This is a genomic window from Fibrobacter sp. (genome assembly GCF_045601785.1).
Classification (GTDB): domain Bacteria; phylum Fibrobacterota; class Fibrobacteria; order Fibrobacterales; family Fibrobacteraceae; genus Fibrobacter.
Window position 1 is genome coordinate 1 of the sequence record NZ_JAZSAF010000079.1, and the last position, 42,319, is coordinate 42,319.

Genomic DNA, 42,319 nt, shown 5'->3' on the forward strand with positions numbered 1-42,319 from the left:
CCCCGATGCGTGACAACGTAGCGCAGTATGCCGAAAAGCCGGAAGAAATGGTCAAGTACCTGATGCATCCGACTCCGCAGCACCCTGATGAATGGCCGGCCATGGAAATCACTCCGCTGACCGAAGAACAGGCGAAAATGATGACGGCCTGGCTCCTGTACATTCTCAAGAATCCAGATGACCCGGGGAGGCCGAAGTAGGTGTGAGCGATGAGGTCGCTACGCTCTGAGCTATGAGAAGAGAGAAGGAAAAGAAATCAAGGTTATTTAAGTGGGCGGCAGTTTGTTTTGCCGTCGTATTCTCGTTCTTCTTGGCGGATTTCTTGATGGGGGAGCCGAGTGCTCCGCAGCACGCTTCGGGCCCGATTCCTTTTGACCACGCGTTGCACGGCGATTCCATCGGTTTGGATTGCGCCGCCTGCCATACGGGCGCTCGCGCCTCGGCGAATGCCTACATGCCTTCGAAAGCGGACTGCATGGATTGCCACAGGCTTCCGCTGACAGAAAATCCGGGAATCGAAACGCTGGATTCCATGTTAGCCAAAGCTGATGACCGCCCCTGGTCGCACAAGCGGATTTTGCCGGAACATGTGGTGTTCCATCACGGCGTGCATGCGGCTGCAGGCGTTGCTTGCAGCGACTGCCACGGTTCAAACCATATGCAGAACCGTTACGGCGGCGAAAGATTCGACATGCAGAGTTGCTTAAGGTGCCATCGCGGGCAGACTTTCAAAGAAAAAGGCTTTAAACCGGCGGCCACGTACTGCGCCGCTTGCCACCGCTAGTGTGGTAAGGTATCTTATGGGAATGGATCGTCGCGAATTCATCAAGAGTTGCTCGCTGGTGGCCGTCATGGGGTTGCTGTATGGATGCCGTAAGTCGGCGGTCCTCGGCGATATCGCGTCGCAGCTCTCGGTGCCCGAACTCAAGCGTTTTGAAGACGAAGTCAAGCTCGCCATGTCTCAGGCGAAAAAATCCCTCGACCTCGTGAAAATTTCGACTCCGGGTGCACTCAAGATTCCGGGAGCATCGGCTCTCAATCGATTTGGCATGGTCATCGACCTGGATGCTTGCGACGGTTGCGGCAAGTGTATTCTCGCCTGTAACATCGAAAACAACGTGCCACTGGTGACTCCCGAAGATGCATCTCGGGGCCGTTTCATGCACTGGGTGGAACTCCGCGGAAACGCCCCCTTCATGTGTGCCCATTGCGGCAATGCCCCCTGCGAACGCGTCTGCCCGACCGGGGCCGCCAATCACACCCCCGACGGGCTCAGCGCCATGATGTACAAGCGCTGCACCGGCAGCCGTTTCTGCGGCGCGAACTGCCCCGCACAGGCCCGCAAGTTCAACTTTAACGACGCCCAGAAGCTCGGACTTGCCCGCCAGTTCAACAAAGAAGTTCCGCTCCGCGATAAGGGCGTCATGGAAAAATGTAGCCTTTGCCTGCAGCGCCTGCAGAACGACCGTCTCGCCTTCAAGACGAAGCTCTCGGTAGCGGCAACCCTCGAAGATGCCGAGTGGCGTGGCCGCGGAGTCAAGACCGCCTGCGCCGAAGCATGCCCCCACAAGGCAATCGTCTTTGGAAACTGGCTCGACGAAAAGTCGCCGCTGGTCCAGCAGACCAAGGACCGCATCCTGTACGCGCCGCGAGAACTGGCAGACCTTGATCCTTCCGTGGTATTTATGCGGGGGAGTCGTTGATGTTTCGTTACCTGATGCTTGCGGGGCTTGCGCTCTTCTTGCCGGGGCTATATGCCCTGGGTGACTCGCTGTATCAGGGGCCTTCGGCTTGGATGGTGGATTCCCAGACTTTCTGGGGCACGCCCATTAGCCTATTCGTTTTCTGGATTGGGCTTGCCCATGCCGGAACGCTCCTGTCGGCCATTTTCCTTGCGCTCGGAATCAAGCTGGACCGCCGCACCGCCCTGATTGCGGAACTTTCGACACTCGTGAGCCTCGTGTTTGCAGGAATTTTCCCGCTCATGCACTTGGGCGTTGTCGAAAACTTCTACATGGTGGCTCCCTTCCTCGATGCCCGCGGCAACTTTGCCAACGTGCGCTCGCCCCTGGTGTGGGATTTCTGCTGCATTGCAGTCTATGCGTTCCTTTCGCTCTTCTTCTTTACGATTCACCTGAAATCCCGCGAAATTCCAGTACTGGAGCGCTACCGAAAGCCCCTGGCGTGGCTGCTCTTTCCGCTGGTGCTCTGGGTTCATACCATTGTGAGTCTCGATTTTGCGGCGACATTTGTACCGCAGTGGCGTGGAGCCTTCTTCCCGCTCTATTTTATTGCCGGCGCGATTCTTTCGGGGCTTGCTCTTGTAAACCTGCTGCTCTATTCCGAGGGCTACCGAGTGCGACTTTTGGAACGGCTCATGCTCGCCGGCTCATGGGTTATGGTCGGCTTCTGGTTCTGGGAATTCTTGACCAAGGGGATTTTCTGCACATCGGCATTCATCTTTGCGGGGGTGCTTCCGCAGCTGAGAGTTGTCTCGTTTATCCGCGAACACCGCACAGGCCGCATACTCCTTTCAATTTCTGTTCTGCTTGGGCTTTTCCTGGAACGCTATTTTCTCGTTTCTCCGATGCAGGGAATGCCCGGTCAAGTCCCCTTTGGCTGGGTTGATGCAGGCCTTGTCGCCTTTTCGGTAGGAGGCTTCATGCTGCTCTTCTTTGGAATGCGCCAACATTTGTCGCGCTCCATGGAAAGTGAAGGAACCTACTTCGGCGAAGTCGATGGCAGCGAGATGGCGATGGTCGAAGAGGCCGCCCGCGAATCGTCGGAGCTTTCTCGCGAAAAGAAGCGAGGCATCGACCTGTCCTATATACAGCCGTGGTCTTCCGATGAATACAAGGTGCTGCGCCTGCCCCTTCTGGTCGGGTTCGCGGCGGCTCTAGTCTTTTCGCTGTGGGTGAGTGCGCAGCTGCCCTTTGCGGCTAGCCCCTACGAGAACATCGAAGTCGCGTTCGCAAATATCGTTCCGCTGTTTTATCCTATCGCGGCATTAATCGCGGCGGGGGTGCTGTTCTTGGCGATTCTGCACCATTTGAGGCAATCTCCAGACTCTGCGCATGTGACGTTTGCGCGTCGCATTAGCACAATTTTTGCGGCAATTCTTGTCGTTTTTGCGGCTGTCGCGGGTACCTTCTACGCGGGCGGAGCTTCAAGAGCTTCGGCAGAATCAGTCGAAGCGTCTCCCTTGAATGTTGAAAATCCGATTGAAAAGTACATCAGGGAAATGTCAAACGAATCCGCGGAGGCATCCGTAGATACATCCGCGAATGTATCCGCAGAGTCGTTACCCGCCACCATGGACAGCGCCGAAATAGAATTCATATGGAATGCACGCTGCGCTAAATGCCACGGGGTAGACGGGCGCTTCAACGAAAAATTTGTCCGAGAGTATTATCCGGTACCGCAAAAACTTGATGCAGCGCGCATAGACAGCCTGGGGCTCGATTCCCTCGAAAAAGTTGTCCTGGATGGCCGAGTCAACATGAGCGCCTATCGTGGTCGCCTGACCGAAGCAGAAGTCCGCGGGCTCGTCGCTTACATGCGGCACCTGGCAGGCGATTTAAACAGCAGTTCCGCAGGCGATTCAGCCGCAGTTGATTCCAGTGCGGTAGATTCCGCCGCAGCAGGGGAGGCTCCATGACACCACTCGTCAATGCACTCGCCTGTCTCGTGGCTCTTGGGGTGGCATCGCTCCTGTGGAAGCCCAAATCGTCCTTCTACCGCAATGCGGCTCTGTTGGCTGGTTTCTTGCTGTTCTCCTGCCTGTACACCTACCTTGGCAGCGAAACCTTCGATCTGAAATACCTCGAACCGCAGTTGGAACATTACCCGTTGCGCATGCTCATGCTCTGTCTTTGCCTTTCGACAACATCGCTTACGCTCTACCGCAGGCGCTATCTGGTACTTGCACAGGGACTCTGGTGTTGGGTTGAACTCTTTGGCGGCATTGCGCTCTATTACCGTGGCTTCGATGTGGCATGGATTCGCATCGCGGCCCTCGCCGGAATTACCCTGGGCAGTACCTTCCTTTCGAGAATATCAAAGGAAATGGAATTCTGCCTGATGGTCTTCTGGATCGCCATCTGGGTGTTTTTTTAGTTGACAGTAGGAAGTTGTCCGTAAACAGGATGCGAGATTGGTTTTATAGGGAAATTTCCTTGAGATGATCTGCGGTCAGTTTCGACAGTGCGGTCGCCTTGTCGCGCTTGAACTTGAGTTCCTTCGTGTTGAACCAGAGCGGAATCGTACCTGGATGCCGTAGGCTGAATCCGAGAAGGCTTGCTACATTCAGATTCTTGTAGATGATTTGCCATTCGGGGCGGATACTTGCCGCAGCCAGAAGGTAATCCCCGTTAATAAGGCTCGGCACCTTATCGTCCAAAGAGTTCTTGGCTTGTGCTACCAGGTACGGGACGTTGAACATTTTTCCGCCTGCGTGGGCCATACGGAGCGAATAATCCTGCAGCCGAAATTCCGGAGGGAGACTTTGATCGAACAAGCCTGTTCGTTGGACAATTCGACTAGAGAAGACGCCTATCAATGGGTTGGGTGCAGCGACAAATCGCATTTTTTCATTTTCAGAAATGGTGGCGAATCCCTTGGCTCCGTTCAGCAGCTGTCCTCCGTAAAAATGTCCGTTGAATTTGAGTCTGGGCGCAAAGGCGTCCACCATCGGAAATCCTTCGATCACTTCGGCCAGATTATTCAGGAAGTCGCGGTCAATGGATGCAGACGGGTGCGCAAGGACGACCCATTCCGCATCGATTTTTTGCAGCGGCCTGTTCCAATCGCTGCTGTGCTGCCAGCCGAGAGCGTTGTCTTCGAATTCCGGTTTCCATTGGTTGAAGTTTGGATTTTCTTCTTCGAAAACGAATACGTCAAACTGCCGCATTGCCATGCCGCCACTAGAAGTTGATGCGTAGGCCCAGTCGGTGCTCGTGTCCCATCCCTTCCGCTAGGTAAGAGAAGCTGTAGTCGAGTGCAAACAGATCCATGGCGTAGCCAAGACCCGCACTCAACATGTGGGCGTTGTTCGTTTCGTCGGGGCGGTCTTTCGATGCCAGAAGTTCCTTCACATCGCGTGTAATGTCGAGCCATGTGCGCTGAAAACCAACACGGGCAAACAGGCTGGAACCAATGGCATATTCTCCGCCCAAGCTTAAGAACGATTCCTGGTACCTCGGAAAGTCAGTATTCGCAAAGACGGTCAAGCGGGGGAGAAGATTCGGCCTGAAAAATCCTGCAATGGCAAAAGTCTGCGACATCGGGTAGTACTCGTCATCGCCGTCATCGGTGTAGTCGCGCAGAAGGCAGCCGAAATCGCGGCCCATTAGCGAGAAACCGAAGCGTTTGCTTTCAGCCTGCCAGGCAATGCCCCAGTCAAATGCAGCGCCCAGGGCGGTGCGGTCTCCGGAGTCGTCGGTCAATTTATCTGATGCGAACTTGAGAGTCGTTCCGAACCTGAAGTGCTTGAGCGGAATCGTTGCGGTGACTGTCGCGAGCTGGCTAAAAGGTTCGTAGTCTTTGCCCGTCGATTCGCCGTATTCGTCGTAGCCTTCGATGGAACCATAGGAAAGCCAGTTGTAAGACGTCTGGAAAATGAACTTTCCAAGTTGCGCCGTGTAGAACAGGCTGCCTTGATTTTCTGCCATGTCACCTGTTTGCCAATGTGCGGCGGCAACATGACGCTTGCCTTCGGGCATGGTGACTGCAGCCGGGTTCAGCTGCGTAATGGTCGGGTCCGTCGAAATACCTGCGCCCGCCGATTTTTCAAGAGATGCATTACGCGGGCTGTCAAATGTGTTTATGAATGAAAAGACTTCTTGCCCAGCGTCGCCCTGAGTAAAGTAGGCGTGGCAGAGTGCAGGAATTGCAAACAGTGCCGCAGCCGCGGTGAAGAAGTGTTTCAAAATCATAGTTGAAATTTACAAATAATGCGACCGGGATAAGGAAAATTTGGACGAAAAAAGCCACATTTTTTTGAATAAAAGGGGCTTTCGCCTTTACAAATAAGCAAATCTTTAATATATTTGGGTGCGTTCGGGCTACTAGCTCAGTTGGTAGAGCAACGCCCTTTTAAGGCGTGGGTCGAAGGTTCGAGCCCTTCGTAGCTCAGGAAACCGGCTCCGAGTTAGATTCAATCTTTTTCGGAGCCGGTTTTTCCTTTTAAAAACGAACAATCGGGGTGTAGCTCAGCCTGGTAGAGCGTCTGCTTTGGGAGCAGAATGTCGTCAGTTCGAATCTGGTTACCCCGATATGAAAGTCGCACCCCAACGGGGTGCGATTTTCATATTTGTATAGTCATTCGAACTGATCAGTTCGACTAAAACCATCGAGAGCGAAGCGAACTCAGATGGTTTTAGGCCTTAACTTGAACGAAGTTCAAGTAAGCCCGAAGGGCAAAATACGAAACAAAGTGAGTATTTTGGCAATCTGGCTACCCCGATACAAAAAATGCGACCCCTTTGGGGGTCGCTTTTTGTATCGTGCTAACGCCAGATCGAACTGACCAGTTCGACAAAATTTGCCTATGCACGAACAGCGAGAGTGCGAAAGGCGAATTTTGCGCAATGCCGTTAAGGCATTGCCCGTAGGGTTCGCGCCGCTCGGCGAAGCCGAATAGCGGCAAGAACAATCTGGTTACCCCGATGAAAAAAGGACCCCTTTATGGGGTCCTTTTGCAATTTGGTTACACCAATTTCCTATCCGCAATCCACTTTCTTACGGCTTCTTCGGCGCGGGCCGCAAGAATTTCCTTCTTGTTCTTCTTTTTTAAGCCCTCGTGGTGGGGGAGCAGCCCAAAGTTGAAATTCATGGGCTGGAAGTCTTCGTTTTCTTCCACAAGGCGGTTCATGAGCGACCCAATGCAGCTTTCGTCGGGGAGCGGGTCGGCGTGTCCGTGCAGAATCGTCTGCGCCATGTTCCAGGCGGCGTACCAGCCGGTCGCCACCGCTTCGGTGTAGCCTTCGCTGCCGGTGATTTGCCCGGCGAACCAAGTCGGCGGAATGCCCTTGGCACATTCGAGATCCGGACGAAGGCGAAGCGTCTTGTCCAGGAACTTGGGTGATTCGATGAAGGTATTACGGTGCATGCAGCCGAGGCGTGCGAACTTCGCATTGCGCAAGGCCGGCACCATGGTGAAGATTTCTTTTTGCGTGCCCCACTTGAGGCGCGTCTGGAAACCCACCATGTTGAACAAAGTCTTCTGCTTGTTTTCAGCGCGGAGCTGGATGACTGCGTACCACAATTTCCCGTTGTTGCCTAGCCCAAGGCCAATCGGACGCATGGGACCGTGGCGGAGCGTCTCGTAACCGCGGCGGGCCATTTCTTCGACGGGGAGGCAGCCTTCGAACAGTTCGTTTTTTTCGAACGGACGCGGCTCGGTGCTTTCGGCTTCGCAGAGCTTGCGTACAAACTCGGCGTAGGTTTCCTTGTCCAAGGGGCAGTTGATAAAGTCTGCCGTTTCGCCTTTTTCCCAGCGGTTCATGTAGAAGGCATGGTCAAAGTCGATGCTGTCCGTTTCGACAACCGGAGCGATGGCGTCAAAGAAGTGCAGACGGTTGCTGCCGAGGCGCTTGAATATGTCGTCGGCAAGGGCGTCGCTGGCCAAAGGGCCTGCTGCCACTAAGGTAGGGCAGTCGCCTTCAAGGCTTGTGACTTCTTCGCGATGGAGTGTAATGTTCGGCGATTCAGCAATCTTTTTTTCGACCGATTCGCTGAAGATATCGCGGTTCACGGTGAGCGAGTCGCCTGCGGGCACAGCCGCTTCGCGTGCGGAATCTAGCAAGAAGCTCCCGAGCATCGTGAGTTCCTGCTTCAGGAGCCCATGGGCAGATGTAATGCCCAAAGCCTTAAAGCTGTTGGAACAAACTAATTGCGCGAGATGGCCGTCTTTGTGCGCAGGTGTATTTTTTACCGGGCGCATTTCGTACAAATCGACCTTAAAACTGCGGCTCGCCAGTTGCAAAGCCGCCTCGCAGCCAGCAAGGCCGCCACCAATTACACGTACACGTTGAGGCTTTGAGGTCGGGGCTTCGCCCCTTTGAGTAATGAGGTCGCTCATTTCATTCGCTTTGAGGGATTTGGGGTTACGAGGTATGAGGTCGTGCCTATGGCACTTTGAGGTTTTGAGAAATTGTTGTCTGTGGCTCAGAGGGCGTTAGCCCGTGCTCATACCTCAAAGGGCGCGTAGCGACCAACCTCACACCTAGTTTGCAATCATCTTCCGGTAGCTTTTTGCATTCCCGATCCAGAGCTTCACGAGCAGTTCTTCGAGCGAAGCCGAGGTCACAAATTCAGGGTCTGCGTCTTGGATCTCGTCGGAGATCATGTTCGCCTGGGTCGGGTTCAGCATCCCGTAATACAGAGCTTCCATGAGTTGTGACAAGAATTCCGGTGACACACGTGCCACGTATTCCATGTCGTTGAGCGGCGGAAGCTGGCTCTTATCGGGGCTGAACTGGTCCAGGTTGTCCATGGTCCACAAATCGGCGGCCTTACCCATATCGGCGGTCAAGGCGACATTCTTGATGGCGGAACGGTACTCGTTCCACTCCTTTGCTGTCGTCTTGCCGGCCTTGCGAATCTTTTTCAGAAAGCCAAGGACCGTGTAGTAGAGATCCTTTTCCCTCTGATTGATTTCTTTTTGCGACGTGGGCATCATAGGCAAATCTCAGAGATCATTAGTGGCGGAAGTGCCTCATGCCAGTGAACACCATGGCCACGCCAAGCTTGTCGCAAGCTTCGATGGAGAGGTTGTCCTTCTTGGAACCACCCGGTTGCACGATGTACTGGACGCCGGCCTTGGCAGCGGCTTCCACGTTGTCCGGGAACGGGAAGAAGGCGTCGGAGCCCATCACGACTTCGCTGAACACCTTCTTTTCCAGAGCCTTGAGTCCGGCCTTGTCGATGCACTTGCCCTTTTCGTTGAAGAACTTCTGGGCTGCCTTCATGCGGGCGACGTTGTCACGTACGCGGGGCTGGCAGAGGCGGAGGTTAGAGTCGATGCGGTTCGGCTGGCCGGGGCCAAGACCGATGACCTGGAAGTAGCCGCGGGCGTATTCGTAACCCATGACGATGGCGTTAGACTTGGTATGCTTGGTCACGAGCCAGGTAAAGCGGGCGAGGGCTTCCTTGTTCTTTGCGAACTTCTTCTTGGTGACGCACTCGAACTTTTCGTAAACGTCGACGTCGCGGTCCTGAACCAGCATGCCTCCGATCACGTGCTTGTACACCTTGCAGTGGGTTGCCTTCTTGATCTTGCCCACTTCAAGGAGACGAATGTCCTTGGACTTGTTCTTCAAAAATTCGAGAGCGTCCTTGTCGAATGCCGGAGCGAGAAGAATTTCGACGAACTTACCCTTCAGGAATTCGGCGGTCTTCAGGTCCACCTTGCGGGTCACGGCAATCACGGAACCGAAGGCCGACACCGGGTCACCTGCCCAGGCTGCTTCCATGGCGTTGCGCAGTGTCTTGCCGGTAGCGAGTCCGCACGGGTTCATGTGCTTCACGATAACGACCGCATTGTCGTCGCTGAATTCGCGGGCCATTTCCAGGGCTGCGTCGGCATCCACGATGTTGTTGTAAGAAAGTTCCTTACCCCAGAGCTGCTTTGCGGTGGCGAGGCTTGCTTCGGTGCAGGTCGGGTCGCGGTAGAACACTGCGGACTGGTGGGAGTTTTCACCGTAGCGCATCGGCACGGGGTCAACGAATTTCAAGACGAGTTCTTCGGACATAGAATTTCCTTTGATGTTTTACTAAATACAATATAAAAAACAATGTGTAATGTGTAGTGTGTAGTGTGAGATTAATCATTTCACATCCCACATTCCACATCTCACATTTTAAAACAGGCTCGGGGGAGGATTGTTGTCGTCTAACCCAGCCAAATTGCGGTCGGCATCGGACATCTCGTTCGGCGTAAAGTTGTCGAGCGGATCTTCAGGCTCTACAATCAAATTATAATAGACGTTGTTCTTCAGTTCGTCCTCGATATAGAAGAGCGTTCCGCCCATGGCAGAACCGCAACCGGCACATGCGCCCTGGTAGCGGATTTTTAGGCGGTTGTCTTCGGTCAAGTCGAGAATTTCCACGTCGCCGCCATCGCCCTGGAGCATGCCGCGTACGGACTGGTGCAACCAAGCTTCAATTTTCTCTATTTTTTGCACCTTGGTCATGGCGTTCCATTCGGCGTCCGCCTCGGCGCGGCCTTCGGCAGTCTGCGTGCGGTACTTGATGCGTTCCATCTTCTCACGGACCAAAATGGCGGTTCCCTTTTTTTCGGGGTAGGCTTCCAGGATTCGCTTGATTAGCGTGTTCATCTGCTTGATTTCGGGGGCGTTTTCAGCGATGGCACGAACGTCGGGGGTGTCACGGAGCTCAAGCTCAAGGCTTTCGGCGGTAATGGCGCATGCTTCGTCGACAGTCACCATCTGAATCTTCTTGCAGAAGGTATCGGCAAGGGCCGTAAACACAGGGCCGCCGTAGGTGAAGAATCTTGTTTCCAGAATCTTGTCGCAGTCGGGGTCTATCATCAGGTAGACTTTCAGACTCGCTTCCTTTACATCCACGAGCGCCAGTCCCTTCTCGTCGGCTTCAATCTGGAAAATCGCCCCTCTGTACTTGGGGGATTTGGCTATTTCCTGCAGTTTTTGCGAAAGATTCGCACACAATTCTTCACTCATGTGTTCAAATTTAGCAATTTAAAGACTATTTGTGCCAAAAATCACAATATTGATGACAAATAGAACATTTTATAGAAAAAAACATTGAAATTTCCGTCATAAAAAGATATCTTTAATGTAAACAAATTTAAAGGAGTTCGTTATGAATATGAAAAAATTGGGTATTGCCCTTTCCCTGACTGCTGCTTTCGGCCTGATGGCTTGCGATGATTCCAGCAGTGCGTCCTCTGAAAACAAAGATAACGGCGCAAACCCGACTTGCTCGGTTTCCTCCGATAAAAATTCGGTAACGACAACGATGACCAAGGATGGAATGACCGCCACGATGGTCGCAAAAATTGAAGATGGTTATGTTGTATCGACAACGACTTTTACGAATACTCCCAAGGCTGAAATAGACGAAGCTTGCGCAGACGAAAAAGCAGACGAAGAAAACGTCGAAGTCACCTGCAAAGACAATGTCATTACCACAAAGATGGAAGCCGATGGAATCACGCTTTCGACGATCAAGGCCGGTGCGGATTATGGCTGCAAGGCCGCAGAGTCTGGCAAGTTCGACCTTGACGATGATGACGCCAAGCAGGAACAACAGAACCAGTCTGAAGAACAACAGAACCAGTCTGAAGAAAAACAGGACCAGGGCGAAAAGGCTCCGGTAGATGATAATCAGGGTAACGAACCTGCTGACGATGGCGAACCGAACGAAGGTGTTTCGTCTGACGACGAAAAACAGGGCGGCAACGTTCTTCCGGGCCTTGAAGACCTGGATCTTGGTGAAGTCGGCACCGATTGCAGCGAAGAAGGGGCAACGAAAAACGGTAACGTGATGGGTATGGATATGCCGCTCGTCTGCACCGATGGTTCCTGGATTGTCGATGAAGATGCAGCTGAAGAAATGTTTTCTTGTACTGCAGAAGAAGAAGGCTCCAAGAAGCAGATGGATGTTGCCGGCGTGACCATGGACATGGTCTGCGAAGATGGTGAATGGGTTGCCGATCAGTCTTGCTCCGAAGAAGGCGCTACCAAGACCATGGAAGTCATGGGCTTAAGTGTGGATATGGTCTGCCACGATGGCGAATGGGTCTCCGACGATTCCTGCACTGAAGAAGGTGCCACCAAGGAAATGATGGGCATGCCGATGGTTTGTGAAAATGGCGAATGGACCCTGAACATGAGTTTCTAAAGGAAAAACATCTTTAAAAGCTAAATTCCTCTAAAAATTACAGCAAAAAGCCCTGACAATCAACTGTCGGGGCTTTTTTTGTATACAAGAAATGCCCCGGTTTGACCGGGGCATTTTCTTGTTATTAGTGAAGCGCGACGCTCGTCTTGCTATGCTATGCGTTGCGCTCTTCGAGCGCAAGCCTTTCGGCTCGGCCATAGAAAAATGCAAGCATTTTTCTGCGGCACTCGCCTTGCTAGGCTTTTATGATGGTATCCTTGGCGAGCACTACAATTCCGGATTCGGTCACGTGGAAGAGCTTCTTGTCGCGTTCCAAGTCGTAGCCAATCTGGAAGCCTGCAGGAATATGCAGGCCCTTCTCGATGATGGCGCGGCGCACCTTGGCACCCGGGCCAATGGTCACGTTCGGGAAGAGTATAGATTCTTCGACCAGGGCATCTTTCTGGATAGAAACGCCGGGGGAGAGGATGCTCTTAACCACGGTACCGCCGCCAATAATGCAGCCCGAAGACACGATGGAGTCGATGGCTGCACCCTGATGGGAATCGGCGTCGCCCGCAAAGAACCTTGCTGGGGGCTGGTTCCAGTTGAAGGTTCGGATGGGCCAGTAGTTGTTGTAAAGGTCGAACGGCGGGTTTTCGGAGCAAAGGTCCATGTTCGCTTCGAAGAAGGCGTCGAGCGTACCCACGTCGCGCCAGTAACCCTTGGTGCTGGCCTGTTCGCCGCGCACGATGTTCGTGTTGAAGTCGTACACGTAAACGGGGTAGTCCTTGTATAGGCTCGGAATGATGTGCTTGCCGAAGTCGGTAGCGCCGTTTTCGGCACCCTTCAAAAGTTCGCGCACCAGGAACTTGCTCGTAAAAATGTAGTTGCCCATGCTGGCGAGGCAGTAGCCGGGGTTGCCGGGCATTTCTTTGGGGTTCTTGGGCTTTTCTTCGAAACCGATCATGCGGTTGTCGGCGTCAACTTCGATAATGCCGAATTCAGAGGCTTCGGAAACCGGCACCGGAATGGCGGCAATGGTCAAAAGGGCGGCGCGGCTCAAGTGGAAATCAATCATCTGGTTGATGTCCATCTTGTAAATGTGGTCGCCACCGAAAATCGCAACGAGATCCGGGCGCTCGTCCGTAATCAGGTTGATGTTCTGGAAAATGGCGTCGGCAGTGCCCTTGTACCAGTCGTCGCCAGTGCGCATCTGTGCAGGAACCAAGTCCACGTACTGGTCCAAACTGGCATTCAAATTCCAGGCGGCAGAAATGTGCTTGTTCAAGGAATCGCTCTTGAACTGGGTCAAAACCTTGATTTTAAAGATGCCGGAGTTGATGAAGTTGTTGAGCACAAAGTCGATAATGCGGTAGGTTCCGCCGAAATGCACTGCCGGTTTCGCGCGGTCGCGGGTGAGGGGCTGCAGGCGGCTTCCTTGGCCGCCCGCCATGATCATGCAAAGAATGTTTTTCTGGTGTTCTCTAGAATAGGACCAACTCATATTAAAATCACCTCAAATTCGGGGCAAAACGCTCCGTTCGTGTATACAAGCCTAATTTATGTAATTTTCGGCAAAAATGAAAAGTTTTTTACAAAAAAATGAAAAAAAATCGATTTTTTATGCGTTTGTTCGTATAGAACGGACTGCGTGTGGCGGATGGATGGGGTGATTTAGCTCAAATTTTTAGAAAATACCCTGCAATTCAGTTTTTATTTTTTGTAAATTTTACCGCGTTCGAAATTATCGAAACTTAACGTTAAACCAAACAGGAGCTCATAATGAGTCTTACCCTTAACGATATCAAGCACCCGAAGATCAGTACTTGGGTGAATGAAATGATTGCCATGTGCGAACCGGACAACGTCGTTGTCGTTGACGGCTCCAAGGAAGAATACGATGCCCTTATGCAGAAGTGCGTCAAGGCTGGCCTCGCCACGAAGCTCGCCAAGAAGGAAAACTGCTACCTGTTCCGTTCTCTCCCGTCTGACGTGGCCCGCGTCGAATCCCGTACCTTCATTTCCTCTGTGAAGGAAGAAGATGCAGGTCCGACCAACCACTGGATCGACCCGTCTGAACTCAAGCAGACGATGCGTAAGCTCTATAAGGGTTGTATGCACGGCCGTACCATGTACGTGATTCCGTTCTGCATGGGCCCGCTCGGCTCCCCGATTTCCAAGAACGGTATCGAAGTCACGGACTCCGAATACGTTGTTCTCAATATGGACATCATGACTCGCGCTGGCAAGAAGGTTCTCGATATCTTCAATGCTGACCCGAACGCTGACTTCGTTCCGTGCCTCCACTCCGTTGGTAAGCCGCTCCGCGAATGCGAAAGCGACAACGGCATCTGGCCCTGCGCTGACGTTGAATACAAGTACATCACTCAGTTCCCCGAAGAACGCCTCATTTGGTCCTACGGTTCGGGCTACGGTGGAAACGCTCTTCTCGGTAAGAAGTGCTTCGCTCTCCGTATCGCTACCGTTCTCGCTCGCGACGAAGGCTGGCTCGCTGAACACATGCTCATCCTCAAGCTCACCAACCCGAAGGGCGAAGTCAAGTACGTGACTGGCGCATTCCCGTCTGCTTGCGGTAAGACGAACCTCGCCATGCTCATCCCGACTATCCCGGGCTGGAAGGTCGAAACCATCGGTGACGACATTGCATGGATGAAGTTTGGTAAGGATGGCCGTCTCTACGCTATCAACCCGGAAGCCGGCTTCTTCGGCGTTGCCCCGGGCACCTCTGCAGAATCCAACAAGAACGCTCTTATCTCTGCAGAAAAGAACACCATTTACACCAACTGCGCCCTCACTGAAGACGGCGACGTGTGGTGGGAAGGCATCGGCTACCCGGCACAGGGCAAGCTCGTTGACTGGAAGGGCAAGACCCGTGACGCTCTCCCGAAGGACAAGGCTCCTAAGGGCGAAGAAATGGCTCACCCGAACGCTCGCTTCACCGCTCCGGCCAAGCAGTGCCCCTGCATTGCCAAGGAATGGGAAGATCCTGCTGGCGTGCCTATCGACGCTATCCTCTTCGGTGGCCGTCGTCCGTCCACTATTCCTCTGGTTCACCAGTCCCTCAGCTGGAACCACGGCGTGTTCCTCGGCTCCATCGTGGGTTCCGAAATCACCGCTGCCTCTACGATTGACGCCTCTCAGGTCGGTAAGATCCGTCGCGACCCGTTCGCCATCCTCCCGTTCTGCGGCTACAACATGGGCGACTACTTCAAGCACTGGATCGAAATCGGTCAGAAGTCCACTGAAGACAAGCTCCCGAAGATCTTCTACGTGAACTGGTTCCGTAAGGATGCCGACAACGAAAAGCTTCCGGGTGGCTTCATGTGGCCGGGTTACGGTGACAACAGCCGCGTGCTCGCTTGGATCTTCGACCGCTGCAACGGTGTTGACAACGCTGTCGAAACCGCCATCGGTTACATGCCGAAGGAAGGCGCCATCAATACTGATGGTCTCGCTGACTACTATAAGGAAACCCTCCCGCAGATTCTCAAGGTTGACGTGGAAGGCTGGAAGAAGGAACTCGCCGACGTTAAGGAAAACCACTATCCGAAGTTCGGCAAGCACCTCCCGAAGGAACTCTCCGAAATCATCGACATGATCCAGGATCGCCTCAATAAGGCATAATAAGGCGAGTGAAGCGGGAACAAACTCGTTTGTTCCCATTTCCGAGCCGATATGCCTGCGCTCGTAGAGCGCAACGCTTAATAAGCCTTATCTTTCCTAACGGAAATCCTTTGATTAAAAGCGACCGGCTTTATGCCGGCCGTTTTTTTATAGCGTGAAATTTGGTTAAAAAGACAATATTGTTAGGCGTTGTGAAAACAAATGTGTCGGCCTGGGAAGGGGAGGGTGCAGGGAGGGGACCGGACGGCCTTCGCAACTCTGAGCATGGTCCCCTCCCGCATAAAAGAAAAAACTCTTGTATCTATCTTTATTTTTTTTAGAAAAAATTGTCGCACCGCGACAATTTTTAGTTATATTCCAAGTTGGAATAGTCCAACAGATGAAAATCTGTGGAATTAGAAGAAGGTGAGTTATGAATCGATACGATCTAGTGCTTTTGGGGCTTATCCTCGAAAAAGAGCGCAGTGGCTATGACATTATCACGGAAGTTCGCAAGCGCGAGCTGGACCGCTGGGCAAACCTGAGTACGTCCACCATCTACAACCGTCTCGCGACGCTTGAAAAGCATGGTGACATCAAGGGCAGCAGCAAGCGCGATTCCAACCGTCCGGAACGAGTCGTGTTCACCATTACCGATTCGGGCAGGGAAACTCTCCGCAAAGAAATCCTGAAGCACCTGACGGGTTTCAACGACGACCCCAGAACGCTTGGCTTTGCATTCCTGTATGGAGCAGACAATAAAGAACTCATCCGTTCTCTCGAAGTCCATGAACGGCGTCTAGTACAGGAAATCGAGACGCTTGAAAAGATGATTGCTGAAGAACCGCGCCCCACGCTCTATGCCGAAGGCCCGTTCCTGAACTGCATGAGCCGCGACCATATTCTTGTTGAACTCAAGTATGTGCGCGCCGCTATTGGCATTTTGCGTGATCCCGTGCGCAACAAGAAACTCGACGGCTACTTCTACATCAACTTCGGAAACCGAGATTTTGAGAATTTCAACCAGAAGAAAGAGGTGTGAGGTCGCTCCCGATGGTCGCTTTGAGCGATGAGGTCGGCACTTCGTGCCTTTGAGCTTTATAGGACTTTACTAAATTTGCATCAAAAGTTGTATTAGGTGACGGTGTATTTTTGCAATAGCTCGTACCTCATCACCTCATACCCCAAAACCTTTTAACAACCCCCTCTCACGGAGATACAATGGCTACAAAACAGACCAAGAAGAGCGCCCCGAAGGCCAAGAAGGTTACAGCTAAGGCTGCAGCTAAGTACGGCTACTTTGACGACGCCAAGAAAGAATACGTGCTCACCACGCCGGCAACCCCGATTAAGTGGTGCAACTATGTTGGTACTTTGAACTTTGGTGGTATCGTCGATACTACTGGCGGTACCCTCGTTTGCAAGGGCGACCCGGCCCTGAACCGTATCACCAAGTACATCGCCCAGATGCCTTGCTCTGACTTTAAGGCCAGCACCATCTATATCCGCGTGAAGAACGCCAAGGGCTACACCGTGTTCTCTCCGTTCGTGGTTCCGACTCTCACCAAGATGAAGAAGTGGGAATGCCACGTGGGTCTTTCTTACATGCGCTGGATCGCCGAATGCGAAGGCCTCCGTACGCAAGTGACGATTTTCGTTCCGACTGGCTCCAACACTCTCCTCCAGGACATCCAGGTCACGAACCTCGACAAGGCTTCCAAGGAAGTGGACATTATCCCGGTTTATGAATTCAGCCACTTCGAAGCTGAAAAGCAGCTCACGAACGCCGACTGGGTCCCGCAGACCATGACCCTCAAGGGCCACTGGGAAAAGGACGGCCACGTGGTGCTCGAACAGTACGCTTACATGAAGCGTGACTTCGCCGTGAACTATGTGACTGCAAACTGCAAGGTCGGTAGCTTTGATGGCGACCGCCGCGTGTTCCTCGGTGCAAACGAAATGGGTTCCTGGGCAGCGCCTCTCAGCCTCGCCAACAAAGAACTTTCCAACAGCGAATGCGATCGTGGCGACAACATTGCCGCTCTCATGATTCACGCTGGCAAGATTGCCGCCGGCAAGACCTTCCGCACCTGCACCCAGCTCGGTCAGGAACAGAGCCTGAAGGTTGCCTCTAAGGCTATCAAGAAGTACCGCGACTTGAAGAACGTCGACAAGGCTTTCGACGAACTCGCCAAGTTCTGGGAAAAATACCTCTCTACGATCCAGGTGCAGACTCCGGATGCCGCGTTCAACTCCATGGTGAACGTCCACAACCCGCGTCAGTGCCACACCACCAAGAACTGGAGCCGCTACCTGTCCTTGTATCAGCTGGGCTACGGCACCAGCCGCGGTATCGGTTACCGTGACTCCAGCCAGGACCTCATGGGCGTGATGAGCCACATGCCGGAAGAAGCATTGGAACTCGCCTTGAACCTGCTCTCTGTGCAGCGTCCGGAAGGTAACGCCATGCACCAGTACGCTCCGCTTGCCCTTGCCGAAGACAACGGCAACGAAGCTAACGCCGGTGACTCCCGCGAAAAGAAGGGTGTGCTCGACGAAAACGGCAACCCGGCTTATGCTGACTGGTACGGCGACGACCACCTGTGGATCGTTCTCACTATTGCAAACTACCTCAAGGAAACCGGCAAGATGGACCTCCTCAAGAAGGAAGTTCCGTTCTACGAAGCCGGCAAGAAGCGCGCTCAGCGTGAAAAGGGCACTGTGCTCGAACACCTCAAGCGTTCTCTCAACTTTACCCGTACTCACCTCGGTAAGCACGGCCTTCCGCTCCTCGGCTTTGCCGACTGGAACGACTGCATGAACCTCCCGCTTGGTGCAGAATCCTCCTTCAACACGGGCCTCTATGCTAAGGCTCTCCTTGAAATGATGGACATCTGCGAAGCTCTCGGCGACACCAAGTCTGTCGAAATGTACAAGGGCTGGTACGAAGACGTGAAGAAGGCCTTCAATGACAGCGCTTGGGACGGCAAGTGGTGGGTCCGCTGGTTCGACAAGCAGGGCAACGCCTACGGCACCAACAAGGCCAAGTACGGCAAGATTTACTGCAACAGCCAGTCCTGGTCTGTGATTTCTGGCATTGCTACTGGCGACCGTGCTGTGATGGGCATGGACAGCCTGAACAAGCTCCTCAACACCGCCAACGGCGTGAAGAGCTCTACTCCGGGCTACCGTGGCTTCGACCCGAACGTGGGTGGCATTTCTACCTATCCTCCTGGAGCCAAGGAAAACGGCGGTATCTTCCTCCACACGAACCCGTGGGTGATGATTGCCGAAACGATTCTCGGCCGTGGCGACAAGGCCTTCCAGTATTACAGCCAAATTAACCCGGCTGCCAAGAACACCAAGCTCGACGAGTTCGAATCTGAACCGTATTGCTATCCGCAGAACATCCTCGGTGACGAACACAAGCAGTTCGGTATGGGCCGTAATGCATGGCTCTCCGGCACTAGCTCCTGGACTTACCAGGCTGCAACGCAGTTCATCATCGGTGTCCGCGCAAGCTTCAAGGGCCTCATCGTGAATCCCTGCATCCCGAGCTCTTGGGATGGCTTCAAGGTGACCCGCAAGTTCCGCGGCGCTACCTACGAAATCGAAGTGAAGAACCCGAAGCACGTGTGCAAGGGTGTCGCCGAGATGATCGTCGATGGCAAGAAGATTGACGCTGACGTGGCCCCGATCTTTACGAAGGGTGTGCACAAGGTGACTGTTACCTTGGGTTAATTCCTAAAGTGTCATCCTGAGCGTAGCAACGAAGTTGCGAAGTCGAAGGATCTAGATCTGAAATAAAAGTCCGCCTCTCACGAGGCGGATTTTTTATTTTTGTGCGCATGAAGAATCTCAATACGACGCTTTATTTTATTACGGATAGCACGACTGTACCCGAAGATCGCTTTTTGCCGGTGGTGGAGGCTGCTTGCAAGGGTGGCGCGACGATTGTTCAGTTGCGCGAAAAGGATCGTTCTACCCGCGAGTATTTGCAACTGGCCGAGGCGGTGCATGCGATTACGGCTCGTTACGGGATTCCCCTGATTATCGATGACCGCGTGGATGTGGCGCTTGCGATTGGTGCCGAGGGCGTTCATGTGGGGCAGAGCGATATGCCGGTGCGTTTAGCCCGCAAGCTCATGGGCGAGAGCGCGATTGTGGGAGCGACCGCGAAAACGGTGCCGCAGGCGCTTGAAGCTTATGAGCAAGGCGCGGACTACTTGGGTTGTGGAGCCATTTACCCAACGACAACCCACGTGAAAACGGTGATTACACCGGTCGAAACCTTGAAAGAAGTGGTGAAGGCGGTGCCGATTCCGGTGAATGCCATTGGCGGGCTCAACAAGGACAACATCTTTGTACTGAAGGACTCGGGCATTGCGGGCATTTGCGCGGTGTCGGCGATTATGAAAGCGACTGATCCCGAGACCGCGACCCGCGAACTTAAGGAAGCTTTCCTTAAGTTAAATTAGTGGTGGATTGCTTCGTCGCTGCGCTTCTCGCAATGACGTTGCCTATTTGCTGCCGCGGAGTTTTTGTCCGTCTATAAGCGGGGCGCCCGGCTTCAGGTTGTTGATGCGGCAGAGCGATTCGATGGAAATGTTAAACCAGTTGGCGACATCCCCTTGGGAGTCGCCTTTTTTAACGATGTAGTAGTTGTTGTCGCGGAGCTTCGCTTGGATTTTTCGATGTGCTGCCTTCGCTTTTTTCATCGAGAATTTGCTTACGCCGGGGCGAAGCGTCCAATGCGGGAAATCGATGACGGTGCAGGGGTCGATATTCACTTCGCCGTAACGGATTTCAAAGTGAAGGTGCGCCGCCGAGGAACGCCCCGAATTGCCAGCAAGTCCCACGATGTCGCCGGGGAACACCTTGTCACCGACTTTGAGTCTACGCTTGGAAAGGTGCGCATAGAGCGTCTCGATACCGTTCGGGTGCTTGATAAGTACATAGTTTCCATAGCCGCCCTTGTTATAGCGGGACATGGTGACTTCGCCGGGGTAGGCTGCCACGACGGGTTCGTCCTTGATGACGTTCACGTCGACGCCGCGGTGCAGGCGGTGGCTGCGAATACCGTAAGGAGAGCCAACTAGCGCTTCGTGGGTAATCGGCAAAAGCATGTCCGAGAAATCGAAATAATCTCCGCTTGCATCTATTTCGGGTTCCTTTTTCTCTTTCTTATTTTTTGACTCTGCCTGCGGAACTTTTTTGTGAACCTGTTCACTAGGCTTCGGTTCAGTCTTTTTTGCTTCCGCTTTTTTAGGCTCAGCTACTTTAGGCTCCACCGTCTTGACTTCGGGAGATTTTTTCTCGGTAGGCTTCGGTTCCTTGGGCTCGTCTACCTTCGGCACAGGGAGCGGAGTCGATTTCTTATAAGGAATATTTTTGTTCTTCTTCGATTCGGTAAATTCGTATTCGACACCTTCCTTGTCAAGAAGGAGCGCCTTGGTGAATGCCTTCGGGTCGTCTGCGTCAATCAGCACTTTTTTGGGCTTCTTCGCCTTTTTGTCGTTCTTCGATGCCTTCGCCTTGCTTTTCGATGCAGATTTCGTCGTCTGCTGCGATTCCTTGGAAGAATTCTTTGACTTTGCTTCAACGGGAGCGCTCAAGTAGAAAACGGCCACTGCAATGGTGACCAGGAAGCGAGTCCACTTGTGAAATCCCGAAAGCGTCATGAATTTTTACTTGAGAAATGCGAAAAACACCGCTGCTATAATCAGCGCGAAAGCCACGATGTGGTTCCAGTGCAGCGCCTCGTTGTTGAAAACCGTTGTCGCAATGACGGTGAACACCGTTAGCGAAATGGCTTCCTGGATGATTTTAAGCTGCATCAGGGTGAAGGGGCCTCCGTTGATGCGGCTACCGATAACGTTTGCCGGAACGGCGATGCAGTATTCAAAAAAGGCGATTCCCCAAGAGGCCACGATTACGAGAAATAGCGGCCAGTCGGTGCTGATGTGCATTTCCTTGAGTTTAAGGTTCCCGTACCAGGCGAAAGTCATGAATACATTGGAACAGCAAAGGAGAAGAATGGTGAAAATGCCGGCTTTCATGATGTAGTAGACAGTAGGAAGTAGACTGTAGTTGGTGGTTAGTGATTCGCTCGCAAACGGTAGGGCTTTCCTGTGCTCATTTGGTAGGCGAGGCGGGCGCGGACTTGTTCCAGGTACTGGATGTACTTTTCGCTTTGGTAGTCGCGGTAAGTCCAATCGAAGGCGTGGAAATGTCCGTCCTGAAAGTACAGCGTGGGTTCTACGAAAATGCCGCGTTGCATGTATACGCGCTGACGCTGGTCCTTGGTGGTCGCCAAGAAGAATTGTCCGAGCGTCATGTAGCCGGGGTCCAGGTTCACAGGGCGAAGCCCGGGCGTGCCGTTCTGCTTGGCGATTTCGAGTTCGATGTCGTTGCTCCAGAGCTTGATATCGACAATGGTTTCGCGGTCGACCAGAGTCTCGTAGCTGAAAAAGGCGCGCACGGGGGCGTTTCCGATTTCGTCGACGTAGTAGTTGGTGAAGGTGAACGGAAACGGCGGGAGCGTAAGCTCCTCTTCGCCAAAGCGGCTGCGGAGCGTTTCGCGCACAGATTCGACGGCTTGAGCGTCCTTTGCGAGAATGCCCACGATGATCTTGACTTTTGCCGGTGTCCTTAGTTCACCCATGGGCGCTAATTTAGTAATTTTTGCCCATGCGTTTTTTACTTGTTTTTTGTATTCTCGTCACTATCGCTTCTGCCGAAGCTCCTCGAGTGGTTCCTGAAATTGTGGATTCCATTCCCCACGAAAAGACCCATTTTACGCAGGGACTCTTCTTTGACGGCAAGGAACTCATCGAAACGACGGGCTTGTATGGCAAATCGGGCTTGTACCGTCGCACTCTCGACGGCAAAATTTTGGATTCGGCACGACTTGCGGACAAGTTTTTTGGTGAAGGCTCCATTGCCGTGGGCGACGACATTTTCTACCTGACCTGGAAATCTCACAAGGCTTTCATCTACAGTCGCAGGCCTTTTGCATTCAAGGGAGAATTCAACATTCCTACCGAAGGCTGGGGACTTACCTACTGGAAAAATGCACTTCTCATGAGTAACGGCACAAGCGAACTTTTGCAGCTCGCCCTTGGTGGCTTCAATGTGGTTGGCGTCATTTCAGTGACCGATGCCGGCCATCCGGTAAAGCTCTTGAACGAGCTTGAAATCATGGGGGACACCCTGTATGCAAATATCTGGCAGACGGGTGCGATTGCAGTCATCTCGCTCCCGAGCGGGAAGGTGGTTCGCTACCTGGATCTTAGCCGAAAAGTTGCCGAAATCCAGCGTAAGTATCCCGACATCGACGTGCTGAACGGCATCGCCTACGACGGCAAGAACCTGTGGGTGACCGGCAAGAACTGGCCTTATATTTATAAGTTGAAATAGAAAAAGCTGATGCCGGATCTGGGTCCGGCATGACATTTTGCGACTAATTCCTGAAGGACCACACGATGCCGTAGGCGAAGCGCAGCCCCTCGGGTGTGTAGCCACTAGCCGGCATATAGATGCTGTGGTTGAAATTTTCGATGCGGGTGTAGAGCTCGAAGGTCAGAATCTGCATGCGGGCCTCGAAATCGAGCGCCAGGTACTTTTTCATGAATTCCAATTCCGGGTTGCCATCTTCGTTGATGGTGCAGTCGTAGCGTTCGCCGAACCACTGCCAGTCTACGCGCACGCTCACACCCAGGCGCTCGGAGACGAATCGGTTCTGCCAATGGATGCTGCCCTTGTAGTAGAGTTCCGGCGTATCGATGAGGTTGCGGCTGCGGTCAAGCGTCTGGCCGCGTTCCACGAAGAACTTCCAGTTGCCGAGCCTGAAGCCCAGTTGCAACAGCCAGTCGAGACTGCTGACATTGTCGATGTTTGTCCAGGTGTAGACTTCTTCGTAGGTGTTGGTGGTATCGACATGGCCCCATTTGACCCAGCGTGGCTTGATCAGGTTATCGACATTTTCGTAGCGGAGCCCAAGTCCGTAGAACACTTCGCGCTGCTGGTAGCCCAGGTTGAATGCATAGCGGTCGCGTTCTTCGTAGGCGAGATCTTTTCGGTGGAAGGCAAGGCGTCCCGTTTCGTCTATTTTCAGCTGTCCTACATCGGGGAACTTGTTGTCGTGCCTGAAACCCACATTGGCGCGCAGGTGGTAGGGGAGGAACGCAAGGAGGTCGGCGGAATAGGCGGGGGCGTAATCCACCTGGTTGCGTACGGAGCTGTTTCTCTGCATTCCCGTTTGGGTGCGGAACAGGACTCTGTTCCAGAGCGTATCGGAAAGCTGCAAGTAGCCTGTCTCGCGGTCCTGGAAGTAGGACTTGGTCGTGTCGCTTCCGTTGTAGGTATTGTCCGTGTTCAAAAATTCGTACTTGAACTTGAGCGACGGATTCAGGAACATGTGGTAGGTCGCGCCGAAACCTCCTAGAATGCTTTCGTAGGTGGTGGCGCGTAGCGTGTCGTGGTAAATGGTATCGCGTTGCGGGATTCCCAAGGTGTCCTCATATTCATGGACGCCCTTGAAAATGTGGGGGAGCGAGTCCTCTTCGATTTCGTGCTCGGTATAGGCGATATCCGTCGAAAGCGTCAAGTTCTTGATGGGATAGAGCTCAATTCCCGCACCGTAACCGACGGTGTGAATGTCGATGACGTATGGGTCGGTCTGGAACGTGCGAACAGCCTTGTCAAGCGTGTCAAGAAGGACTTGGTGGTTGGTGTTGTCGGCATTGTGCAGGCTCAGGTAGTTCATCTTGACGAACGCCTTGCCGAATCCGAACCGCCACGTGAGAATCGGCTGGATGTGCATGCTGTTCATCGCGATGTTTCGGCCAGCAAAGGGTATCTGCGTGGAGTCGCGGCCCAGGGAAAAATAGGGCGAATGCGTCACGTTCTGGTAGCTATATTCCTTGGAGTCGATGTCGGAATGGCTCGCCAGCCCAAATTCAAGCGAAACGGAATCGGTTACAAGTCTTCGAAAATCGAGACGGAGCGCATTGCCGCCGAAGGCAGGGCGTTCCCAGTTGAGGTCCGTTATGGGGGTGTCCACGGGGATTCCCTTGCGTTCTTCAAAGAGGATCCCGTTTTCACCGTTCAAGCCGAGAGCCGTAGCGTCATAGCCGAGGCGAGTCGTGAAAAGACCGGCGAGCTTGCTCGGGTAACGCGTCTGGATTGAGCCCATGCCCATGTGGTCGGGGTCCAGTTCCGGAGCGCCGAGGATTGATGTCCCGAGCACCCATTCGGATTTCTGTCCCGAAATGTCGTAGGTCCGCTGCATGAGTTCGCGGTGCGGAAGCACCCAACGGCCCGCATCGGTCTCACGCGCCGCAGGATCAATACCCCAGGGCGTCTTGTAGACGGAATCTTGAGCAGACGGTTTTGTGTACTGGTCTGGCTTTAGCGGTTCAGCAAATAGAGAAATTGCGAAGAAAAGAACAAAGAGCAAAGAACAATGAAAAAAGAAAAATGAACTTTTAGCATTCATTCCACCATTTTTAATTCTTAATTCTTCATTATTCATTGTTTTTTCCAAATCTCTAATTCCTCACACCTCATACCTCAAAGCGGCAAAGCCGCGACCTCATGCCCAACCACTGCTTACTGTCTACTTCCTACTCTCTTTAGTACCATTCCGCTCTCAACTTTTCGCGCCGTTCGCGGAGGGCGTTCACGACGGAGTAGGGCATCTTCATGCAGTTGGGAGGGTAGGTGCCCGCTTCGGTGTGGAAGTCGCTTCCGCCAGTCCCTACGAGTCCAAACCTCTGGGCCATTTCCTTGTATTTGCGGCCGACCGCACCCTTCTGTGCCGGGCTGTAGACTTCGATTCCCTGCACACCCCATTCGACCATGCTCTCGATAAACTCGTCGCTAAGCCCCGACTTGTAGGGGTGGGCGAGTACCGCGATACCACCGGCGTTTTCGATCAGCTTGATCGTCTGCTGGGGGTTCAGGCCCTTCTTTTCGACAAAGGCAACGCAGCCGTCCCCCAAATACTTGGTAAAGGCTTCCGAGAAGTTTGAGATGTATTCCTCGTCGACCATCGACATGGCGATGTGCGGGCGTCCGATAACCTTTCCCTTGCAGTAGGAAACCACCTTTTCGTAGGTGATGTCGATTCCGAGCGCGTTCAACTTCTTGATAATCGCCTTCGCACGAATGATGCGCTGTTTTGCGAAATCCTGCAGCTCCATATTGAGAGCGAGGTTCGTCGGGTCGCAGTAGTAGCCCAAGATGTGGATGTCCTTGCCTTCCCATACAGCAGAAATTTCGATACCCGGGATGATTTCGAGCCCGATTTCCTTGGCAGGTTCAACGGCCAGGTTGTAACTGTCTAGGTTGTCGTGGTCGGTAATGGAAATGCAGCGAAGTCCCTTTCGCTTGCACAGCGAGAGAAGCTCCTCGACCGAAAGTGTTCCGTCAGAAAGCTTGGTGTGCATATGCAGGTCTGCATAGCCGCCACTTTCGGTGATGATGGTGGAATACCCTTTCTGCATCACTTGACCCCGTAGTATTGGCAAATCAGGGCTGCCTCGCTCGACTTGTCGGGATGCAGGCTCAGGTTCAGGAAGGGGTAGCAGTTTTCGCTCACAAAACCGATGCGGCAATTCGCACCGGAAACTTTCGCAAGGTAAAGCCTAGGCAGGAATGCATCTCCTAGGTAAATGCAGACCTTCGCCCCGTAGGCGCGAATCTTCTGCTCCATGTCTTCGAAGGCGGATTCGCCGTAGCGGCATTCCAGGTCGCTGTAGTAGATCGCCGTCGCCCGTTTTGCGGAGATGACCGCGTGGAGCGATTCGTGGGCACAAAGGAGAACATTCTTGAAGAATGAATCGGGCATATTGTGCATGAACGATGCGGAGCGTTCCATGTCGCGAGCCAAAAAGATGATTGTCTTCGGGTTGCCCTTGAGTGCAGAGGGAAAGTCGAACGCACCGGAGTCTTCGCCTGCCTGTTTCAGAAACCAGCGGAATAAAGATTCCTTGCTGCTGAACCGCTTAAAAAAGTAGCGAAAACGATCTGTAAAATACGGTGACGGCTTCACGGGGACTCCAGTACAAATTCACCCTACAATATACTAAATTTAGGGCATGCCGAAACAGAAATTCTATGCGATAAAGAGCCCTGAAGAAAGTAAAATTGTAATGACCTGGGCCGAATGTGAAAAATTGACCCACGGCGTGAAGGGAGTGCTGTTTAAGTCGTTTGCAACCCGTGCCGAAGCGGAAGCCTGGATATCCGGAATCGAAGCTCCAGTTCCTGATGGTTTACGTGTTTTTGTAGACGGATCCTTTACACCCGACTTCCCGAAATCTGGCTGGGCGTTTGTCGTTACCGAAAACGACAAGGAAATTGCCCGCGGCGCAGGAATCACGGCATTCGACGCTGAAAGCCGAAACATCGATGGCGAAGTGATGGCCTCTTTCCAGGCGATGAAATGGCTCGATGCCCACGACAAGAGCGGCGTCATCTGCCACGACTACGAAGGTATTGCCCGCTGGGCAAAAGGGGAGTGGCAGGCCAAGAGCAATATTGCCAAGCGCTACGTGGCGGCGGCGCAGCCCTATTTGCACCGAGTGAAGTTCGAAAAGGTGGCGGCCCATACGGGCGTCAAGTGGAACGAGCTGGTCGACCAGCTGGCAAAAGACGCCATCGCCAAGAGCAAGAAGGCTAAGGCTTAGATCCTTGGTTTTTAAATCCAAGGATCTTCTTGGCGAACCTTTGAATCTTGGCGCGCAGGCGCTTGTCTTCTGCGCTGTGGTAGGGCGGGTAGAAGACTTTCATCGAGTCGAATCCGCCCTGTTCCATGATGTTCCTTTCGTGGCTAAATGTCTTGAAACCGTAAAATCCATGGTAATTCCCGGTGCCGCTCATGCCGACACCACCGAAGGGAACCGAGAGATTTTCAATCTGCAAGATGCAGTGGTTGACGCAGGTGGAGCCCGACGAAGTCCCAGACACGATTGCATCAATCTGTTTCTGTTTTTTCCCGAAGACATAGAGCGCAAGCGGCTTGGGCCTTGACTGAATGAAACGGACGGCATCGTCAAGCGACTCGTAGGCGACAACGGGGAGGATGGGACCGAAAATTTCCTCTTTCATGACGTCCATCTCGGCGGTGACATCCGTAAGGACCGTGGCGGGCGAGTAGCGGTTTTCGATGTCCTCTGCAGTAAAGTCTCCGCCAAAGAACAAGGTGGCGCCCCTGGAGACTGCTTCATCAACGAGCGCCCAGTGGCGTTTGACGGCATTGCGGTCGATGATGTGGACGAAATTTTTATTACGGCGGCGATCCGCGTCCGTTTCACCGTACATTTTCTGAATACTCTTCTGGATTGCAGCGGCAAGCGGCTGAACTAGATTCTGCGGGCAGAGGATATAGTCGGGTGCGATGCAAGTTTGACCTGCGTTTAGGCATTTTCCCCAGGCGATCTTTTTGGCGGCATCTTCGACTTTTGTATCGGGCAAGATGACGACCGGGGATTTTCCGCCAAGTTCCAGCGTGACTCCCGCGTGGATCTTGGCGGCAAGTTCTGCCACATGGGAACCCACCTTGGGGCTTCCGGTAAAGAATACATGATCGAAGGGGAGTTCCAAGAGGCGGTCACCGATTTCGGCGCCAGCCCCCTGCACGACAGCGACCTCACTTTTGTCAAAGACTTCGGCGACGAGTGACTCAAGAAACAGGCTTACGCGTGGAGTCTTGTGGCTAGGCTTTGCGATGACGACATTGCCTGCCGAAATCGCGGCGACAATGGGCGATATGAACAGCAAAAAAGGATAGTTCCAAGGGGACATGACTAGCACGCGCCCCTTGGGCTCAAAATGGCTGCGGCTCCGGTTCAAGGGAAAGACGAAGCTCCAGCTACCATCCTTATCTTCCATCCATTCCGGCAAGTGGTTGATCGCATAGTCGATTTCCTGGAGCGTCGGGAACACTTCGCTGAGCCACGCTTCGGTCCTAGGCTTATGGAAATCTTGCCAAACGGCATCGTAGAATTCTTGCTGACGCCTGACAATCACCTTGCGAAGCCGCAAGAGTTTTTCGGCGCGCTCCTTGGCAGAAGTCCTTGCAACTGCCCAGCGGTTCTTGCCCTGCAATTCGAAAATGTCTACAAGAGAATCCATATTTTTCATTTAAGCTTACATACTCCAAGATACTTTAATCTATGTCTTGTGGCAAATGCAGGATTCCCAAAGAACACAACTCCGGTGTTTACGGAAATCGTAAAACAACCTCAACAAGTTTTCACAAAATGTAATCGTAAAGCTTCTTTTTAGATTAAAGAACTGCGCGCTTTTACATTTTTTACCCATTTTTCAATAATTGACGCGGCTTTTTACAGGATTGGCACATTTTTTGCATATAACGGCGGGAAAAACAAAAATGTGAGAAAAGGAATTATATGAACGCACAAGCTCTTTACGACCCGAGAAACGAACACGACGCCTGCGGCGTCGGCCTGGTCGCAAATATCAATAATGTCGCCTCGCACCAGATTGTGCTGCAGGGCATTACTGTTCTTAAGAGACTCATGCACCGCGGTGCAGCAGGTGGAGACCCGGAAACTGGTGACGGTGCGGGTCTTTTGCTTTCGATGCCGCACAAGTTCTTCCGCAAGGTCTATGCCGATCTGCCGGCCCGTTATGGTGTCGCCATGGCATTCCTCGAAAATACAGTCGCTGCCGACGCATTTGACGCAAAGATCAAGGAAATTGCCGCATCCGAAGGCATTCAGCTTCTGAAAGTCCGCGAAGTCCCGGTCAATGCAGCTGCCATCGGTCGCACGGCACGCGAAACCTTGCCGCATATCCGCCAGTTCTTCTTCGACGGTTCTTCTTTTGAAAACGACAACGCCTTTGAAATCAAGCTGTATGTGCTTCGCCGCTTAATCGAAAAGGCGGTGCAGGACATTTATATCTGCAGCTGCTCCCAGCGTACGATTGTCTACAAGGGTCTTCTGCTCGCAAGCCAGATTGAAGATTTCTACGCCGACTTGAACGACCTCGATTTTGAATCACCGATAGCCCTGGTCCACCAGCGCTATTCGACCAACACTTTCCCGACCTGGAAGCTCGCACATCCGTTCCGCTACCTGGCACACAACGGTGAAATCAACACGCTTCGCGGCAACCTGAACAGCTTAAAGTCTCGCGAACCGCACCTCAAGAGCGATATCATCGGCGATGACCTTCAGAAGCTTTTGCCGCTGATTCCCTCGGGGCAGAGCGACTCCGCCTGCCTTGACAACATGTTTGAGCTCCTCGTTGCAGCGGGCCGTAGCCTCCCGCATGCAATGATGATGCTCATGCCGCAGGCCTGGGGCCAGAAGCATTACCTGGGCCGCGATGTCCGCGGATTCTTCGAATACGAATCCATGCTGATGGAACCGTGGGACGGCCCCGCCGCCGTCGCTTTTACCGACGGCGTGAACGCAGGCGCAATCCTCGATAGAAACGGTCTGAGACCGGCACGTTACACTTTATGTAAAGACGGTCTCTTCGTAATGGCATCTGAAACGGGCGTTCTCGACTTGAACGATGCCGATGTCGAAGAGAAGGGGAGACTGAAGCCCGGTGAAATCATCTATCTGGATATCGAAAACCACCGCATCTTGAAGAACGCCGAAATGAAGGCTTTGGTGGCAAGAGCCAAGCCTTACCGCCGCTGGGTCGCCGAAAACAAGATGAGCGTCCGCGGTTTGTTCAGCGAAATCAACCCGTCTGACGTCCCTGACGACCTGCTCGTGCAACAGAAACGCTTCGGCTACTCTGCCGAAGACCTGAAGATTATCCTCGAACCCATGGCAAAGAACGGTGCAGAACCCATCGGCTCCATGGGTAACGACGCCGCCCTCGCCGTACTTTCCGACAAGCCGCAGCCGCTGTTCAACTACTTTAAGCAGCTGTTCGCCCAGGTGACGAACCCGCCGATCGACCCGATCCGCGAAGAGCTCGTGATGAGCCTTACGACCTACATCGGCAACCACGGCAATATTCTCGAGGAAACTCCGGAACAGGCCCACCTGATCAAGATTCCGCGCCCGATCGTGACAGAAGACGAAATCCGCCACTTCGAAAACATTGGCGACAAGAGCTTCAAGGCGAAGGATTTGAAGATGCAGTTCCCGATGGGTGGCGACGGTGCCGTGCTCGAAGAAGCCTTGCAGAAGCTTTCGGGCGATGCCGTGCGCGCTGTCCAGGATGGCTTCAACATCATCGTGCTCACGGACAAGAACATCGACTGGGGCTATGTACCTATTCCTTCGCTGCTCGCTACCGCCAGCGTGAACCGCGCCCTCGTCGAAGCGGGCGTTCGCCCAGAAATCGGCCTGATCGTTCAGTCCGGCGAAGTCCGCGAAGTCATGCATTTCGCCCTGTTGCTCGGTTACGGCGCTACGGTCATCAACCCCTACCTTGCCTTCCAGAGCATTTCTGCCATGTGCCATTCCGGTGAACTTGGTGTAGACCCGGTGACAGCTGCCGCGAACTATGTCAAGGCCGTCGACAAGGGGCTTCTGAAGATTATGTCGAAGATGGGTATCTCTACGCTCCGCAGCTACCGCAGCGCCCAGATTTTTGAAGCGGTGGGCCTGAACCAGGAACTCATCGAAAAGTTCCTGCCGGGAACAGCAAGCCGCATCGAAGGTATCGGTCTCGAAGAAATCGCAAGGGAAGTTGACGCTCGCAACAATGTGTCGCTCCGTGATGCAAGCCCGATCCTCAAGGAAGGGGGCCAGTACAAGTACCGCAAGGAAGGCGAACGCCACCTGTGGACTCCGCAGTCCCTGGCAGCATTCCGTCAGGCCGTGCAGGGCAGCAATTACGACAAGTTTAAGGAATACTCGAGCCTAATCGACAACCAGTCCGAACGCCTTTGCACGCTGCGTGGTCTCTTCAAGTTCAAGGAAACGACTCCGATCGACATTTCCGAAGTCGAAAGCCGACAGTCGATCGTGCATCATTTTGTGGCAGGAGCCATGAGCCTAGGCTCCTTGAGCCCCGAAGCCCACGAGGCCATCGCTATTGCTATGAACAGAAACGGCGCCATGAGCAACTGCGGTGAAGGTGGAGAAGACCCCGATCGTAACACCCCTGCACCGAACGGCGATGTCCGCAGCAGCGCCATCCGCCAGGTAGCTTCGGGACGCTTTGGCGTCACGATTGACTACCTGCGCCACGCAAAGGACTTGCAGATCAAGATGGCGCAGGGAGCCAAGCCCGGCGAAGGCGGGCAGCTACCGGCTCACAAGGTGAACGAATTCGTGGCTCGTATCCGCCACAGCATTCCGAACGTTTCCCTGATTTCTCCGCCGCCGCACCATGACATTTACTCCATCGAAGACCTTGCGCAGCTGATTTACGACCTGCGCAACGCCAACCCGAAGGCACGTGTCTCCGTGAAGCTCGTATCCGAAGTGGGTGTCGGCACGGTTGCCGCCGGTGTGGCCAAGGCTCACGCCGACGTGGTGCTGATTTCTGGCCACGATGGCGGTACGGGAGCATCTCCGCTAACCTCCATCAAACATGCTGGTCTTCCGTGGGAACTCGGCATTGCCGAAGCGGAACAGACCCTGGTACTCAACGACCTTCGCGGCCGTGTCAAGCTCCAGGTCGATGGTCAGCTCAAGACGGGCCGTGACGTGGTGATTGCCGCCCTCCTCGGTGCCGAAGAATTCGGCTTTGCCACGAACCTGTTGGTAAGCCTCGGCTGTATCATGGACCGCAAGTGCCATACGAACCAGTGCCCCATGGGTCTTGCCACGCAGGACAGCGAACTGCGCAAGCACTTCAAGGGCAAGCCCGAATACGTGGAAAACTTCCTCTACTTCATCGCCGACGAAGTCCGCGAAATCCTGGCTCAGCTTGGTCTCAAGAGCCTCGACGAAGCCTGCGGTCGTTCCGACTTGCTCGACATGAACCGAGCGATTGAATTCTACAAGGCAAAGCGCCTCGACTTCAGCAAGATCTTCTCGTCTGTTGATGCTCACGACGGCAAGACGCATGTCAAGAAATTCGACACAGCCTATGTGAAGGATTCTCTCGAGAACTTCGACCGCAAGGAAATCCTCCCGTTCGTCAAGGAAACCCTCGAGAAGGGTTCTCCGGTGGAACTCTGCGCCATGATCCACAACGTGGACCGCACCGTGGGTACGGAACTTTCGGGCGAAGTCGACGAACGCTTCGGCGTGAAGGGTCTCCCCGAAGACACCATCAAGATCCACCTGCAGGGTGTCGCCGGTCAGAGCTTGGGCGCATTCCTTGCTCCGGGTGTCACGCTCGACCTCGAAGGCGAAGCCAACGACTTCATGGGCAAGGGCCTTTCTGGTGGTAAAATTGTCGTTCGTCCGTCTCACAACGCCACTTTCAAGGCAGAAGACAACGTCATCGCCGGTAACGTCATCGGTTACGGTGGCACATCTGGCAAGGTGTTCATCAACGGACTCGCCGGTGAACGCTTCGGTATCCGCAACTCGGGTATGCTCCTGGTCAGCGAAGGCGTTGGTGACCATGGTTGCGAATACATGACCGGTGGTCGCGTAGTGGTGCTCGGCCGCGTCGGCGTGAACTTCGCCGCCGGTATGACGGGCGGTTTCGCCTACGTCTACGACGAAACGGGCCACTTCGACCTGAGCTGTAATGTTGAATCGGTCGACCTTGAAAGCGTGCTGCCCGGAACCGACAGTGAATCGGAACTGCTCGGCATCATCCGCGAACACGTTGCCGCCACGAACAGTGTCAAGGGGCAGCACATCCTGGACAACTGGAACAGCGAACGTCCGAAGTTCGTGAAGGTGGTCCCCGTGGAATACAGACACGCACTTTTGGCACACCAGGCAAGCAAATAATCGGAAAGGACTGAATTATGACGCAAATCAATCGTATCGAAGATGTATACCGTCCAGTCGATGAACGCATCAAGGACACCAAGGAAGTCGAACGCAAGTTCTTCCCGACCGAAATCATGGCGCAGGCATCGCGCTGCTCCGATTGCGGCATTCCGTTCTGTCACGGTGCCGGATGTCCATTGGGAAACCTGGTTCCCGAATTCAACACGGCCGTCGCCGCAGGCGACATCCGCAAGGGCTACGACATTATCTCCAAAACGGCCTTCTTCCCGGAATTCACGGGCCGCGTCTGCCCGGCGCTCTGCGAATCGTGCTGCACGCGCAACCTGAACGACGACGCTGTCATGGTGCGCCAGGTCGAAAAGTTCATGATCGAGACCGCCTTCGAGGAAGGGTGGGTGAGTCTCCCCGCCGCAGAATCAAATGGCAGGACCGCGGCTGTCATCGGTTCTGGTCCTGCGGGGCTTTTCGCCGCTGAAGCACTGCGCCGCAAGGGATACGCCGTCACCGTTTACGAAAAGCGCGAAAAGGTCGGCGGGCTTCTGCGTTACGGCATCCCGAACTGGAAACTTGAAAAGCAGATCATCGACCGCCGCGTGGCGCTCCTCGAAGCCGCCGGCATCAAGTTTGTCTGCAGCACCGAAATCGGCAAGGACATTTCGGCCGAATACATCCACAAGAACTACGATGAAGTCGTTCTCGCCATCGGCACCCCGAACGCTCGCGACCTGAAGATTCCTGGCCGCGAAGCCGAAGGCATCTACCTGGCACTCGACTTCTTGCACGGCGCCGAAATGCCCGACGAGAAGAATCCAGAACGCTTCAGCGCGAAGGGCAAGAAGGTCCTGGTGATTGGCGGTGGCGATACCGGCAACGACTGCGTGGGCAAGTCGATCCGCGAAGGCTGCAAGAGCGTGCTCCAGGTGGAATTCATGCCAAAGCCCCCCGAGACCCGCTCTCCTTCGACGCCGTGGCCCGACTGGCCCTACATGCTGCGCACCAGCTACGCGCACCACGAAGGGGGCGAACGCCGCTGGAACGTCTCTTCCAAGCAGTTCATCGTCAAGGACGGCAAGGTCGCTGGAGTCGAGGCAGTCCGTGTCGAATGGGAAATGTCTCCGCTAGGTAAGCCGCTCAAGCCGACCGAAGTCCCGAACACGACCGAGATCATCGAAGCCGACCTTGTGGTGCTCGCGATGGGCTTTACCGGTGTTCCCGCCGATGGCATCGTGAACGATCTGGGGTTGCAGCTGACCCCAAGGACAGCCATCATTCCCGATCCGTCCCGCCACATTTACGCCGTGGGTGACTGTGCGAACGGAGCATCTCTCGTGGTTCGTGCCATGGCCGATGCCAAGCGGGTGGTCGGGAAGATTAAATAAGCAGGGGGAGTGGGGTTGCCCAAAATGGTAAAAAAGCACTTTTTTTAGGCGACCCCCTTGCCAACCCCATTTCGCTTTGGTATTTTTGCGATATGATGAACTTTGTGACATGTGCAACCCTGAACCGTCGTTGGTGGCGCGGACTCTGACATAGAGCCCGGTATTTGTCGCAAATCACCCAAGATTTTAAGCAAAGGCTTCCGGACTCACGGAGGTCTTTCTTTTTAAATTCTGAAAATCCTCCGGTAACAAAAAGCCTTTGCGGAACCCTAAACCAAGGAACGCAAAAGTTTAAACAGAATGGATATAGCCCTCGTTGCTCTTGAGATGTCAATTCATTAAACCTCAAAGCGAGCTTGCGAGCGACCTCATACCCCAAACCTTTTTAAAACCAGAGGATCAAAATGACAACGAACATTAGGCACATTACAGAACAGCCCAGCTACGAACCCCGCACCGATAGCATCTACGTGGCGCTTCCCGGTGAACGCTACACCCCGTTTTCGCTCGGCAAGAAACTAGGCGCAAAGGCCATCTTTGAATCGGCTAGCTTCTCACACGGCCGCAGCCGCTATTCCACCTTGATGGTGGACGAGGGCTTCCGCCTGCGCCAGAACGACAAGGACGTGAGCATCGTGGTCGACGGCAAGGAATCCACCTTCCTCAAGGAAGGTGAAGGCGACATTCTTGACGCGCTCCTGATGATCTCTGCCGAAAACACGGTGCCGCCTAACCAGATTCCCATTCCTTCTTCGGGCGTGGGCTATCTTGGCTACGAATTCTGCGCCCGCTGCGATACCATCCGCCTCGCGCCGCAGGTGGACGAACTCAACATTCCCGAAGCGGAATTCCTGGTGGGTCACATCTACATCGTATTCGATCACTTCACCGAAAAGCTTCACCTGTTCGCGTTGAACTACGAGGAACATCAGATCGACTTGAAGGCGGCTATCGAGAAGGTAAAGTCGCGCCTGGCCGACCTGGACTTCAGCTACCTTGCTCCCGAACCGCAGTACGGCAAGGGCATCACCATGACCGATCTGGAAAAGTCCCGCAAGGAATACACCGAAAAGGTCGCCGAGCTCCAGAAGCACATTGTCGCAGGCGATATCGTGCAGGCGGTCCCGTCTCGCCGCGTGCAGTTCGCAAGCGACATCGAAGCGCTCGACATCTACCGCAGGCTCCGCACCGTGAACCCGTCGCCCTACATGTTCTATCTCGACTACGGCACGCACCAGTTCATCGGCGCATCGCCCGAAAGCCTGGTGCGCGTTCGCGAAGGCATTGCGACGATTCACCCCATCGCCGGTACGCGCCGCCGCGGCAAGGACGAAGCCGAAGACGAGCAGCTCATGAACAACCTGAAGGGCGACCCCAAGGAACGCGCCGAGCACCTGATGCTCGTGGACTTGGCCCGCAACGACCTCGGTCGCGTCTGCGAAGCCGGCACCGTCGAAACCACCAAGTACATGGAATGCGAAAAGTTCAGCCACGTCATCCACCTGGTTTCCGATGTGCAGGGCCGCGTCTCCAAGAGCAAGAAGTCCATCGAAGTGCTGCGTTCCAGCTTCCCGGCAGGTACCGTCAGCGGAGCTCCTAAAATCAGCGCCATCGAAATCCTTTCCGGACTCGAAAAAGTCAAGCGCCGCTTCTATGCCGGTGCCGTGGGCTACATCGAAAGTGACGGCGACCTGGATTTCTGTATCGCTATCCGCTGCTGCCTGAAACAGGGCAAGACCATCAGCCTGCAGGCTGGCGGTGGTATCGTGGCCGCCTCTAACGCGGAGCGCGAATTCGAAGAAACCAACGAAAAGCTGGGCGCAATCCGCGCCGTTCTCGAAGGCGACATGTAATAGCTTCAAATTTAGTGCAAATTTGAAAGAACACGGATAATTCCGTGTTCTTTTTCTTTAGGAATTCACTTGCCGAAACCCTTACCACTCATCTCTCTCGGATGGAACTGCCGGTGTTCCTGCTTGATAAATTCCTTGTCGATATGCGTGTAGATCTGCGTGGTGCTGATGTCGGCGTGCCCCAGCAGCTCCTGCAGCACGCGCAAGTCCATGCCCGCTTCTAGGCAGTGTGTCGCAAAGCTGTGCCGGAACGTATGCGGCGAGACCTGCTTCGAGAGGTGCATCGTATGCTGCTGAACAATTTTCCAGGCCCCCATGCGGCTCATGGGTTTCCCCTTCATGTTCAAGATGATGTTGTCGGTCGTCGGGTGGGTGAGTGGGCGGCCAAGCTCGATCCAGTTTTTCAGATTTTCCTTTGCCTTACTGCCCAGCGGAACAAGCCGCTGCTTGTTGCCCTTGCCAATCGGCGTAAGCCACTCGTTATCCAAGTCCAGCTGCGAAAGCTTGATGCCAAGCGCCTCCGAAATGCGAAGACCCGCGCTGTACATGAGTTCTATCAGGGCTGTGTCGCGGAGCGCGTTCTTGCCCTTGGCGGCACTCTCAAAGACGCTGTCCACTTCTTCGCGGGTCAGGTATTCCGGCAGGTAGTGTCCTAGCTTCGGGCGTTCGAGCATCGATTCCGTGCTGAAATCGTATTCCCCTTGGCTCTGCATGTACTTGAGGAACCCGCGCAGGCTAGAAAAATGCCTTGCGATCGATGTGGGGGAGTAGTCTTGCTGCCCTGCGGTAAGCCGAAGAAACTCGTCAAGCCTTTCGGGTGTCAGCTCCTTGAGATCGATGCCGTTGTCGTCGAGCCACCCCGTAAAATGCCGCAAGTCCTCCTGGTAGCTCTGGATGGTGGCGGGTGAAAGGTTCCGCTCCACTCCTAAAAAAGCCAGGTAGGTGTCCATGCGGTTGATATTTGGGCTCATATAAAAGAATTTAGCATTTTTTATCAAAAAATCCCTTGACAAAAGCTTTTTTTAATTCTATAATTGAGCCCGTCCAAGCGACTATGGATGATTAGCTCAGTTGGTAGAGCAGCTGACTCTTAATCAGCGGGTCGCAGGTTCGACCCCTGCATCATCCACGAAGACCTCCCAAGAACGGGAGGTCTTTTTTAAACACCTTTACACGCTTTTGATTAATTTATTAGTCATTTTGTAAGCAATAGCATTGACATCTTGTAAGAAAATTCTATCTTTACAAAATATTACTTTGGACTTGTTAGAGGACTGGATATAAATGAAAATAGTTCTTCCCGTCGCCGGAAATGGTCTTCGTTTGCGCCCCTATACGGAGAATGTGCCCAAGTGCCTTCTCCCTGTAGCAGGCAAGACCATTATCGATTGGATCGTAGAAGATTCTCTCGGACTGAATCCTGTCGAAACCATTTTCATCACGGGCTACAAGGCCGACGCCGTGGACTCTTTCCTAAAAAAGCGTCCGTCCTGGGGTGCAACTCGCACCGTCATCCAGTCCAACCCCCAGGGTCTGGGCGAAGCCGTCAGCTTGGCGCTCCCGTTCGTCGACGATGACGAACCGCTTCTCATTATCCTGGGCGACACACTCTTTGAAGCCGACCTCTCGATCCTGAACAACATGGATGAGAACGTCCTGTACACCTACAAGGTTGAAGACCCGCGTCGTTTTGGCGTGGCCGTCACCGATTCTACTGGACGCATTTCCCGCCTGGTCGAAAAGCCGCAGGAATTTGTCTCGGACGAAGCCATCGTGGGCATCTACTACATCAAGGACTCCAGGGTTCTCAAGGAATCGCTCAAGTACCTGATGGATAACAACATTCGCACCAAAAACGAGTTCCAGCTCACGGACGCTCTCGAAATGATGATCGAGAAGGGCTGCAAGTTCCGTACGGCTCCGGTCCAAAAGTGGCTTGACTGTGGCCTTGCGGAAACGCTTCTTGAAACGAACGCCCGCGTTCTGAACCGCAACGACAACAGCGCGACAATCAACATCCCTGGTGTCAAGGTCATCGCCCCATGCTACATCGGCAAGAATGTAAAGATCAGCAACAGCACTATCGGCCCGAATGTGGCCGTGGGTGACGGATGCGTCATTGAGAACAGCACCATTGCCGATGCAGTCCTCTGGGACGGCGTCAAGGTCGAAAGCAAGACGCTGAACAATGTGATTGTCCACGAATAGCTAAACAGATTCTTAAAACGATTGGACGCTAAACCGAGCTGCTTGGTTCAGCGTTTTTATTTTTGGGGTAGGATATAAAAACGAAAAAGACCTTCTGGAAAGAAGGTCTTTTTTCGCGGGATAGACGAGGCTTGAACTCGCAACCTCCGGCGTGACAGGCCGGTGCTCTAACCAAAATTGAGCTACCACCCCAGTGGTTTTGTTTAGCTAGTTTCCTAACCGAACGAGCCAAATATAAAAAGGTTATTCGCTCTTGTCAAGGGATGTAGGCGAAAAAACTCATTTTTTTGAAAAAAAATGAGGTGTCCGCGGCTTTGCCTAGGCAAGTCTCGGCCCCAAGGGGTCACGCTTCGCAGGCTCGCTATCTCCCCTAAAGGGGACCGTAGCCACTAAGCTGTATAACTGCAAGTGGCTGGAGGCCTAACGCCGATGCAGGGAAGGACGGTGAAGCAGCTCTTAAAATATATTGAAATCAATGAACTTGTAAAAGCCCGCGTTTTTCGCTGCTTCAAATTCACCTTCGTCAAAGGACTTGTTTGCTAGACCTTCTCTAATGATTTTGATAAAGGTTTCCTTTAGCGGATCAAGATCGTTCTTTATAGTGTTGTAAACAACAAACGAGTCGAGACCCGCATGCGCGTGCTCTGCGATGCATGTGCCGCGAAGGCCTATCCCGAGGCCTTTAACATTACCGCCCAGGTATAAGAATATTGTTAGTCTAGCGCCGATTTTTTCATAGAACAATGCAAAGTCCGGAGGTGCCGCGAGCACATCCGGATTTTTTTTTTGACGATTTTTAGGGGATGGGCATATAAAAATGTTTTTTGTGACCGAATTATATGCCCTTTTGAGAAAATTTTTGCTTTTTGTGTTGCTGCTGAGGGCTGCTGGGGCATATAAATTGTGGTGAAGTGTGAAATTTATATGCCTTTCTCGCGTAAAACGCCTGAAATTGTTGTGTATAAAGTAATTATGGGGCATATAAAATGGTTGGCTTTGCGAGATTTATATGCCCCGACTAGAAAATTTCTATGATTTGGGGTGTATGAAGGCTAAAATATTTCAAATTGTTGGGGCGTTGGTCGTAGCCATTTTCCCTTTGGGACTCGCGTTGCTTGGTATCGCATCTTGTGACTTAAAGAAAGGGTATGTCTTTCAGGACAAATATGAAAAATTGTGGATTCCCTATAATCTGCATGTCGAAATGCATGAAAACAGGTTGTCCCGTTTTGCCTTGATTAAGGATACTCGCGGTAAGGCGATTCTTTATTTTAAGAATGAATATAAGACCCCGCATTCGCATCTTTTTTCGGGCAAGGATGCCCTGTCATCGGATTACAAGTTGGTAGGGGAGCTGGATACGCTAGATGAGCATGGATTAAAGAAAATAAAGGTGCTGGCCGCAAGAAATTACTCAAGGGATTTTAAGATTGTTACAACTCGGTATGCGGAATTTCATTACTATCCAGATTCTGTTGACGAAGAAATTTGCAACAAGATAATTTTCTCGATAAAAGATGTGTCCGTGAGTAAATAGTGAGGTTGGAAAAATGAAGGAAATTCTTGTTCTTCTTTCCCTTATTTGTTTGCTTTCGTGCTCAAAAACAGAGTCTGTGCAAGGGAAAGAGCAAACAAAGATGTTCAGGACCTCCTTCCTAGAAATAGAGATTCCCCAGTCTTATAGCGTTGATTCTGCAGACCATTGGGATAAGGGGCGCTCCTATTTTCTGAATAATAAAAGGGGAGAAACCGTAATGACAATCCGTAGTGGCTTGAATTCGGTTTACGCCTTAAATCAACGTACGATTTACTCGACCGAAGAGTTTAGTGTCAATAATAAAATTGATACGAATGTGTATTGGGAAGGCAAAAACTATAAGGAAAGAATAGTTGTGCTACAGTCGAATCGTCTTGAAAAAGTGGTTATTCGCGATGAACCTGTGGTACATAATTTCCCCATCATGTTTGAATTTATCTGTTTCCTTGATTATCTAGATTCTCAAACATGCGATGACATTGTCAATTCCGCAAAAAGAATGCAAGAGTAATTTTGGGTAATAAAAAAACACCCCGCCACTTTTTAAGTGACGGGGCGTTCTAATTTTCCTCAAAGGCCGTTAGGCCTCACTCATGCCTCAGAGCGAGCATCGCGAGCGAGCTCATACCCCAAAGGCACGGAGTGCCGACCTCATACCTCTTACAGGCTGATCAGCCCTTCGGTATCCTTAGACATGGCGTCATAGAATGCGTAGCGGGCGTCCACTTCCTTCTGGAGGTCGTCGGCGAGCTTCTTGGCCACTTCCGGATTGTTACGGGTGAGCTGCTTGTAGCGGTTTTCGGTGTAGATGTATTCTGCAACCGGAATCGTCGGCTTCTTGGAGTCGAGGATAAGCGGAGCCTTTCCTTCGGCGGCGAGAGCCGGGTTGTAACGGAGCAGAGTCCAGTAACCGGAATCCACGGCCATCTTCTGGTGCTGAAGCTGGCTGTTGAGATCGAAACCGTGGTTGATGCAGGGGCAGTAGCAGATGATCAGAGACGGACCATTGTGTGCTTCCGCTTCCTGGAGAACCTTCAGGGCCTGAGCGTCGTTTGCGCCGAGGGCAATGCGACCGACGTAAACGTTCTTGTAGCTCATGGCGATAAGGCCGAGGTCCTTCTTGCCAGCGCGCTTACCAGCGGCAGCGAAGAGGGCGACTGCGCCACGGTTCGTGGCCTTGGAAGCCTGTCCACCGGTGTTGGAGTACACTTCGGTATCGAGGACGCAGATGTTCACGTTTTCACCGGTTGCCATCACGTGGTCGAGACCACCGTAACCGATGTCGTATGCCCAACCGTCACAGTATGAAGACCGTTCGCGCTAGACTCTTGTAGGGCATTCCGGTCGGCGCTCACTCTCGCCTCCGACGACTCGTTATGACGAGTCGCCTACGGCTCACAGAAGATCCACACGGACTTCTTCACGAGGTAATCGGCGAATTCGTCGCGGAGGCTGACGGATGCGTCGTCGGTAGCACCGGCAAGCGCTGCCTTCAGGGCGGCGACGTTTTCACGCTGGGCCTTGATGCCGGCTTCATCGGACTGGTCCTGGGTCGTGAGCTTTTCCTTGAGTTCGGCAGGAACGTTCACGGCTTCGAGGAGGCTCAGAGCCTGCTTGGCATGCTTCGTGATAGCGAGGCGCATACCGAGACCGAATTCAGCGTTGTCTTCGAAGAGGGAGTTGGCCCAAGCCGGACCGCGGCCTTCCTTGTTCTTTGCCCACGGAGTGGTCGGGAGGTTACCGCCGTAAATGGAAGAGCAACCCGTAGCGTTGGCGACAACCATGCGGTCGCCGAAGAGCTGAGAAACGAGACGCACGTAAGCGGTTTCGCCGCAGCCTGCGCAGCTTCCGGAGAATTCGAACAGAGGTTCGAGGAGCATGGCCTGCTTGACGAGGTTCTTGTTGACCTTGGTGCGGTCGAATTCCGGGAGATCGACGAAGAAGTCCCAGCACTTGCCTTCCTGAACCTTGATGGGTTCCTGCGGCACC

The 42,319-nt window shown here is 53.3% G+C and carries 35 protein-coding genes, 4 tRNA genes and 1 pseudogene; 21 read left to right on the plus strand and 19 right to left on the minus strand.

Features of this window, described 5'->3' with window-relative positions; all coding sequences use genetic code 11:
- The 5 genes from ACKI61_RS12230 to ACKI61_RS12250 all read left to right on the plus strand — a co-directional run.
- On the plus strand, nucleotides 1-200 hold a 200-nt coding region (locus ACKI61_RS12230; protein WP_407457968.1), incomplete at its 5' end, for a hypothetical protein.
- Between the two features lie 32 nt (nucleotides 201-232).
- Nucleotides 233-784 (plus strand): cytochrome c3 family protein, encoded by a 552-nt coding sequence (locus tag ACKI61_RS12235; protein ID WP_407457969.1) that lies wholly within the window; start codon nucleotides 233-235, stop codon nucleotides 782-784.
- A 22-nt stretch (nucleotides 785-806) separates the two neighbouring features.
- Nucleotides 807-1,703: a 4Fe-4S dicluster domain-containing protein gene (locus ACKI61_RS12240; protein WP_407457970.1), complete on the plus strand. Its 897-nt coding sequence runs from the start codon at nucleotides 807-809 to the stop codon at nucleotides 1,701-1,703.
- Complete coding sequence (gene nrfD, locus ACKI61_RS12245; RefSeq protein WP_407457971.1) at nucleotides 1,703-3,658, plus strand: NrfD/PsrC family molybdoenzyme membrane anchor subunit; 1,956 nt, start codon at nucleotides 1,703-1,705, stop codon at nucleotides 3,656-3,658. Before ACKI61_RS12240 ends, nrfD begins: the two co-directional genes overlap by 1 nt.
- Nucleotides 3,655-4,116: a hypothetical protein gene (locus ACKI61_RS12250; RefSeq protein WP_407457972.1), complete on the plus strand. Its 462-nt coding sequence runs from the start codon at nucleotides 3,655-3,657 to the stop codon at nucleotides 4,114-4,116. Before nrfD ends, ACKI61_RS12250 begins: the two co-directional genes overlap by 4 nt.
- A 43-nt stretch (nucleotides 4,117-4,159) precedes the next feature.
- Here ACKI61_RS12250 and ACKI61_RS12255 read toward each other — a convergent pair whose 3' ends face one another.
- Together ACKI61_RS12255 and ACKI61_RS12260 are read right to left on the minus strand one after the other, a co-directional pair.
- The gene (locus ACKI61_RS12255; RefSeq protein ID WP_407457973.1) at nucleotides 4,160-4,915 is read right to left on the minus strand and encodes a hypothetical protein; all 756 of its coding nucleotides are present in this window, start codon (nucleotides 4,913-4,915) and stop codon (nucleotides 4,160-4,162) included.
- A gap of 7 nt (nucleotides 4,916-4,922) precedes the next feature.
- The gene (locus ACKI61_RS12260) at nucleotides 4,923-5,933 is read right to left on the minus strand and encodes a hypothetical protein (protein ID WP_407457974.1); all 1,011 of its coding nucleotides are present in this window, start codon (nucleotides 5,931-5,933) and stop codon (nucleotides 4,923-4,925) included.
- Between the two features lie 126 nt (nucleotides 5,934-6,059).
- Here ACKI61_RS12260 and ACKI61_RS12265 point away from each other — a divergent pair.
- Both ACKI61_RS12265 and ACKI61_RS12270 read left to right on the plus strand, forming a co-directional pair.
- Nucleotides 6,060-6,132: transfer RNA gene (locus ACKI61_RS12265), tRNA-Lys, on the plus strand.
- Nucleotides 6,133-6,198: 66 nt separating this feature from the next.
- Nucleotides 6,199-6,272, plus strand: a tRNA-Pro gene (locus ACKI61_RS12270).
- A gap of 434 nt (nucleotides 6,273-6,706) precedes the next feature.
- On the opposite strand, the gene trmFO is transcribed toward ACKI61_RS12270, so the two are convergent.
- The 4 genes from trmFO to ACKI61_RS12290 all read right to left on the minus strand — a co-directional run bounded on the left by trmFO (nucleotide 6,707) and on the right by ACKI61_RS12290 (nucleotide 10,700).
- Entirely contained in the window at nucleotides 6,707-8,080 is a 1,374-nt protein-coding gene (gene trmFO / locus ACKI61_RS12275) for a methylenetetrahydrofolate--tRNA-(uracil(54)-C(5))-methyltransferase (FADH(2)-oxidizing) TrmFO (RefSeq protein ID WP_407457975.1), read from the minus strand.
- Nucleotides 8,081-8,224: 144 nt separating this feature from the next.
- Nucleotides 8,225-8,677, minus strand: a complete 453-nt coding sequence (locus ACKI61_RS12280; protein WP_407457976.1) for a hypothetical protein — start codon at nucleotides 8,675-8,677, stop codon at nucleotides 8,225-8,227.
- A 22-nt stretch (nucleotides 8,678-8,699) separates the two neighbouring features.
- Nucleotides 8,700-9,752 carry an IMP cyclohydrolase gene (locus tag ACKI61_RS12285; protein ID WP_407457977.1) on the minus strand — a complete coding sequence of 351 codons (1,053 nt, stop codon included), beginning with the start codon at nucleotides 9,750-9,752 and terminating at the stop codon, nucleotides 8,700-8,702.
- Between the two features lie 108 nt (nucleotides 9,753-9,860).
- Nucleotides 9,861-10,700, minus strand: coding sequence for a NifU family protein (locus tag ACKI61_RS12290; protein ID WP_407457978.1), 840 nt, complete (start codon nucleotides 10,698-10,700; stop codon nucleotides 9,861-9,863).
- Between the two features lie 142 nt (nucleotides 10,701-10,842).
- Here ACKI61_RS12290 and ACKI61_RS12295 point away from each other — a divergent pair, with 142 nt between their 5' ends.
- On the plus strand, nucleotides 10,843-11,883 hold the full coding sequence (locus ACKI61_RS12295; protein ID WP_407457979.1) for a hypothetical protein: 1,041 nt from the start codon (nucleotides 10,843-10,845) through the stop codon (nucleotides 11,881-11,883).
- A gap of 235 nt (nucleotides 11,884-12,118) precedes the next feature.
- Here the strand turns inward: ACKI61_RS12295 and glgC are convergent, their stop codons facing one another.
- Entirely contained in the window at nucleotides 12,119-13,369 is a 1,251-nt protein-coding gene (gene glgC, locus ACKI61_RS12300; RefSeq protein ID WP_407457980.1) for a glucose-1-phosphate adenylyltransferase, read from the minus strand.
- A 278-nt stretch (nucleotides 13,370-13,647) separates the two neighbouring features.
- On the opposite strand from glgC, the gene ACKI61_RS12305 reads away from it, so the two are divergent.
- The 4 genes from ACKI61_RS12305 (at nucleotide 13,648) to thiE (ending at nucleotide 19,967) form a co-directional block, all read left to right on the plus strand.
- Complete coding sequence (locus ACKI61_RS12305; RefSeq protein WP_407457981.1) at nucleotides 13,648-15,510, plus strand: phosphoenolpyruvate carboxykinase (GTP); 1,863 nt, start codon at nucleotides 13,648-13,650, stop codon at nucleotides 15,508-15,510.
- A 412-nt stretch (nucleotides 15,511-15,922) separates the two neighbouring features.
- Nucleotides 15,923-16,531, plus strand: coding sequence for a PadR family transcriptional regulator (locus tag ACKI61_RS12310; RefSeq protein ID WP_407457982.1), 609 nt, complete (start codon nucleotides 15,923-15,925; stop codon nucleotides 16,529-16,531).
- A 179-nt stretch (nucleotides 16,532-16,710) separates the two neighbouring features.
- Entirely contained in the window at nucleotides 16,711-19,230 is a 2,520-nt protein-coding gene (locus tag ACKI61_RS12315) for a GH36-type glycosyl hydrolase domain-containing protein (protein ID WP_407457983.1), read from the plus strand.
- Between the two features lie 107 nt (nucleotides 19,231-19,337).
- Nucleotides 19,338-19,967: a thiamine phosphate synthase gene (gene thiE, locus ACKI61_RS12320; protein ID WP_407457984.1), complete on the plus strand. Its 630-nt coding sequence runs from the start codon at nucleotides 19,338-19,340 to the stop codon at nucleotides 19,965-19,967.
- Between the two features lie 42 nt (nucleotides 19,968-20,009).
- Here thiE and ACKI61_RS12325 read toward each other — a convergent pair whose 3' ends face one another.
- Genes ACKI61_RS12325 through ACKI61_RS12335 form a run of 3 tightly spaced genes read right to left on the minus strand, consistent with a single transcriptional unit; the run spans nucleotide 20,010 to nucleotide 22,153 of the window.
- Nucleotides 20,010-21,170 (minus strand): peptidoglycan DD-metalloendopeptidase family protein, encoded by a 1,161-nt coding sequence (locus ACKI61_RS12325; RefSeq protein WP_407457985.1) that lies wholly within the window; start codon nucleotides 21,168-21,170, stop codon nucleotides 20,010-20,012.
- A 6-nt stretch (nucleotides 21,171-21,176) separates the two neighbouring features.
- Nucleotides 21,177-21,548 (minus strand): DMT family protein, encoded by a 372-nt coding sequence (locus tag ACKI61_RS12330; RefSeq protein ID WP_407457986.1) that lies wholly within the window; start codon nucleotides 21,546-21,548, stop codon nucleotides 21,177-21,179.
- A gap of 38 nt (nucleotides 21,549-21,586) precedes the next feature.
- The gene (locus ACKI61_RS12335; RefSeq protein WP_407457987.1) at nucleotides 21,587-22,153 is read right to left on the minus strand and encodes a DUF4416 family protein; all 567 of its coding nucleotides are present in this window, start codon (nucleotides 22,151-22,153) and stop codon (nucleotides 21,587-21,589) included.
- A 26-nt stretch (nucleotides 22,154-22,179) separates the two neighbouring features.
- On the opposite strand from ACKI61_RS12335, the gene ACKI61_RS12340 reads away from it, so the two are divergent.
- Nucleotides 22,180-22,908, plus strand: coding sequence for a glutaminyl-peptide cyclotransferase (locus ACKI61_RS12340; protein ID WP_407457988.1), 729 nt, complete (start codon nucleotides 22,180-22,182; stop codon nucleotides 22,906-22,908).
- A gap of 43 nt (nucleotides 22,909-22,951) precedes the next feature.
- Here the strand turns inward: ACKI61_RS12340 and ACKI61_RS12345 are convergent, their stop codons facing one another.
- From ACKI61_RS12345 to ACKI61_RS12355, 3 genes are all read right to left on the minus strand, one after another.
- Nucleotides 22,952-24,949, minus strand: coding sequence for a hypothetical protein (locus ACKI61_RS12345; protein WP_407457989.1), 1,998 nt, complete (start codon nucleotides 24,947-24,949; stop codon nucleotides 22,952-22,954).
- Nucleotides 24,950-25,124: 175 nt separating this feature from the next.
- Nucleotides 25,125-25,997 (minus strand): PHP domain-containing protein, encoded by an 873-nt coding sequence (locus ACKI61_RS12350; RefSeq protein ID WP_407457990.1) that lies wholly within the window; start codon nucleotides 25,995-25,997, stop codon nucleotides 25,125-25,127.
- On the minus strand, nucleotides 25,997-26,545 hold the full coding sequence (locus tag ACKI61_RS12355) for a hypothetical protein (RefSeq protein WP_407457991.1): 549 nt from the start codon (nucleotides 26,543-26,545) through the stop codon (nucleotides 25,997-25,999). Before ACKI61_RS12355 ends, ACKI61_RS12350 begins: the two co-directional genes overlap by 1 nt.
- A gap of 46 nt (nucleotides 26,546-26,591) precedes the next feature.
- On the opposite strand from ACKI61_RS12355, the gene ACKI61_RS12360 reads away from it, so the two are divergent.
- A complete protein-coding gene (locus tag ACKI61_RS12360; protein WP_407457992.1) occupies nucleotides 26,592-27,182 on the plus strand; it encodes a viroplasmin family protein in 591 nt (196 codons plus the stop codon).
- Here ACKI61_RS12360 and ACKI61_RS12365 read toward each other — a convergent pair.
- Nucleotides 27,172-28,629, minus strand: a complete 1,458-nt coding sequence (locus ACKI61_RS12365; protein WP_407457993.1) for an aldehyde dehydrogenase family protein — start codon at nucleotides 28,627-28,629, stop codon at nucleotides 27,172-27,174. The two genes, ACKI61_RS12360 and ACKI61_RS12365, sit on opposite strands and share 11 nt — an antisense overlap.
- A 278-nt stretch (nucleotides 28,630-28,907) precedes the next feature.
- On the opposite strand from ACKI61_RS12365, the gene gltB reads away from it, so the two are divergent.
- The 3 genes from gltB (at nucleotide 28,908) to ACKI61_RS12380 (ending at nucleotide 36,585) form a co-directional block, all read left to right on the plus strand.
- The gene (gene gltB, locus ACKI61_RS12370; RefSeq protein WP_407457994.1) at nucleotides 28,908-33,350 is read left to right on the plus strand and encodes a glutamate synthase large subunit; all 4,443 of its coding nucleotides are present in this window, start codon (nucleotides 28,908-28,910) and stop codon (nucleotides 33,348-33,350) included.
- Nucleotides 33,351-33,367: 17 nt separating this feature from the next.
- Nucleotides 33,368-34,732 carry a glutamate synthase subunit beta gene (locus ACKI61_RS12375; RefSeq protein ID WP_407457995.1) on the plus strand — a complete coding sequence of 455 codons (1,365 nt, stop codon included), beginning with the start codon at nucleotides 33,368-33,370 and terminating at the stop codon, nucleotides 34,730-34,732.
- A 404-nt stretch (nucleotides 34,733-35,136) separates the two neighbouring features.
- The gene (locus ACKI61_RS12380) at nucleotides 35,137-36,585 is read left to right on the plus strand and encodes an anthranilate synthase component I family protein (RefSeq protein WP_407457996.1); all 1,449 of its coding nucleotides are present in this window, start codon (nucleotides 35,137-35,139) and stop codon (nucleotides 36,583-36,585) included.
- 65 nt (nucleotides 36,586-36,650) lie between these two features.
- Here ACKI61_RS12380 and ACKI61_RS12385 read toward each other — a convergent pair whose 3' ends face one another.
- Nucleotides 36,651-37,556 (minus strand): tyrosine recombinase, encoded by a 906-nt coding sequence (locus tag ACKI61_RS12385; RefSeq protein ID WP_407457997.1) that lies wholly within the window; start codon nucleotides 37,554-37,556, stop codon nucleotides 36,651-36,653.
- Nucleotides 37,557-37,641: 85 nt separating this feature from the next.
- Between ACKI61_RS12385 and ACKI61_RS12390 the strand changes: the two genes are divergently transcribed.
- Nucleotides 37,642-37,714 (plus strand) — tRNA-Lys (locus ACKI61_RS12390).
- A 155-nt stretch (nucleotides 37,715-37,869) separates the two neighbouring features.
- Nucleotides 37,870-38,793 carry a sugar phosphate nucleotidyltransferase gene (locus tag ACKI61_RS12395; RefSeq protein WP_407457998.1) on the plus strand — a complete coding sequence of 308 codons (924 nt, stop codon included), beginning with the start codon at nucleotides 37,870-37,872 and terminating at the stop codon, nucleotides 38,791-38,793.
- Between the two features lie 116 nt (nucleotides 38,794-38,909).
- Here ACKI61_RS12395 and ACKI61_RS12400 read toward each other — a convergent pair.
- Nucleotides 38,910-38,985, minus strand: a tRNA-Asp gene (locus ACKI61_RS12400).
- Nucleotides 38,986-39,249: 264 nt separating this feature from the next.
- Nucleotides 39,250-39,774 (minus strand): hypothetical protein, encoded by a 525-nt coding sequence (locus tag ACKI61_RS12405; RefSeq protein ID WP_407457999.1) that lies wholly within the window; start codon nucleotides 39,772-39,774, stop codon nucleotides 39,250-39,252.
- Between the two features lie 64 nt (nucleotides 39,775-39,838).
- On the opposite strand from ACKI61_RS12405, the gene ACKI61_RS12410 reads away from it, so the two are divergent.
- Both ACKI61_RS12410 and ACKI61_RS12415 read left to right on the plus strand, forming a co-directional pair.
- Nucleotides 39,839-40,330: a hypothetical protein gene (locus tag ACKI61_RS12410; RefSeq protein WP_407458000.1), complete on the plus strand. Its 492-nt coding sequence runs from the start codon at nucleotides 39,839-39,841 to the stop codon at nucleotides 40,328-40,330.
- 13 nt (nucleotides 40,331-40,343) lie between these two features.
- Entirely contained in the window at nucleotides 40,344-40,841 is a 498-nt protein-coding gene (locus tag ACKI61_RS12415; RefSeq protein WP_407458001.1) for a hypothetical protein, read from the plus strand.
- Between the two features lie 149 nt (nucleotides 40,842-40,990).
- Here ACKI61_RS12415 and ACKI61_RS12420 read toward each other — a convergent pair whose 3' ends face one another.
- Complete coding sequence (locus tag ACKI61_RS12420; protein WP_083579529.1) at nucleotides 40,991-41,584, minus strand: hypothetical protein; 594 nt, start codon at nucleotides 41,582-41,584, stop codon at nucleotides 40,991-40,993.
- A 134-nt stretch (nucleotides 41,585-41,718) separates the two neighbouring features.
- Nucleotides 41,719-42,319, minus strand: a pseudogene (locus ACKI61_RS12425) (pyruvate:ferredoxin (flavodoxin) oxidoreductase); the annotation flags it as partial.

Excerpts from the sequence above, each read along its gene's own strand:
- ACKI61_RS12255 (WP_407457973.1), bottom strand. The coding sequence starts at position 4,915 with ATGGCAATGCGGCAGTTTGACGTATTCGTTTTCGAAGAAGAAAATCCA.
- ACKI61_RS12405 (WP_407457999.1), bottom strand. The coding sequence starts at position 39,774 with ATGCCCCATAATTACTTTATACACAACAATTTCAGGCGTTTTACGCGA.
- glgC (WP_407457980.1), bottom strand. The coding sequence starts at position 13,369 with ATGAGTTGGTCCTATTCTAGAGAACACCAGAAAAACATTCTTTGCATG.
- ACKI61_RS12240 (WP_407457970.1), top strand. The coding sequence starts at position 807 with ATGGATCGTCGCGAATTCATCAAGAGTTGCTCGCTGGTGGCCGTCATG.
- ACKI61_RS12250 (WP_407457972.1), top strand. The coding sequence starts at position 3,655 with ATGACACCACTCGTCAATGCACTCGCCTGTCTCGTGGCTCTTGGGGTG.
- ACKI61_RS12385 (WP_407457997.1), bottom strand. The coding sequence starts at position 37,556 with ATGAGCCCAAATATCAACCGCATGGACACCTACCTGGCTTTTTTAGGA.
- ACKI61_RS12340 (WP_407457988.1), top strand. The coding sequence starts at position 22,180 with ATGCGTTTTTTACTTGTTTTTTGTATTCTCGTCACTATCGCTTCTGCC.
- ACKI61_RS12395 (WP_407457998.1), top strand. The coding sequence starts at position 37,870 with ATGAAAATAGTTCTTCCCGTCGCCGGAAATGGTCTTCGTTTGCGCCCC.
- ACKI61_RS12235 (WP_407457969.1), top strand. The coding sequence starts at position 233 with ATGAGAAGAGAGAAGGAAAAGAAATCAAGGTTATTTAAGTGGGCGGCA.
- ACKI61_RS12315 (WP_407457983.1), top strand. The coding sequence starts at position 16,711 with ATGGCTACAAAACAGACCAAGAAGAGCGCCCCGAAGGCCAAGAAGGTT.
- ACKI61_RS12365 (WP_407457993.1), bottom strand. The coding sequence starts at position 28,629 with ATGGATTCTCTTGTAGACATTTTCGAATTGCAGGGCAAGAACCGCTGG.
- ACKI61_RS12415 (WP_407458001.1), top strand. The coding sequence starts at position 40,344 with ATGAAGGAAATTCTTGTTCTTCTTTCCCTTATTTGTTTGCTTTCGTGC.
- ACKI61_RS12420 (WP_083579529.1), bottom strand. The coding sequence starts at position 41,584 with ATGGCAACCGGTGAAAACGTGAACATCTGCGTCCTCGATACCGAAGTG.
- ACKI61_RS12260 (WP_407457974.1), bottom strand. The coding sequence starts at position 5,933 with ATGATTTTGAAACACTTCTTCACCGCGGCTGCGGCACTGTTTGCAATT.
- ACKI61_RS12380 (WP_407457996.1), top strand. The coding sequence starts at position 35,137 with ATGACAACGAACATTAGGCACATTACAGAACAGCCCAGCTACGAACCC.
- ACKI61_RS12295 (WP_407457979.1), top strand. The coding sequence starts at position 10,843 with ATGAATATGAAAAAATTGGGTATTGCCCTTTCCCTGACTGCTGCTTTC.
- ACKI61_RS12360 (WP_407457992.1), top strand. The coding sequence starts at position 26,592 with ATGCCGAAACAGAAATTCTATGCGATAAAGAGCCCTGAAGAAAGTAAA.
- ACKI61_RS12280 (WP_407457976.1), bottom strand. The coding sequence starts at position 8,677 with ATGCCCACGTCGCAAAAAGAAATCAATCAGAGGGAAAAGGATCTCTAC.
- ACKI61_RS12325 (WP_407457985.1), bottom strand. The coding sequence starts at position 21,170 with ATGACGCTTTCGGGATTTCACAAGTGGACTCGCTTCCTGGTCACCATT.
- ACKI61_RS12350 (WP_407457990.1), bottom strand. The coding sequence starts at position 25,997 with ATGCAGAAAGGGTATTCCACCATCATCACCGAAAGTGGCGGCTATGCA.
- nrfD (WP_407457971.1), top strand. The coding sequence starts at position 1,703 with ATGTTTCGTTACCTGATGCTTGCGGGGCTTGCGCTCTTCTTGCCGGGG.
- ACKI61_RS12305 (WP_407457981.1), top strand. The coding sequence starts at position 13,648 with ATGAGTCTTACCCTTAACGATATCAAGCACCCGAAGATCAGTACTTGG.
- ACKI61_RS12290 (WP_407457978.1), bottom strand. The coding sequence starts at position 10,700 with ATGAGTGAAGAATTGTGTGCGAATCTTTCGCAAAAACTGCAGGAAATA.
- ACKI61_RS12330 (WP_407457986.1), bottom strand. The coding sequence starts at position 21,548 with ATGAAAGCCGGCATTTTCACCATTCTTCTCCTTTGCTGTTCCAATGTA.
- ACKI61_RS12335 (WP_407457987.1), bottom strand. The coding sequence starts at position 22,153 with ATGGGTGAACTAAGGACACCGGCAAAAGTCAAGATCATCGTGGGCATT.
- ACKI61_RS12285 (WP_407457977.1), bottom strand. The coding sequence starts at position 9,752 with ATGTCCGAAGAACTCGTCTTGAAATTCGTTGACCCCGTGCCGATGCGC.
- ACKI61_RS12310 (WP_407457982.1), top strand. The coding sequence starts at position 15,923 with ATGAATCGATACGATCTAGTGCTTTTGGGGCTTATCCTCGAAAAAGAG.
- trmFO (WP_407457975.1), bottom strand. The coding sequence starts at position 8,080 with ATGAGCGACCTCATTACTCAAAGGGGCGAAGCCCCGACCTCAAAGCCT.
- ACKI61_RS12410 (WP_407458000.1), top strand. The coding sequence starts at position 39,839 with ATGAAGGCTAAAATATTTCAAATTGTTGGGGCGTTGGTCGTAGCCATT.
- gltB (WP_407457994.1), top strand. The coding sequence starts at position 28,908 with ATGAACGCACAAGCTCTTTACGACCCGAGAAACGAACACGACGCCTGC.
- thiE (WP_407457984.1), top strand. The coding sequence starts at position 19,338 with ATGAAGAATCTCAATACGACGCTTTATTTTATTACGGATAGCACGACT.
- ACKI61_RS12375 (WP_407457995.1), top strand. The coding sequence starts at position 33,368 with ATGACGCAAATCAATCGTATCGAAGATGTATACCGTCCAGTCGATGAA.